The sequence below is a fragment of the Arthrobacter oryzae genome, assembly GCF_037911235.1.
GTDB classification, from domain to species: domain Bacteria; phylum Actinomycetota; class Actinomycetes; order Actinomycetales; family Micrococcaceae; genus Arthrobacter; species Arthrobacter oryzae_E.
Genome location: NZ_JBBLYW010000043.1, coordinates 1 through 55,760, shown reverse-complemented (window position 1 = coordinate 55,760; position 55,760 = coordinate 1). Strand labels below are relative to the sequence as shown.

General features: G+C 66.2%; 53 protein-coding genes and 1 tRNA gene (1 of these 54 running past the window's edge). 35 read left to right on the top strand and 19 right to left on the bottom strand.

Going from position 1 to position 55,760, the window contains the following annotated elements:
• Positions 1–321, bottom strand: partial view of a hypothetical protein gene (locus WMN78_RS12990; protein ID WP_340534129.1) — the 5' portion only. 105 nt of this gene lie to the left of the window's left edge; only the first 321 of its 426 coding nucleotides appear in the window; the start codon lies at positions 319–321; its stop codon lies off the left edge, out of view.
• A 14-nt stretch (positions 322–335) separates the two neighbouring features.
• Entirely contained in the window at positions 336–1,007 is a 672-nt protein-coding gene (locus tag WMN78_RS12985; RefSeq protein WP_340534128.1) for a trimeric intracellular cation channel family protein, read from the bottom strand.
• Positions 1,008–1,067: 60 nt separating this feature from the next.
• Between WMN78_RS12985 and WMN78_RS12980 the strand changes: the two genes are divergently transcribed.
• The 6 genes from WMN78_RS12980 (at position 1,068) to WMN78_RS12955 (ending at position 8,126) form a co-directional block, all read left to right on the top strand.
• Positions 1,068–1,970, top strand: coding sequence for a sirohydrochlorin chelatase (locus WMN78_RS12980; RefSeq protein ID WP_340534127.1), 903 nt, complete (start codon positions 1,068–1,070; stop codon positions 1,968–1,970).
• Positions 1,971–2,024: 54 nt separating this feature from the next.
• Complete coding sequence (locus WMN78_RS12975; protein WP_340534126.1) at positions 2,025–3,770, top strand: nitrite/sulfite reductase; 1,746 nt, start codon at positions 2,025–2,027, stop codon at positions 3,768–3,770.
• A complete protein-coding gene (locus WMN78_RS12970; RefSeq protein WP_028271588.1) occupies positions 3,767–4,498 on the top strand; it encodes a phosphoadenylyl-sulfate reductase in 732 nt (243 codons plus the stop codon). The genes WMN78_RS12975 and WMN78_RS12970 overlap by 4 nt, the downstream gene beginning before the upstream one ends.
• Positions 4,495–5,517 (top strand): sulfate adenylyltransferase subunit CysD, encoded by a 1,023-nt coding sequence (gene cysD / locus WMN78_RS12965; RefSeq protein WP_235505926.1) that lies wholly within the window; start codon positions 4,495–4,497, stop codon positions 5,515–5,517. Before WMN78_RS12970 ends, cysD begins: the two co-directional genes overlap by 4 nt.
• The gene (locus WMN78_RS12960; RefSeq protein ID WP_340534125.1) at positions 5,517–6,950 is read left to right on the top strand and encodes a sulfate adenylyltransferase subunit 1; all 1,434 of its coding nucleotides are present in this window, start codon (positions 5,517–5,519) and stop codon (positions 6,948–6,950) included. The genes cysD and WMN78_RS12960 overlap by 1 nt, the downstream gene beginning before the upstream one ends.
• Positions 6,951–7,115: 165 nt before the next feature.
• A complete protein-coding gene (locus WMN78_RS12955; protein WP_340534124.1) occupies positions 7,116–8,126 on the top strand; it encodes a hypothetical protein in 1,011 nt (336 codons plus the stop codon).
• Positions 8,127–8,147: 21 nt separating this feature from the next.
• Here the strand turns inward: WMN78_RS12955 and WMN78_RS12950 are convergent, their stop codons facing one another.
• Positions 8,148–8,474, bottom strand: coding sequence for a GYD domain-containing protein (locus WMN78_RS12950; RefSeq protein ID WP_340534123.1), 327 nt, complete (start codon positions 8,472–8,474; stop codon positions 8,148–8,150).
• 181 nt (positions 8,475–8,655) lie between these two features.
• Between WMN78_RS12950 and WMN78_RS12945 the strand changes: the two genes are divergently transcribed.
• The 6 genes from WMN78_RS12945 (at position 8,656) to WMN78_RS12920 (ending at position 15,999) form a co-directional block, all read left to right on the top strand.
• The gene (locus WMN78_RS12945; RefSeq protein WP_340534122.1) at positions 8,656–9,822 is read left to right on the top strand and encodes an RtcB family protein; all 1,167 of its coding nucleotides are present in this window, start codon (positions 8,656–8,658) and stop codon (positions 9,820–9,822) included.
• A 164-nt stretch (positions 9,823–9,986) separates the two neighbouring features.
• Positions 9,987–11,150 carry an ABC transporter substrate-binding protein gene (locus WMN78_RS12940; RefSeq protein ID WP_340534121.1) on the top strand — a complete coding sequence of 388 codons (1,164 nt, stop codon included), beginning with the start codon at positions 9,987–9,989 and terminating at the stop codon, positions 11,148–11,150.
• A 55-nt stretch (positions 11,151–11,205) separates the two neighbouring features.
• The gene (locus tag WMN78_RS12935) at positions 11,206–11,931 is read left to right on the top strand and encodes an ABC transporter ATP-binding protein (RefSeq protein WP_340534120.1); all 726 of its coding nucleotides are present in this window, start codon (positions 11,206–11,208) and stop codon (positions 11,929–11,931) included.
• Positions 11,921–12,886, top strand: a complete 966-nt coding sequence (locus WMN78_RS12930; protein ID WP_340534119.1) for an ABC transporter permease — start codon at positions 11,921–11,923, stop codon at positions 12,884–12,886. The genes WMN78_RS12935 and WMN78_RS12930 overlap by 11 nt, the downstream gene beginning before the upstream one ends.
• Positions 12,887–13,172: 286 nt before the next feature.
• Positions 13,173–14,429 carry a uroporphyrinogen-III C-methyltransferase gene (gene cobA, locus WMN78_RS12925; RefSeq protein ID WP_340534118.1) on the top strand — a complete coding sequence of 419 codons (1,257 nt, stop codon included), beginning with the start codon at positions 13,173–13,175 and terminating at the stop codon, positions 14,427–14,429.
• A gap of 106 nt (positions 14,430–14,535) precedes the next feature.
• Positions 14,536–15,999 (top strand): FAD-dependent oxidoreductase, encoded by a 1,464-nt coding sequence (locus WMN78_RS12920; protein ID WP_340534117.1) that lies wholly within the window; start codon positions 14,536–14,538, stop codon positions 15,997–15,999.
• Positions 16,000–16,035: 36 nt separating this feature from the next.
• Here the strand turns inward: WMN78_RS12920 and WMN78_RS12915 are convergent, their stop codons facing one another.
• The 3 genes from WMN78_RS12915 to WMN78_RS12905 are packed head-to-tail and all read right to left on the bottom strand — an operon-like array spanning position 16,036 to position 18,444.
• A complete protein-coding gene (locus WMN78_RS12915; RefSeq protein ID WP_340534116.1) occupies positions 16,036–17,265 on the bottom strand; it encodes an SRPBCC family protein in 1,230 nt (409 codons plus the stop codon).
• A 58-nt stretch (positions 17,266–17,323) separates the two neighbouring features.
• On the bottom strand, positions 17,324–18,151 hold the full coding sequence (locus WMN78_RS12910; protein ID WP_340534115.1) for a DUF1206 domain-containing protein: 828 nt from the start codon (positions 18,149–18,151) through the stop codon (positions 17,324–17,326).
• Positions 18,152–18,153: 2 nt separating this feature from the next.
• Positions 18,154–18,444 (bottom strand): hypothetical protein, encoded by a 291-nt coding sequence (locus WMN78_RS12905; RefSeq protein WP_340534114.1) that lies wholly within the window; start codon positions 18,442–18,444, stop codon positions 18,154–18,156.
• A gap of 91 nt (positions 18,445–18,535) precedes the next feature.
• Here WMN78_RS12905 and WMN78_RS12900 point away from each other — a divergent pair, with 91 nt between their 5' ends.
• Complete coding sequence (locus WMN78_RS12900) at positions 18,536–19,081, top strand: hypothetical protein (RefSeq protein ID WP_340534113.1); 546 nt, start codon at positions 18,536–18,538, stop codon at positions 19,079–19,081.
• Between the two features lie 127 nt (positions 19,082–19,208).
• Here WMN78_RS12900 and WMN78_RS12895 read toward each other — a convergent pair whose 3' ends face one another.
• The 4 genes from WMN78_RS12895 to WMN78_RS12880 all read right to left on the bottom strand — a co-directional run bounded on the left by WMN78_RS12895 (position 19,209) and on the right by WMN78_RS12880 (position 23,853).
• The gene (locus WMN78_RS12895; protein WP_340534112.1) at positions 19,209–20,333 is read right to left on the bottom strand and encodes an AI-2E family transporter; all 1,125 of its coding nucleotides are present in this window, start codon (positions 20,331–20,333) and stop codon (positions 19,209–19,211) included.
• Between the two features lie 100 nt (positions 20,334–20,433).
• Positions 20,434–21,114, bottom strand: coding sequence for a FadR/GntR family transcriptional regulator (locus WMN78_RS12890; protein WP_340534111.1), 681 nt, complete (start codon positions 21,112–21,114; stop codon positions 20,434–20,436).
• Positions 21,111–22,340: an MFS transporter gene (locus WMN78_RS12885; RefSeq protein ID WP_340534110.1), complete on the bottom strand. Its 1,230-nt coding sequence runs from the start codon at positions 22,338–22,340 to the stop codon at positions 21,111–21,113. The genes WMN78_RS12890 and WMN78_RS12885 overlap by 4 nt, the downstream gene beginning before the upstream one ends.
• A gap of 70 nt (positions 22,341–22,410) precedes the next feature.
• Positions 22,411–23,853: a PucR family transcriptional regulator gene (locus tag WMN78_RS12880; protein ID WP_340534109.1), complete on the bottom strand. Its 1,443-nt coding sequence runs from the start codon at positions 23,851–23,853 to the stop codon at positions 22,411–22,413.
• Between the two features lie 167 nt (positions 23,854–24,020).
• On the opposite strand from WMN78_RS12880, the gene WMN78_RS12875 reads away from it, so the two are divergent.
• The 3 genes from WMN78_RS12875 to WMN78_RS12865 all read left to right on the top strand — a co-directional run bounded on the left by WMN78_RS12875 (position 24,021) and on the right by WMN78_RS12865 (position 28,004).
• Positions 24,021–25,451, top strand: coding sequence for a gamma-aminobutyraldehyde dehydrogenase (locus tag WMN78_RS12875; protein WP_340534108.1), 1,431 nt, complete (start codon positions 24,021–24,023; stop codon positions 25,449–25,451).
• An 84-nt stretch (positions 25,452–25,535) separates the two neighbouring features.
• Positions 25,536–26,906, top strand: coding sequence for a 4-aminobutyrate--2-oxoglutarate transaminase (gene gabT, locus WMN78_RS12870; protein ID WP_340534107.1), 1,371 nt, complete (start codon positions 25,536–25,538; stop codon positions 26,904–26,906).
• Positions 26,907–27,134: 228 nt separating this feature from the next.
• Entirely contained in the window at positions 27,135–28,004 is an 870-nt protein-coding gene (locus WMN78_RS12865; RefSeq protein WP_340534106.1) for a universal stress protein, read from the top strand.
• Between the two features lie 116 nt (positions 28,005–28,120).
• On the opposite strand, the gene rarD is transcribed toward WMN78_RS12865, so the two are convergent.
• A complete protein-coding gene (gene rarD, locus WMN78_RS12860; protein WP_340534105.1) occupies positions 28,121–29,110 on the bottom strand; it encodes an EamA family transporter RarD in 990 nt (329 codons plus the stop codon).
• Positions 29,111–29,241: 131 nt separating this feature from the next.
• On the opposite strand from rarD, the gene WMN78_RS12855 reads away from it, so the two are divergent.
• The 12 genes from WMN78_RS12855 (at position 29,242) to WMN78_RS12800 (ending at position 42,708) form a co-directional block, all read left to right on the top strand.
• Positions 29,242–30,252 carry a DNA topoisomerase IB gene (locus WMN78_RS12855; RefSeq protein WP_340534104.1) on the top strand — a complete coding sequence of 337 codons (1,011 nt, stop codon included), beginning with the start codon at positions 29,242–29,244 and terminating at the stop codon, positions 30,250–30,252.
• Positions 30,253–30,319: 67 nt separating this feature from the next.
• Positions 30,320–31,774 carry an FAD-dependent oxidoreductase gene (locus tag WMN78_RS12850; protein WP_340534140.1) on the top strand — a complete coding sequence of 485 codons (1,455 nt, stop codon included), beginning with the start codon at positions 30,320–30,322 and terminating at the stop codon, positions 31,772–31,774.
• Positions 31,775–31,964: 190 nt separating this feature from the next.
• On the top strand, positions 31,965–33,383 hold the full coding sequence (locus tag WMN78_RS12845; RefSeq protein ID WP_340534103.1) for a helix-turn-helix domain-containing protein: 1,419 nt from the start codon (positions 31,965–31,967) through the stop codon (positions 33,381–33,383).
• Positions 33,384–33,507: 124 nt separating this feature from the next.
• Positions 33,508–35,031: an acetaldehyde dehydrogenase ExaC gene (exaC, locus tag WMN78_RS12840; RefSeq protein ID WP_340534102.1), complete on the top strand. Its 1,524-nt coding sequence runs from the start codon at positions 33,508–33,510 to the stop codon at positions 35,029–35,031.
• 136 nt (positions 35,032–35,167) lie between these two features.
• Positions 35,168–36,190, top strand: coding sequence for an alcohol dehydrogenase AdhP (gene adhP / locus WMN78_RS12835; protein WP_340534101.1), 1,023 nt, complete (start codon positions 35,168–35,170; stop codon positions 36,188–36,190).
• On the top strand, positions 36,190–36,597 hold the full coding sequence (locus WMN78_RS12830; RefSeq protein ID WP_340534100.1) for a DUF779 domain-containing protein: 408 nt from the start codon (positions 36,190–36,192) through the stop codon (positions 36,595–36,597). Before adhP ends, WMN78_RS12830 begins: the two co-directional genes overlap by 1 nt.
• A gap of 209 nt (positions 36,598–36,806) precedes the next feature.
• Complete coding sequence (locus WMN78_RS12825) at positions 36,807–38,378, top strand: amino acid permease (RefSeq protein ID WP_340534099.1); 1,572 nt, start codon at positions 36,807–36,809, stop codon at positions 38,376–38,378.
• Between the two features lie 66 nt (positions 38,379–38,444).
• Entirely contained in the window at positions 38,445–39,050 is a 606-nt protein-coding gene (locus WMN78_RS12820; protein ID WP_340534098.1) for a TetR/AcrR family transcriptional regulator, read from the top strand.
• A 203-nt stretch (positions 39,051–39,253) separates the two neighbouring features.
• Positions 39,254–40,240, top strand: coding sequence for an ABC transporter substrate-binding protein (locus WMN78_RS12815; protein ID WP_340534097.1), 987 nt, complete (start codon positions 39,254–39,256; stop codon positions 40,238–40,240).
• The gene (locus tag WMN78_RS12810; protein WP_425341150.1) at positions 40,237–41,079 is read left to right on the top strand and encodes an ABC transporter permease; all 843 of its coding nucleotides are present in this window, start codon (positions 40,237–40,239) and stop codon (positions 41,077–41,079) included. The genes WMN78_RS12815 and WMN78_RS12810 overlap by 4 nt, the downstream gene beginning before the upstream one ends.
• Positions 41,076–41,849 carry an ABC transporter permease gene (locus tag WMN78_RS12805; protein WP_340534095.1) on the top strand — a complete coding sequence of 258 codons (774 nt, stop codon included), beginning with the start codon at positions 41,076–41,078 and terminating at the stop codon, positions 41,847–41,849. The genes WMN78_RS12810 and WMN78_RS12805 overlap by 4 nt, the downstream gene beginning before the upstream one ends.
• Entirely contained in the window at positions 41,839–42,708 is an 870-nt protein-coding gene (locus WMN78_RS12800) for an ABC transporter ATP-binding protein (protein WP_340534094.1), read from the top strand. The genes WMN78_RS12805 and WMN78_RS12800 overlap by 11 nt, the downstream gene beginning before the upstream one ends.
• Before the next feature lie 29 nt (positions 42,709–42,737).
• On the opposite strand, the gene WMN78_RS12795 is transcribed toward WMN78_RS12800, so the two are convergent.
• The 4 genes from WMN78_RS12795 to WMN78_RS12780 form a co-directional block, all read right to left on the bottom strand.
• On the bottom strand, positions 42,738–43,373 hold the full coding sequence (locus tag WMN78_RS12795) for a DUF2461 domain-containing protein (RefSeq protein ID WP_340534093.1): 636 nt from the start codon (positions 43,371–43,373) through the stop codon (positions 42,738–42,740).
• Positions 43,374–43,528: 155 nt separating this feature from the next.
• Positions 43,529–45,028: a catalase gene (locus tag WMN78_RS12790; protein ID WP_340534092.1), complete on the bottom strand. Its 1,500-nt coding sequence runs from the start codon at positions 45,026–45,028 to the stop codon at positions 43,529–43,531.
• Positions 45,029–45,055: 27 nt separating this feature from the next.
• Positions 45,056–45,523, bottom strand: a complete 468-nt coding sequence (locus WMN78_RS12785) for a Fur family transcriptional regulator (RefSeq protein ID WP_305941889.1) — start codon at positions 45,521–45,523, stop codon at positions 45,056–45,058.
• A gap of 30 nt (positions 45,524–45,553) precedes the next feature.
• Complete coding sequence (locus tag WMN78_RS12780; protein WP_340534091.1) at positions 45,554–46,390, bottom strand: hypothetical protein; 837 nt, start codon at positions 46,388–46,390, stop codon at positions 45,554–45,556.
• Between the two features lie 88 nt (positions 46,391–46,478).
• On the opposite strand from WMN78_RS12780, the gene WMN78_RS12775 reads away from it, so the two are divergent.
• Both WMN78_RS12775 and htpX read left to right on the top strand, forming a co-directional pair.
• A complete protein-coding gene (locus WMN78_RS12775; protein WP_340534090.1) occupies positions 46,479–47,750 on the top strand; it encodes an MFS transporter in 1,272 nt (423 codons plus the stop codon).
• Between the two features lie 62 nt (positions 47,751–47,812).
• A complete protein-coding gene (htpX, locus tag WMN78_RS12770) occupies positions 47,813–48,682 on the top strand; it encodes a zinc metalloprotease HtpX (protein ID WP_340534089.1) in 870 nt (289 codons plus the stop codon).
• Positions 48,683–48,806: 124 nt separating this feature from the next.
• On the opposite strand, the gene WMN78_RS12765 is transcribed toward htpX, so the two are convergent.
• The gene (locus tag WMN78_RS12765; protein ID WP_340534088.1) at positions 48,807–49,298 is read right to left on the bottom strand and encodes a YajQ family cyclic di-GMP-binding protein; all 492 of its coding nucleotides are present in this window, start codon (positions 49,296–49,298) and stop codon (positions 48,807–48,809) included.
• Between the two features lie 223 nt (positions 49,299–49,521).
• Between WMN78_RS12765 and WMN78_RS12760 the strand changes: the two genes are divergently transcribed.
• The gene (locus WMN78_RS12760; protein WP_305941885.1) at positions 49,522–49,776 is read left to right on the top strand and encodes a hypothetical protein; all 255 of its coding nucleotides are present in this window, start codon (positions 49,522–49,524) and stop codon (positions 49,774–49,776) included.
• A 161-nt stretch (positions 49,777–49,937) separates the two neighbouring features.
• A tRNA-Tyr gene (locus tag WMN78_RS12755) sits at positions 49,938–50,019 on the top strand.
• A 127-nt stretch (positions 50,020–50,146) separates the two neighbouring features.
• Here WMN78_RS12755 and WMN78_RS12750 read toward each other — a convergent pair.
• Together WMN78_RS12750 and WMN78_RS12745 are read right to left on the bottom strand one after the other, a co-directional pair.
• Positions 50,147–51,112, bottom strand: a complete 966-nt coding sequence (locus WMN78_RS12750) for a LysM domain-containing protein (RefSeq protein ID WP_340534087.1) — start codon at positions 51,110–51,112, stop codon at positions 50,147–50,149.
• 600 nt (positions 51,113–51,712) lie between these two features.
• On the bottom strand, positions 51,713–52,447 hold the full coding sequence (locus WMN78_RS12745; protein WP_340534086.1) for a potassium channel family protein: 735 nt from the start codon (positions 52,445–52,447) through the stop codon (positions 51,713–51,715).
• Positions 52,448–52,507: 60 nt separating this feature from the next.
• Between WMN78_RS12745 and WMN78_RS12740 the strand changes: the two genes are divergently transcribed.
• Positions 52,508–53,053, top strand: a complete 546-nt coding sequence (locus WMN78_RS12740; protein WP_340534085.1) for an acyl-CoA thioesterase — start codon at positions 52,508–52,510, stop codon at positions 53,051–53,053.
• 78 nt (positions 53,054–53,131) lie between these two features.
• The gene (gene trxA / locus WMN78_RS12735; protein ID WP_340534084.1) at positions 53,132–53,545 is read left to right on the top strand and encodes a thioredoxin; all 414 of its coding nucleotides are present in this window, start codon (positions 53,132–53,134) and stop codon (positions 53,543–53,545) included.
• A 114-nt stretch (positions 53,546–53,659) separates the two neighbouring features.
• Here the strand turns inward: trxA and WMN78_RS12730 are convergent, their stop codons facing one another.
• On the bottom strand, positions 53,660–53,938 hold the full coding sequence (locus WMN78_RS12730) for a putative quinol monooxygenase (protein ID WP_340534083.1): 279 nt from the start codon (positions 53,936–53,938) through the stop codon (positions 53,660–53,662).
• Between the two features lie 102 nt (positions 53,939–54,040).
• Here WMN78_RS12730 and WMN78_RS12725 point away from each other — a divergent pair, with 102 nt between their 5' ends.
• Positions 54,041–55,717 (top strand): AMP-binding protein, encoded by a 1,677-nt coding sequence (locus WMN78_RS12725; RefSeq protein ID WP_340534082.1) that lies wholly within the window; start codon positions 54,041–54,043, stop codon positions 55,715–55,717.
• The last annotated feature ends 43 nt before the right edge of the window (positions 55,718–55,760 follow it).

The following is a 55,760-nucleotide window of genomic DNA, read 5'->3' as shown; positions in this document are numbered from 1 at the left end:
CACAATGGGGTCCGGAACACCGAGATCGCCCACGCGGAAACCCCAGGTGAACTGTTCTTCCTCGTCCTCGAGGAACATCAGGAAGCCTTCGTCATCAACTTCGAGTTCCTCGGGGTCCCAGAAGTAGTGGTACGCCTCCATCAGGTCCTCGCAGCCGCCCACTGCCTGGTAGAACTCCCGGAGGACCAGCGGAATCTGGAACTGGTGCTCGGACAGGGCCTCGTCGAGTTCTTCGGGGGCCAGACCGTCCTCTTCCTGCCATTCGTCTTCGAGATACTTCGGAACAAGCGCGCGGAACTTCTCGAGGAACATGTCAGTCATGGTTCTTATCCTAGCTAATCCCGGCCACCGTTTTCGGCCGTCCCCAGCCCCAGCCGGTGCCACCCCCGGACGGCCAGCGGAACGCGCCAGGAACGCCGCCATGCCGTCACCCGGAAGGCGAAAACGACGGCGGCAACGGCCCCCGCGGTGACCGCGTTGAACGACCCCGAAACCCACAGCGCTGTGGTCAGGCCTGCTCCAGTAAACGCGGGGAGGGCATACAGGTCCTTCGGGTCGAAGAGCTGGGGCACCTCATTGGCAGTGATATCGCGCAGGAGGCCGCCGCCCACCGCCGTCGTGACCCCCAGCAGGACCGCCGCCACCGGGTTCATCCCGGCAGAAAGCGCCTTGAGCGTTCCGGTGATGCAGAACAGCGCCAGCCCGCCGGCGTCGAACAGGATGAGCAGCGAAGTGTAGCGCTGGACGCTGGAAAACAGGAAGTACACCAGCACGGTGGCCAGCAGCGGCGGGGCCAGGTAGGCCGGGTTGGTGAAGGCCGCGGGAGGGCCGTCGTTAAGGATGATGTCGCGGATGACGCCGCCGCCTAGGGACACCAGCGAGGCGAGCAGCAGGGAACCGAGGATGTCGAACTGTTTCCGCGCCGCCAGCAGGGATCCGGAGACCGCGAAAAAGAAAACGCCGGCCAGATCCAGCCATACCTGAACGGCGTCGAATGAGATGGTCAATGGGCGTCCCGGTCAAGGTGAAGGGGCGGATGGGGCGGCTCCAACGTTACGCTAGCCCCTATGAATAGCCCCATCATGATCGCGTGTGCCCACGGAACGTCCAGCCCGCTGGGCGCCGCCGAGGTCAACGGCCTCCGTGCCGACATCGCCGAGCTGCGCCCCGGGCTGGACGTCCGCGAAGCCTACGTGGATGTCCAGGACCCGGACCTGGTGGACGTCATGGCGGGGCTGCCGGAAAGGGAGCAGGCCGTCATCGTTCCGCTGCTGCTCAGCGTGGGCTTCCACACCAAGGTGGACATCGCTAAAGCGGCACGCGGCAGGGATGGTTCTACTGCCTCCGAACCGCTGGGGCCGGACCTCCGGCTGGCGGAGATCCTCGACCAGCGGCTGCGCGAGGCCGGGGCCACCGAGCACGACGCCGTGGTGCTGGCTGCCGCCGGATCCACCAACCCCAAGGCTTCGGTCAGCGTCGAAGAACTCGCTGAACACCTGCGGGCGCTGCGGAGCAACAGGATCGTCCCGGCCTACGGTGCCGCCGCCAAGCCGTCAGTGCCCGACGCCGTCGCCTCCCTCCGTGCCGAATTCCCCGGCGGCGAGGGGCAGGGACGGGTGATCATCGCCTCGTACCTGCTGGCCCACGGGTTCTTCCACGACCAGCTGGCCAAAGCCGAAGCCGACATTGTGACGGAGCCGCTGCTGCCCTCCCGGCTCATGGCGGAGATCGCCCTGGACCGCTATGACGCCGCCGTGGCCGCGGCAGGCGCCGCTGCAGCGCCGGGCCCGGCGCCCGTGGCAGCGTCCTCAGCGCCGGGCCAGGCGCCCGTGGCAGCCCCCGCCGTCGTTGCCGCGGCACCCGCCGCAGGAGCCCCTGCCGAAGCCCCTGCAGCCACCCCGGACCAAGCACAGCCCCGGGGCTTGTTCAAGGCTCTCCGGCGGTTCATGACGAAATATTTCCCTAGGTGACCTAGCGTTTCTGACCCTTTGTGACGGCTTTCGGGTGGGACCTACAGTCGATGCATGACTGATATAGCTCTAGCCGGAGCGTCCGCGGACTCCGCTGCCGCCAAGCGACCCGCACGCGCCAACCGACCGGCAGCGAAGCCGCACGGCCAGTGGAAAGTGGACGGGAAAACTCCCCTCAACGCCAACGAAACCTGGAAGCAGGAGGACGACGGCCTCAACGTCCGCGAGCGTATCGAGTCCATCTACTCCAAGGACGGCTTCGACTCCATTCCGGGCCAGGACCTGCACGGCCGGTTCCGCTGGTGGGGCCTGTACACGCAGCGCAAGCCCGGGATCGACGGCGGCAAGACGGCAACGCTGGAGCCGCACGAGCTCGAGGACAAGTACTTCATGCTCCGCGTGAGGATCGACGGCGGCGCGCTCACCACCGAGCAGCTGCGCGTCATCGGCCAGATCTCCGTTGATTTCGCCCGGGACTCCGCGGACCTCACCGACCGCCAGAACATCCAGCTGCACTGGATCCGCGTGGAGGACATCCCCGAGATCTGGACCCGGCTGGAAGGTGTGGGCCTGTCCACCACCGAAGCCTGCGGCGACGTTCCCCGCGTCATCCTCGGCTCGCCCGTGGCCGGCATCGCCAAGGACGAGATCATCGACCCCACCCCGCTGATCGAAGAGCTGGGGGAGCGCTTCATCGGCAACCCGCTGCTGTCCAACCTGCCGCGCAAATACAAGACCGCCATCACCGGCCACCCCAGCCAGGACGTGGTGCACGAGATCAACGACTTCGCCCTGGTAGGCGTCAAGCACCCCGAACTCGGCATCGGCTACGACCTCTGGGCCGGCGGCGCGCTGTCCACCAACCCGATGCTGGGCAAGCGCCTCGGCGCGTTCGTCCGCCCCGAGGAAGCCGCCGACGTGTGGCTCGGCGTCACCAGCATCTTCCGCGACTACGGTTACCGCCGCATGCGCACCAAGGCACGCCTGAAGTTCCTGATGGCCGACTGGGGTCCGGAGAAGTTCCGCCAGATCCTCGAGGACGAATACCTCGGCTACAAGCTGGCTGACGGCCCGGCCGCACCCAAGCCCTCCACTCCGGGCGACCACGTGGGCGTGCACGAACAGAAGGACGGCAAGTTCTTCATCGGCGCCACCCCGATTGCCGGCCGCCTCTCCGGCGCGCAGCTGGTGAAGCTTGCGGACACCCTCGAAGCCCGCGGCTCGTACCGCCTGCGCACCACGCCGCACCAGAAGCTGGTGGTGCTGGACGTCCCCAAGGACGAGGTTGAACCGCTGGTTGCCGAGCTTGACGCCCTGGGCCTCTCCGCCCGTCCGTCCGTGTTCCGCCGCGGCACCATCGCCTGCACCGGCATCGAATACTGCAAGCTGGCCATCGTGGAAACCAAGGTGACCGCCGCAACCGCCGTGGCCGAGCTGGAACGCCGCCTCGCGGACCTCGCGGAGAGCGGCCAGTTGCCCCACGCCCTGTCCCTGCACATCAACGGCTGCCCCAACTCCTGCGCCCGCATCCAGACCGCGGACATCGGACTCAAGGGCATGATGCTGCCAACGCCCGACGGCGACCCCACCCCGGGTTTCCAGGTCCACCTCGGCGGCGGGCTGGCTTCCTCCACCCGAGAAGAGGCCGGGCTCGGACGTACCGTCCGCGGCCTGAAGGTCTACGTCGAGGACTTGCCCGACTACGTCGAGCGCGTCGTCCGTAAGTTCGTGGCCGAGCACACCGAAGGCCAGACCTTCGCCGAATGGGCCCACGCAGCCGACGAGGAGGCACTTCAGTGAGCAAGCACGCCCTTGGAGTAGACCCGGTACTCCGCTCCCACGACGAGCTCAAGGCCCTGGCCGAAGCCGGCGCCGCGGAGCTCGGCTGGGATGCCCCGGCCCGCGACGTGATCGCCTGGGTGGCCCGGAACTTTGACCTGCCCGCCGTGGCCGTGGCCTGCTCCATGGCCGACGCCGTCCTGCCGGCGTTGGTCGCGGACCAGCTTCCCGGCGTCGACGTCCTGTTCCTGGAGACCGGCTACCACTTCCCGGAAACCTACGCCACGCGCGACGAGGTGGCTGCAAACCTCCGCGTCAACGTGGTGGACGTGCTCCCGGAAAACACCGTGGAGCAGCAGGACCGCCTGCTGGGCAAGGACCTCTTTGCCCGCGACGCCGCCCAGTGCTGCGCCCTCCGCAAGGTTGCCCCGCTGCGCCGCACCCTCGCCGGCTACGAACTGTGGTTCACCGGCGTGCGCCGCGACGAAGCCCCCACCCGCACCAACACCCCGCTGATCACCTGGGACGAAACAAACGGCCTGGTCAAGGTCAACCCGGTGGCGGCCTGGAGCTTCGACCAGCTGGTGCAGTACTCCGACGACAACCTCCTTCCCGTCAACCCGCTGCTTTCACAGGGCTACCCGTCCATTGGCTGCCAGCCCTGCACACGCAAGGTAGCGCCCGGCGATGACCCCCGCGCCGGCCGCTGGGCAGGAACCGACAAGACAGAATGCGGACTACACGTATGAGCATCGAAACCACCAACGAGGACCTGGAGCTGTCTGTGCTGGAACTTGACGCTGATTCTCCGAAAGCGGCGCATCGCGCGAGCGAGGAACGAGCGAGTGTGTCTAAGCCGCGTGGAGAAGCAGTGGCAAGACTCTCCAGCCTGGACACCCTCGAGTCCGAGGCGATTCACATCATCCGCGAGGTCGTGGCCGAGTTCGAGAAGCCTGCTCTGCTGTTCTCCGGCGGCAAGGACTCCGTGGTGATGCTGCACCTGGCCACCAAGGCTTTCTGGCCGGGCAAGGTTCCGTTCCCCGTGCTGCACGTGGACACCGGCCACAACTTCCCCGAGGTCATCGACTTCCGTGACCGCACGGTGGAGCGCCTGGGCCTGAAGCTGGTTGTCGGCTCCGTGCAGGAGTTCATCGATTCCGGTGAACTGGCCGAGCGTGCCGACGGCACCCGCAACCCGCTGCAGACCGTTCCGCTGCTGGACGCGATCCAGCGCAACAAGTTCGACGCCGTCTTCGGCGGCGGCCGCCGCGACGAGGACAAGGCCCGCGCCAAGGAGCGCATCCTGAGCCTCCGCGATGAATTCGGCCAGTGGGACCCGCGCAACCAGCGCCCCGAACTGTGGAACCTCTACAACGGCCGCCACACCGTGGGCCAGCACGTCCGCGCGTTCCCCATCAGCAACTGGACCGAGCTGGACGTGTGGCGCTACATCGAGCGCGAAAACATCGAACTGCCCGGCCTGTACTACGCCCACGACCGCGAGGTCTTTGCCCGCGACGGCATGTGGCGCGCAGTGGGCGAGGTCTCCCAGCCCCGTCCGGACGAGGAAGTCATCACCAAGACCGTCCGCTACCGGACCGTCGGCGACATGTCCTGCACCGGCGCTGTTGAGTCGGCCGCCGCCACGGTGCGCGACGTCGTCATTGAAGTTGCCGCCTCCACCATCACCGAACGTGGCGCCACCCGTGCGGATGACCGCATCTCCGAGGCCGCCATGGAAGACCGCAAGAAGGATGGCTATTTCTAATGAGCACCGAAATCGATACAGCCCGCGCGGCTGCCCTTCTTCACGAGGCGCCGCTGGCGCACGCCTCGCTGTTCCGCTTCGCCACCGCCGGATCGGTCGACGACGGGAAGTCCACTCTGGTGGGCCGCCTCCTGCACGACTCCAAGGCAATCCTCGCCGACCAGCTCGACGCTGTCGCCCGCACCTCGGCGGACCGCGGATTTGGGGGACCCGGCGCAGCCGGTGTACAAGCGATCGACCTCGCCCTCCTGACCGACGGCCTGCGTGCCGAGCGCGAGCAGGGCATCACCATCGACGTCGCCTACCGCTACTTCGCCACGGACCGCCGCAGCTTCATCCTGGCGGACTGCCCCGGGCACGTTCAGTACACCAAGAACACGGTGACCGGCGCCTCCACCGCGGACGCCGTCGTCGTACTCATTGACGCCCGCAAGGGTGTCCTGGAGCAGACCCGCCGGCACCTGTCCGTGCTGCAGCTGCTGCGCGTGGCCCACGTCATTGTGGCCGTGAACAAGATCGACCTGGTGGACTTCAGCGAGAGCGTGTTCCGCGAGATCGAAGCCGACGTCCAGAAGGTGGGCCGCGAGCTCGGCCTCGGATCCGATGGCATCACCGACCTGCTGGTGGTTCCGGTTTCCGCGCTCGACGGCGACAACGTGGTGGAGCGCTCGGAGCGCACCCCCTGGTACACCGGCCCGGCCCTGCTCGAGGTACTGGAGACGCTGCCCGCCGCGGACGAACTGGAAAGCCACCTGGAGAGCTTCCGCTTCCCGGTGCAGCTGGTGGTCCGGCCGCAGGGCGCACTGGCTCCCGACGCTGTTGCCGGCGGACTCGACGTCGAGAAGTACCGTGACTACCGCGCTTACGCCGGTCAGATCACCGAGGGCTCGGTGAAGGTGGGGGACAAGGTCAGCGTGCTGACCCCCGGCCAGGACCCCCGCACCACCACGGTCACGGGCATCGACTTCGCGGGCGCCGAACTCACCGAGGCCGTTGCGCCGCAGTCGGTGGCCATTCGGCTTGCCGACGAATTCGATGTGGCCCGCGGTGACACGATTGCCGCGGCCGGCACCGTCCGCGAAGCCTCCGCCGACCTGTACGCCGCGCTGTGCTGGCTGTCCCCGAAGCCTTTGCGGGAGGGCGCCAAGGTGCTGGTGAAGCACGGCACCCGCACCGTGCAGGCGCTCGTCCGCAGCGTCAGCGGCAAGCTGGACCTCGCCACCTTCAAGCTTGAGGGCGCATCCAGCCTGGAACTCAACGACATCGGCCACGCGCAGCTCCGGCTCGCCGCCCCGCTGCCGCTGGAGAACTACCTGCACCACCGTCGGACCGGTGCGTTCCTGGTGATCGATCCGCTGGACGGCAACACCCTGGCCGCCGGCCTGGTCAACGACCACCCGGGCGACCACGAGGACGAGCGCTACTCGATCTGACGTTCCTGGACCGCGGCTTGTTCGCAGATCCGGACCTTCACGGTCCGGTTTCTCGAGCAAGCCGCGGTTTTGTCGGTGGAACCTGGAAGCCCGGCAGTAGCTGAAACCGGCGGCCTTGGATACTCTGCTGGTAGATGCGCCGCGCGCTGATCTGAGGGGGACCGGTTGAAAGATCATGATTCGGTTGTTGCCAGCTCCCTGGAGCAGTATGGCGAGCTGCTGCCCCGGCTGAACCAGGCGTCGGCTGCGATCGGGGACGCCATCCGCGCCAGGCTCCGGGACGACGGCCTCAACCATCACACCGTGCAGGCCCGGGTCAAGGACCCCGGCTCCGTCAAAGGGAAGCTCGACCGGCTCACGGCGGACGGAAAATTCAAGTACGAACGCGGCCTCGAACAGCTCGACGACCTGATCGGGGTGCGGGTCATCATGTTCCTTGAGCCCGACATCGCGGACGTTGCAACGGCACTGAAGGGCCAGTTCAGGTGCCGGGAGGACGATGACAAAACGAGCTCCCAGCGGCGGAACGGCCAGATCGGCTACGCCGGCAGGCACCTGATCCTGGAAGTCCCTGCCGAGAACGTTCCCGTGGGCTGCCAGGCTTTCATCGGGGAACGGTTCGAAGTCCAGATCCGGACCGTGCTGCAACACGCGTGGGCAGCCTTCGAGCACGACATCCGCTACAAGGGCCTCGCCGAAGCCAACGCGGAAGTGGACCGCGCGTTCACCATGGCCTCGACGCTGATCGAACTCGCCGACGCGCAGTTTTCCGCGATCAACGACATCGTCAAACGCCGGCAGGCCGAAAGCACCGCCGAGTTCGCCGCGAACCCCGCCGCCACCGAACTCACCGGGGACATCCTCCAGGACATGCTCGCCCGGCTGTTGCCTGAACACCCACGCAGCCAGGCCCGGCAGTACGGCTGGCTGGGGGACCTGCTGGCCGCCAACGGGGTAGGCACCGTGGCTGAGGCCGAGGAGCTCTTCGGTGCCGCCGACTGGTCCGGAGTGGCCAAGAGAATGGACTACAAATTCCCGGCCGGCCAGGTCCGGATTGCCGACGACTTCCTGCTGAAGACCTGGGGCGTGGAATACATCGCGCGCACCAAAGCCCTGGGGAACGACCCCAAGCGGGAGGCGAAGCTGACCTCCCGGCTGGAGCGCATGCAGGACTGAGTCCCCTTAAGGATCAATCGCTCAGGTGCCAGGAGGGCGGTACCTGATTTGATCGGCCTTGCGGAGGGCTTCCAGGGTTTCGTCGACGCTCAGGAGCACTGTCGTTTCGAATGAGCTCAGCGCTCCGCCTCCGCTGATCGCCAGTGCAACCGCGGCCATGGACACATTGTCCGGCGCCTCCCACAAGTTGTAGCCGTCGTGGGAGCCGAAGGCGTACCAGAAACCGTGGAGCGTGCCGCCGACAGATTCGATGTACGCCTGGGCGGCTTTCCTGCGGTCCTCGGGGTTGCTGATCAGCCTCGCCCACGTCTCCGGTGTGTAGCTGAACTTCGAAAGATAGAGGGGCATTGTCTCGTCCTTTCCGCTTTGCCGGTGGTCCCTGGTGGCGGGTGGTGCCGGTGGCGCCAGTCCAGCAAGGATGGCAGTCCGCTGCCCGCTCAGCAATGGCTGCCCGGTTCCCTCTCCGCGGGGTGTTGACACGGCCGGCCTGCGGCCTTACTTTCGCCCTATCCCGCCGGGAGGGAAGATCGTGGAACGCATCAACAGCCGGCTCATCAACTGGGCTTCCATCCTGGATGCCCAGACGCGGGAGCAAGCCGTGAGAACGTCCCGGCTGCCCTTCATTTATCCGCATCTGGCACTGATGCCTGACGCCCATTTGGGAAAGGGCGCCACGGTGGGGTCCGTCATTCCCACCCTGGGCGCCGTGATTCCGGCTGCGGTGGGGGTGGACATCGGCTGCGGCATGATTGCCGTCAGGACGCAGTACTTCCTCAACGACCTGCCTCCGGACCGGAAACGGCTGCGGGAGGCCATTGAGCACGTCATCCCGCTTTCGGCCGGGCACAACAACCGGAAGGTCCTTGCCACGGCCGAACCACGCATCGCCGAGCTGAGGAAGCTGGCAGCCAAGGCCAGGTTTGATCCCGGCCAGTATGTACCGAAGTGGGAGCTCCAGCTTGGTTCACTGGGATCAGGCAACCATTTCATCGAGGTCTGCGCGGACGAGACGGATGCCATCTGGCTGTTCCTGCACTCCGGCTCCCGCGGTGTTGGCAACAAGATCGCGCAGCACCACATCAGCGTCGCCCAGCGCGTCACGCGGGAGAAACGCATCGCGCTTCCTGACGCCGACCTCGCGTACCTGGAGGAGGGCACGTCCGAGTTCGGCAGGTACATCGAGGAGCTGCACTGGGCCCAGCACTTTGCCTTGCTGAACCGTGAGGAAATGATGGACCGCGTGATCAGCCAGTTCGGCAACTGGACGGGCGGAAAGGTGCTGGAACGGGAACGGATCAACTGCCACCACAACTTCACCCGGCGGGAAACCCACTACGGCAAGGCCGTGTGGGTCTCGCGCAAGGGCGCAATCAAGGCCGAGGTCGGGGACCCGGGCCTGATCCCGGGGTCCATGGGCACAGCCTCGTATGTGGTGGCCGGCCGTGGGAACCGCGTGTCGCTGAATTCCTCGCCGCACGGTGCAGGCCGCGAGTACTCGCGGACAGCGGCGCGCAAAACCTTCTCCCTGGCCGAGCTGAAGAAGGCCATGCAGGGGATTGAGTTCCGTGCCACCGAAGCCTTCATCGACGAGATTCCCGCGGCGTACAAGCCCATTGACGTCGTCATGCGGGATGCGGAGGACCTGGTGCGGATCGGCCACAGGCTGCGGCAACTCGTCAACGTCAAAGGCGACTGAACCCGGGCAGCCCGAAGAAGCGGGATGATGCCCTTGCGGCAGCCGACGCGTCTGTCACTTAGCTGTGCTGCCTGGGGACGTCCGAATGTGACGCTAGATGAACCCGCGTGACCCCCCGTTTCCGCTTCATTGAACGGGTTTATGTCACTCCCTATGGTGAAACAATGACAAGTCCCCAGCCCGGAATGATCCGCATCGTGGCAGGAGAGAGCAACAAACCGAAGCGCAAGCGCGCCGTCGAGGTTCTGGTTGCCCTCGGCCTGGTGCTGCTCATTGCCGCCGGTGCCGTGGTGGCGTCAACCCTTTCCCGTGATCCGTCAGCCCAGGCAGCCGCTCCCGCCCCGACCCCGGCGGCGGAGTTGAAGCTGGGTTATTTCGGCAACGTCACGCACGCCCCGGCCCTGGTGGGCGTCAAGCAAGGCTTTATCGCCAAGAGCCTGGGTGATACGAAGCTCAGCACGCAGGTGTTCAACGCCGGGCCGGCCGCGATCGAGGCGCTGAACGCCGGCGCGATCGATGCCACATACATCGGCCCGAATCCGGCGATCAACTCGTTCGTGAAGAGCCAGGGCGAGTCCGTCAGCATCATCGCGGGCGCCGCGGCGGGCGGCGCGCAGCTGGTGGTCAGGCCGGAGATCGGGTCCGCCGCGGATTTGAAGGGCAGGACCCTGTCCACGCCGCAGCTGGGCGGGACCCAGGATGTGGCGCTGCGGGCGTGGCTGGCGGGGCAGGGCTACAAGACGAACACCGACGGCAGCGGCGATGTGGCGATCAACCCGACCGAGAACGCGCAGACCCTGAAGCTGTTCCAGGACGGCAAGCTCGACGGCGCGTGGCTGCCGGAGCCGTGGGCGTCCCGGCTGGTGCTGCAGGCCGGCGCGAAGGTCCTGGTGGACGAGAAGGACCTGTGGGACGGTTCCCTGACCGGCAAGCCCGGCGAGTTCCCCACCACCATCCTGATCGTGAACAAAAACTTCGCCGCCGCGCACCCGGACACCGTCAAGGCACTGCTGAAGGGCCACGCCGAATCCGTCAAATGGCTCAACGAGGCACCTGCTGCGGAAAAGGCCGGCGTGCTGAACACAGCGCTTAAGGAGTTCGGGAGCGCCGAGCTGCCGGCGGACGTCATCGACCGGTCCCTGGACAACATCGTGTTCACAGTCGATCCGCTCGCCGGAACCTACACGAAGCTCCTGCAGGACGGCGTGGACGCCGGCACCACCAAGCAGGCCGACATCGACGGCATCTTCGACCTCACCGCACTGAACGGCGTCACCGCCGAAACCGGCGGCAGCAAGGTCAGCGCCGCCGGCCTCGGCAACGACTGACCGGCCGGCACCACCAAAGAATTACCTCCAGCCCCAACAACGTAAGGACAGGACCATGCCAGTCGTACTGGAAAACCTGGGCAAACGCTTCGGCGACGGCGCCCCGGTGCTGGACGACGTCAACGCCAGCATCGCCCAAGGCGAGTTCGTCGCCCTCCTCGGCGCGTCCGGCTGCGGCAAGTCAACCCTGCTGAACATCATGGCGGGACTGGAGCTCCCGACGTCGGGCGCCCTTGAAGTCCCCAGCGACGGCGCGGCCTTCATGTTCCAGGACGCCGCGCTCTTCCCGTGGCTGACGGCCCGGGAGAACATCGAACTCGCGCTGAAGCTGCGCGGCGTGGGCAAGGGCGAACGGCGCACCAAAGCCAACGAACTCCTGGACCTGGTGCACCTCGGCGGAGCCGGCGACAAGCGCCCGCACGAGCTCTCCGGCGGCATGCGCCAGCGCGTCTCCCTGGCCCGTTCGCTGGCCCAGGACCGGCAGCTGCTCCTCATGGACGAGCCGTTCGCCGCCCTCGACGCCATCACCCGCGACCTCCTCCACGACGAACTGGAGCGGATCTGGAAGGAAACCGGCCGCACCATCGTCTTTGTGACGCACAACGTCCGCGAAGCCGTCCGGCTGGGCCAGCGCGTGCTGCTGCTGTCCTCCCGTCCCGGCCGCGTGGTCCAGGAATGGAACGTCACCGAGGAACACCGAACCGACGCCGGACTTGCCGGACAGCTGACCGGGGTCATCACCGCCCGGCTGCGAGAGGAGATCCGCCGCCATGCCAAGTAACCAGACCCCCGTGGCCGAAGCGCCCGCAAACGAACCGGCAACCGGCGCGGAGCCCGAAACCCGCAAAGTCCACGCGGCCCTGACCCGGTCCTCCACCGGCAACGAGGACCTGCGCGAGCTGGAATCCGGACTGGATTCCCTCCAGTCGGACGCGGCCCGTGCGGCGCGCATCGACTGGAGCCGCATCCTGCTCCCCGTGGCGGCACTCGTGGTGCTGGTCCTGGCCTGGCAGTTCTACGTCTCGCTTGGCTTCAAGCGGCGTGACCTGGTGCCCGGTCCGCTGGACGTCCTGGGCCAGTTCGGCACTCTCTGGGCCGACGGTTCGCTGCAGGAAGCCGTGTGGACATCGCTGCAGCGCGGCATTGTCGGGTTCCTGATCAGCGTGGTCATTGCAACGCCCATCGGGCTCCTGCTGGCGCAGGTTGCCCCGTTGCGCCGTGCGTTCGGCCCCCTCATCTCCGGCCTGCAGGTGCTGCCCTCCGTGGCCTGGGTGCCTGCCGCCATCATCTGGTTCGGCCTCACTGACGCCACGGTGTACTTCGTGGTGTTCATGGGCGCCATCCCGTCCATCATCAACGGCCTGATCTCCGGCGTGGACCAGATCCCGCCGCAGTACCGCAGCGTGGGCACGGTACTGGGTGCCAACCGGCTGCAGATGGCCCTCCAGATCGTCCTTCCGGCCGCCTTGCCGGGCTACCTGAGCGGACTGAAACAGGGGTGGGCTTTCTCCTGGCGGTCACTCATGGCCGCGGAAATCATCGCGGTGGGCGGCACCATCGGCTTCGGCCTGGGCTCCATGCTGAACCAGGGCCGCGACCTCTCGGACATGACGATCGTGATGTCCGCCATCCTGCTGATCCTGGCCGTGGGCATCCTGATCGAGCTGCTGGTCTTCGCGCCGATTGAAAAGCGCCTCCTCCGGCGCCGCGGCCTCCTTGCCGGCAGCACCCGCTAGGCCCCAACAGGCAGCACAAGCAAAACCCAAAAGCAGAGCCCCACGGCGCGTCCCGCCGTCGGGCTCTGCTCTTTGGTTTTTCCCGGCGGCCGTCGTGGGGCACTTCGACACGGACACGCCGCGGATTGCCGGCCCCCGCGGCCGAACCGGCCCCAATGCGCCCCACGACGGCCGTCAAGCGCCTTGCCCCGCGCGGCCCACAAGCAATGTGACGCAGCGTTACCTTACGTGAACTGGTGTTTCCGCGCCGTTGTTCCGGTATATGACGCGGCCCTATCGTCGATTTATGGCAATTCAGGACATCTACCCCACGGCACTGCGCCTGCTGGGCCGCCCCGTACTGGTGGTGGGCGGCGGGCCGGTGGCCACGCGCCGCGCCAAAGGTCTGCTCGACGCCGGTGCCCGGGTAACCGTGGTTGCCCCCGCTGCCTCCGCAGGACTTGGGGAACTGGCCGACGCCGGCCTCCTCACCTGGGAGCAGCGCCCCTACCGTTCTTCCGACGTCGACGGCGTCTGGTTCGTCCAGACCGCCACCGGTGATTCCGCCGTGGACGCCCGGGTTTCGGCCGACGCTGAAGCCCAGCGCGTCTGGTGCGTCAACGCCTCCGATCACGAAGCCTCCGCCGCCTGGACCCCGGCCGTCGCGGTCGTTGACGACGTGCAGATCGCCGTGAACGCCGGGGGAGACCCGCGCCGTGCCATGGCCCTGCGCGACGCCGTCGCCACCGCGCTGGAAACCGGCGACCTGCCGCTGCGCCGCCAGCGGGCCCACCGGGGAAGCGTGGCGCTCGTGGGCGGCGGTCCCGGCGACACCGGCCTGATCACGGTCCGCGGCCGCCGGCTCCTTGGCCAGGCCGACGTCGTGGTGGCAGACCGCCTGGGCCCCCGCGAACTGCTGAACGAGCTCGCCCCTGACGTCCGCGTCATCGAGGTGGGCAAGACGCCCGGCCACCATCCCGTGCCCCAGGCCGAGATCAACCGGATCCTCGTGGAAGAGGCCCTCCAAGGCCACCGGGTGGTCCGCCTCAAGGGCGGCGACCCCTACGTCCTGGGCCGCGGCGGCGAGGAAGCCGAATACTGCCGCCAGCACGGCGTCGAGGTTGAAGTAGTGTCCGGCGTGACGTCCGCGATTTCCGTTCCGGCGGCAGCAGGCATCCCCGTGACGCACCGCGGCCTGGCCAAGGGATTCAGCGTGGTCACCGGCCACGAGGAACTCTCCGAGGTCCCGGCCCGGGCGGACCACACCATCGTGCTCCTCATGGGAGTGGGCCAGCTCCGCGAATCCGCCGCCGCGCTAACCGCTGCCGGTTTGCCTCAGGACACTCCAGTTGGCATCGTTGAGAACGGCTATTTGCCCAACCAGCGCGTGACCATCGGCACTGTCGGTTCCATTGCTGACCAGGCCGAGGCCACCGGCGTCGCGAATCCCGCGGTGATCGTGATCGGTGACGTTGTCCGCGTCAGCCCGTTCGCGCCGTCGCACTTCAAAACCGCCGACTACAGCACCACCACCCCGAACCGCCCCCGCGTACTGACCAAGTAGCCCCGTAGCCCCCACCCAACTAGCTCGCAGCTAACGCTCCCAAAAGCCGTTTTCACGACGTTAACTGCTACCTAGTTGGGCCAGTGACAGAAAAAGGAACACAGCCGTGTCAACTAGCACCACCGTAGGTTCTGCCGCCCGCCCGCTCCGGGTCGCCGTCGTGGGTTCCGGCCCCGCCGGCGTGTACGCCGCCGACATCCTCACCAAGAGCGAAGCCGTCAAGAGCGGCGAGCTGACCGTGAGCATCGACCTCTTTGACCGCTACCCCGCGCCTTACGGGCTGATCCGCTACGGCGTTGCCCCGGACCACCCGCGCATCAAGGGAATCGTCAACGCCCTGCACAAGGTCCTGGACCGGGGAGACATCCGGTTCTTCGGCAACGTGGACTACGGCACGGACCTCTCCATCGAGGACCTCCGCACGCACTACGACGCCGTTATCTTCGCCACCGGCGCCATCAAGGACGCGGACCTGAACATCCCGGGCATCGAACTCGAGGGCTCCTACGGCGGCGCCGACTTCGTCTCCTGGTACGACGGCCACCCGGACGTGTCCCGCGAATGGCCGCTGGACGCCAAGGAGATCGCCGTCATCGGCAACGGCAACGTGGCCCTGGACGTGGCCCGCATGCTCTCCAAGCACGCCGACGACCTGCTGGTCTCCGAGATCCCGGACAACGTCTACCGCGGCCTGAAGGATTCGCCGGTCACGGACGTGCACGTCTTCGGCCGACGCGGCCCGGCCCAGGTGAAGTTCACCCCGCTGGAACTGCGCGAGCTGGCCCACTCCAAGGACGTGGACATCATCCTGTACCCGGAGGACTTCGAGTTCGACGAGGAATCAGACCGCCAGGTCCAGAGCAACAACCAGACCAAGACCATGGTGGGCACGCTCACCAACTGGATCGCCGAGCAGCCGGAGGACCTTTCCGAGCTCACGGCCTCCCGCCGCCTGCACCTGCACTTCCTGCACAGCCCGGTTGAGGTGTACGACGACGCCGAGACCCCCGGCCGCGTTGCCGGCATCAAGTTTGAGCGCACCGAGCTGGACGGCACGGGCAACGCCCGCGGCACCGGCGAGTTCGTGGACTACCCGGTCCAGGCCGTCTACCGCGCGATCGGCTACTTCGGTTCCGCCCTGCCCGAGGTCGAGTTCGACCACAAGAAGGGCGTGGTACCGAACGACGGCGGCCGCGTGCTGGACGCTGCCGGCACCCACGTGCCGGGCATCTACGCCACCGGCTGGATCAAGCGCGGACCCGTGGGCCTGATCGGCCACACCAAGGGCGACGCCCTCGAAACCGTGACCTACCTCCTGGAAGACCGCGCGAACCTGCCGCTGGCCGCCTCACCGGCGCCGGACGCCGTCGTCGAACTGCTGGAAAACCGCGGCGTGCAGTACACCAGCTGGGAAGGCTGGCTGGCGCTGGACGCACACGAGCGCGCCCTCGGCGAGAAGTTCACCGAGACCGGCTCGCACGGCGTGGAGGTTGCACGTGAGCGGGTCAAGGTTGTGCCGCGCGAAGACATGGTGTCCATCTCCCGCGACGGAGTGGCCGCGCAGGTCTAGTTCATCCAAGTGGCGTTCATTCCGGTGGCGCGGGGCTCAGTTCCCCGCGCCACCGGCGGCCATCAGCTCCAGGCGGTTCAGCGTTTCGGTATTCCGGACCGAGATGAGCGGGTCCCGGATGAACTTGGGGATCAGGCTCCCCGGGCCTTTGATGGCATCCTCGGCGATGGACACCCGGCACCCGGATTCCACGGGCTCCAGGGTGATCACCACCTTCGCTTCACCGAGGGGCCAGCCCCGGGCAATCAGCTCGATGGACTTCCCCGGATCCGACGCCGTGACCACGGTTTTGTCGTTGATCAGCAGCGGCCACGCGCCCACCGAGTGGTGCAGGACGCCGTCGACCGCAGGCCACAGCGCGTCCACGTCCCTGATCCTGGACGCACCCACAACCCACCCGGAGTAGAGCCAGCCGTCGGCGATGACGTTCCAGACGTCGGCCGGCGGAGTGAGGAAAGTCTTCGAAACGGTAGCCATCTCAGTGCTCACTTTCTTCTTGGATTTGTGCGGACGCGGGAGTCTCAATTCTTCGGTCGGAAGGCTGCGATCAGTTCTGGACTGTGCGACGGCGTACGAGCGCTCCCGGAGCCGCCGGGCCCAGCCGTAGGTTTCTGCTCCGGGGAGCACATTCCGCACGGGGTCGAACCGGGAATCCGTGTCCGTTGGGCCCGCTTCTGCTTTCAAAGTGAGCGTGCCGAACCGCTGCCATGGGCCTCCCGGACGGGCGAAGCTGAGGGCCAGCACCCACTCGGCGCCTGCGAGCGAATGTTCCAGCGCCCGTTCCGTGTCGGCGGAACGGGCTCCTTCGGGGACCTGAATGGTCTCCAGCGCCAGCAGGACGGGACCAAGGGCCCCGCGGTAGGGCATCAGCGTGGTGAACGCTGCCTTGTTGAGGTTCCGGTGGGGAAGCAGGACGAACCGTCCTGGAACAGACAACCCCGTGGTGGCGAACAGGACGTCGGCGGGACGGAGGCCGTCCGGGAGCCGCAATGCGAGCCCCAAGATGTCCGGGAAGGGGGCAGGAATACCCACTGAGCGCGAAAACCGGGCGATTGCGGGGTGCTGCCCCGGGTTATCGATCCAGTCGATTCCACTCCGTGCAGAGGCGTTGTGGTCCCTTTCCCCTCCCGGGAGGTCTCTGATCTGAACCACGCCCTTGAGGGCAACCCCCCGGGGGTGGATCGGGCGCTCCGGCCGGACCGTCTTGAGAGTCCTGAACAGCTGCCCAAAGGCGGCACCTGTCAGGCTGCTCAGATGGAATGCCATAAGCGTCCCCTTCCTAAGTGCGATCGGCCCACATGCTTGCCGTTGACGTTGTGCCAGCCTACATCCGGCCAAATCTCGCCCGGATCAGCGCAAACACCCCATAGCTGATCAGGCCCGCTGCAATGACCGTCAGGAGGTAGGGGCCAGCCGCGTGGTCCCGGAGCGCCTTCAGGCTGCCGTCCAGGCCGGTGGATTCGCCTGGCCGGTTGGTGGCGGCTGCCACGATGAACAGCAGTCCCACAAGGATCAGGGCGACGCCCTTGGCGGCATGGCCGGCAACGCCCAGCGCGCTGATCACCTGTCCGCGGCGGGTGCCTTCAAAATGGTGCAACTCGTCCTTGAACTGCTTGCGGATGCCCTTAACGATGAAATAGATTCCGATGCCGATGATCGTCAGCCCCAGCGCGATGAGCGCGGGTACACCGAGCGGACTCCGGATCAGGGTTGTGCTGAAGTCCCTGGTGGAGTCCCCGGAGTCACCGCGCATGCCCACCGCGAAGCCCGCGAAAGTGAGCCCTACGCTGCCGTAGGCCACGGCAAGGAATCCGGAGGAGATGAACTTGCCGGCCCGCTGGCCTGCCGGCAGGTGACGGGCGCGGAGGGTGGCTTCGCTGAGTTGCCACACCGCCAGTCCCGCGCAACCGGTCAGCCCCGCCCACATGACGGCGGGACCCCACGGATTCGCGGCAAGCTGCTCTATGGCTCCCGTCGGCTCGGCCTGTCCCGGTTGGCCCAGCGCGAGGGCGATTGCGATGGCGCCGATCACGATGTGTAGCAGGGCCATGACCGCAAAACCGGACCGCGCGACGACGTCCAGCGCCTTGGTGTTCGAGGCCGCCTCGGCCGCATCCGCGGCCTCGGCCAGAGCTGTGTCTTCGTCCGCCATCGCTAGCCGTTCATGGGGCCTTCGGCGTGGACTTTATCTGCCCCGGGGCCCGTGAGTTTCACGGTGCAGCGGACAATGAGCTGGTCCGGTGCTGTATGGACATCGGCCAGAGTTTCGCCCGGGTTGATCACCGTGTAGGCCTCGGTGCCCTCCTCAACGCCGAAGCCCCGTGACGTGGCATCCTGGGTGGCGTTAGCAAGGGCATCGCGGCGCAGTTCGTCCAGGTACGCTTCGTCCCCGGACCGTGAGAGATCGCCAAATGCCCAACCGAAAAGCGTTCCGGAACCGTTCATGTCGCTGATTTTACGCATCCTTCACCCTACCAAGATATTGATAAGCGTGCTTACTATAGTTTCGGTATCCACTGACGTTAGGAAGATCATCATGGCAGGAAATCTTGTTGCCCGGTCCATTCACGACCTGACCGCGGGGGCGTGGTTCGGGGGCTCCCTCATGGGTGCCATCGGCCTCAACGGGGCAGCGGCTGCAGCCAAGGATCCGGCCGAGCGCACCCGGCTCTCCAGCCTGGGGTGGAAGAAGTGGGCACCGGTCCAGGCGGGTGCCTTTGCGGCGCACCTCCTGTCGGGCCTCGCCATCACGTGGGAGAACAAAGGCCGGACTGCAACACAGGAAGGCGTGGCCGGTCTCAACCTGTACAAGACGGCGGTCACCCTTACCGGCGCCGCCGTTACTTTGTACGCGGGAATCCTGGGCGGCAAGGTGGAGAGGCTCGCCGCTGAGGGTGCGGAGGGTGCCACCGAGCCCAGGTCCGACGCATCGGATGAGCTCAAGGCGGCCCAGAAGCAGTTGAAGATCCTGCAGTGGGCCATCCCGTTGTTTGCCGGCTGGGTCATCATCCTGGGTGCCAAGCACGGCGAAATGCAGCGGCCGAAGAACGTGCTGCAGGGCCTGCTGCACCGTTCCAGCTAGTAGGTCCGCGCCAGCTTGTAGGCTTCCGCCGGGCAACAACCGGCCTGTAGGACAAAAGTGGCCCGGACCCTTGGGGGGTCCGGGCCATTTTTTTCTGGCGTTCTGTGCGACTGTACTGCTCCGCCAGCTAGGTGCGGTTGCTGTCGGCTGGTGGAAGATCCGGGTTCATGGGCTCCAGCTCCGGTTTTTCCGCCGTCCAGACCTGGATGACTGCCCAGATCACGGCGGCCATGGGAACGGACAGCACCGCCCCGATGATGCCGGCCAGGATGGTTCCCGCGGTGAGGGCCATCAGGATGACCAGTGCATGGAGCTGGAGGGACTTGCCCATGACTATCGGCTGGAGCAGGTCGCCCTCCAGCTGGTTCACGGCGATCACCACGGCCACCACAATGAGCGCCACGATGGGGCCGTTGGCCACGAGCGCCACGAGGGCGGCCAGGATTCCCGCAACGGTGGCTCCCACGAGCGGGATGAAGGCGCCCAGGAAGACGATGATGGCCAGCGGGATGGCCAGCGGAACCTGCAGGATCAACAGCGCAGCGCCGATGGCCACCGTGTCCACGAGGGCAACGATGGCGGTGCCCCGGACGTAATCGCCCAGGACCTGGATGGTGCGGGCACCGGCGCGGCGCAGCCTGGCTTCGCGTTCGCCGGTGAAGGGCCGGAGGAAGAAGTTCCAGATCTTGGCGCCGTCCTTCAGGAAGAAGAACAGGATGACCACCATCAGGCCCGTGCCGGCCAGGAACTCGGTGATCACGGAGAGTCCGGTGATGGCTCCGGAGCGGACCTGGCTGCTGGTGGCGAACTCGACGATGCCCGTCCGGGCCTGCTCAAGCTGCTCGCGGTCCAGCGGGAAGGGACCGTTCAGGAGGAAGGACTCCAGCTCATCCAGGCCGGAGGACGCCTGGGTCACCAGCTCGCTCCACTGGCTTCGCACGGACACAACAATCACGGTGGTCACTCCCGCCAGCACCACCAGCAGGGCCACAAACGACAGGCCTGTTGCCACGCCGCCATGCATTCCGCGCCGGCGCAGGAAGTTCACGAACGGTCCGATGGCCGCGGCGAGGATCAGCGCTATGAGTACGGGAATGACGAGGAGGCGGATTTGGAGGAGGGCGTAGACAGACACCACCACCACGGTGAGGATCAGGAGGATTTGGGCCGAGCGGATGCCGACCCGGCCCAGGCCATCCGCCCAGAGATCCCGGCGTTTGCCTTCGACGCTGACTTCGACTGATCTGGCCAAGGGGTACTCCAATTCGTCGGCGTGCAGAAGCGGGAAGCCCGGTCCGGCTGCGACAAAAGCCGGGGGCTCCCGGAAGCTAAGCCTACTGATGTTGCGCCGGCTACAGCCCGAGCCACTCCGCGCAGGAGTTCAGGTTCCGGTTGACGCTGTCCACGGCGGCGGCCTCATCGTGGGCTTCGATGGCATCCACCAGCTTGCCGTGCCCTTCGTCGGGGAGCCCGTTGAAGCCGCTGCGGCGCTGCTGCCTCAGCAGGTCGGCGTGGAAGACGCCGCCAAAGCTGACGTACAGCTCGTGCAGCAGCGGATTGCCCGAGGCCTGCGCCACCAGGACGTGGTAATCCCAGTCGGCCCGGGCCCAGGCGGCGTAGTCCTCAGCGTGCCAGGCGTCATGGCGCTCATCGAGCAGCGCCCTCATGGCGGCGACGTGCTCTGGCTGTGCGTGGCGGGCGGCCAGCCGGGCGGCCTGCGTGTCGAGGCCCAGCCGGACCTCGAGGATGTGCTCCTGCTTGTGGTCCTTGTACATCCGCTGCGCGGCGCCGGAGATCTCGCTGGTGGCCCTGACGTACGTGCCGTCACCGCGGCGGACCTCCAGCATTCCGCTGTGGGCCAGCGCCTTGATGGCCTCGCGCAGTGTGCCGCGCGAGACGCCCAGCCGGGCCATCAGTTCAGGCTCGGACGGGATCTTCTGCTGCAGTTGCCATTCGCCGGAGTGGATCATCTCCCGGAGCTTGTCCGTGATTTCGTTGGCCAGTACGGGCCGGTGCGAAGCGGTGAGGGTCATGGCTTGGTCCTTGCCGTCAGTAGGTGCGCCACCACGATCTGTGCGAGGGCGATGGCCAGCAGCAAAATCAACGGTACCGTCCAGCCGCCCGTGGCGCTGTGCAGCAGCCCCATGCCGAAAGGGCCTGCCGTGGCGAGCAGGTACCCCACCGACTGCGCCAGCGTGGACATGGCGGTGGTTTCCGCCGTCGAACGCCCGCTCCGGCTGATCATCACCATGACCAGCGGGAAAATGCCCAGGCCGAACCCGAGCAGGACGGCCGGAACGGCGGCCAGGGCGGCGGGCAGCAGCATCAGGGCGGCCACGCCGAGGACCATGGTGACGCTGGCAAGGTAGAAGGCCGGGCGCAGCATCCGCGGCCGGGAGCCGATGGCCATCAGCACCATGCCGGCCGGAACGGAGACCAACTGCATCAGCCCGAACATCAGGCCGCTGTCCGTGGCGGTGAGCCCCGTGGTGGTGAGCATGTACGGGAACCAGCTGAGCACGGCGTAGGCCAGGAGCGCCTGGAGGGTGAAGATGGCGGTGAGCAGTGCGCCTTTGCGGGTCCGCAGGAGCGGCCACGGGGAAATGCGGGCGCCCCGGCCGGGGGCGGCATTCCGGTGTGCATGGAGCGCCACCGGGAGGAAGCCGAGGAAGGCGGCGACGGACAGCAGGCCGATGGATCCCAGCCCCGCCGAGGCCGAACCCAGCGACTGCGCCACCGGGACCACCAGCACGGCGGTGACCGTGGCGCCCGTGGTCATGGTGACCGTGTAGAGCGCCGTCATGAGGGACGTGCGGTGGGCATAGTGCTCGCGGATGAACGAGGGCATGGCCACGTTGCAGACGGCAAGCCCGGACATGCCCACCACCGTTCCGGCCAGCAGCATGCCGGTGGACGGGATGCCGCGCACCAGCAGGCCGGCGGCCAGCATCCCCAGGGCGAAGAGGATGGCCTTCTCCACGCCCATCCGGCGCGTCAGCCAGGACGTCGCTGCGCCGGCCAGCGCGAAACACAGTGTGGGAATGGAGGGGATCACGGCGGCAACGAACGCCCCGTACCCCAGGACTTCCTGGAGGTCGTGCAAGAGGGCGGCGGCTCCGGTGATGCCGGCGCGGAGGTTCAGTCCGATCAGCACCAAAGCAAGGATCCCGAGGACGACGACGGCGCGCGGCCGGGCAGCGCTGACCAGCGCGGTGGGTGAGGTGTCAGTTCCGGGTGGTGCCGTCGTCGTGGTTGCCATACTTAAACATTAGACGTTAGACGTTTGATGTTTGTAAAGAAGTGGGGAACCTCTCGTGGGGCCCGGGTTCCTAACCCTGCTGCCGCTGCGAGAGCCGCTGGACCGCCAGCGCCAGCCAGAGCTGCACGCGGTCCTGGGTCTGGGCGGGGTCGTACCCGGTCAGCTCGGTGATCTGCGCGAGCCGGTACCGCACGGTGTTGCGGTGCAGCGTCAGCGCTTCGGCGACAGCCGCCACTGAGCCGTTGTTGTTCAGGTAGCTTTCCAGCGTGGCCATCAGCTCGGCCCCGTGCAGGGCATCGAAGTTCCGCAGCGGGTTGAGCGACTCATTCGCCATGTCCGCCAGCGGTACGTCCTCGCTGGCCAGCAGCAGCGACGTCAGGCTGAGCCGCTCGGGCTCGTTGACGGGCAGGCCGTGGCTCGCCGCATCGCGGGCCTCGAAGTAGCTCCAGCGCAGCCCGTTGGGCTTGGTGTACGCGCCGCCGATGCCGATCGTGGCATGGATGCCGGCTTCCGCCAGGTGGTCGCTGAGGCTCTTGGCCAGCGCGCTGGCGCCGCTGCCGTCGTCGTGGACCACGATGATCAGGTCCTTCCCGACGACGGCGGTCACCCCGTGTTCCAGGGGGCGCGGCACCGAGGAGCTCGCCAGCTGCTTGGGGTGCGCCGCGGACTCGGCGAGGAGGACCACGCTTTTCCGGGTGCTGTTGACGCCGATACCGGCGAGACGCCGGGACGCCTCGCTGGATTCCAGGGTCCCGTGGATCACGTCCTCCAGCACCTGGCCGGACAAGGCCCGCTGGGCCTGCCGCTGTTTGACCATGTTGTTCAGTTCGACGCTAATCAGGTTCTGGGCGTAGCCCACGATGCCGGAATCCTCGAAAGGCTGCCGGACCCAGAGGGTGCACGCGTCGCGCCGGCCGGTGGGGATGGGGTAGGACGCCCACGTGTCGGCCGTGGGCGCGGGGTTCCCGGGCACGCTGTTGTACAGCTGCGCCGTGAACTGGGTCAGGACGATGTCCGTGCGCAGCATGGAGCCGAGGTTCTTGAGGAGTTCGGCGAGGCCGCCGCCGGTCAGCAGGGCGCGGGCCAGGATCTGGTGGCCCGCGATGAGCCGTTCCAGCTTGGCGTAATGGTCCGCGGACTGGGCGTCCGCCACCAGCTTGGTGATCGCAATGAACGGCGTTTCGTACGGGACTTCCACCACGGGAAGGCCCCAGCGGTTTGCCTCGGCAACCAGTGCCGGCGGAACGGCGTCGTGCGTCAGCCCGACACCGAAGCCGATCCCCACCGCACCGGCCCGCTGCACCTGCCGCACAAAACGGCGCTGGTCCGGGGCAGCCTTCAGCCGCATGCCCGTGGTGAGCACCAGCTCACCGCCGTTGAGGAAGCGCTGCGGATCCTCCTGCTCGGTGACGGCGACCCACTGGATGTCCTGGTGCCACGTCGTCTCGGCCAGGCCGGATTTGACGAGCTTGAGCGACTGGACGCCCAGCAGGGCGGCGAGGGAAATTGCCATGGATTCAGGATAACTGCGAGCTGGTCAACCGCACTAAAGGATTCCGGGGATGGTGTGCAGGTGGCTATTCCTTGCGTGGGCGGGCTGGCATAGGCTCGTGACCAGTCGCAATACTGGGCCGGTTGCAAAACCGGCTGCAGAAACCAGCATGAAAGAGGTTGTACACCGTGGTCCAAACCTTGCAGAACTTCATCAACGGCGAGTTCGTCACGCCCGCAGGCACCGGCCTGCTGGACATCGTGAACCCCACCAACGGTGAAGTGGTGGCGAAGTCGCCCGTCTCGGTGCAGGCCGACGTCGACGCCGCCATGAAGGCCGCCAGCGACGCTTTCAAGACCTGGAAGCACGTCACCCCGGGCCAGCGCCAGCTGATGCTCCTCAAACTTGCCGACGCCGTCGAAGCCAACAGCGACGAGCTCGTGGAAGCCCAGCACCGCAACACCGGCCAGGTCCGTTCGCTGATCGCGTCCGAGGAAGTGGCCGCCGGCGCCGACCAGCTGCGCTTCTTCGCCGGCGCCGCCCGCATCCTCGAAGGCAAATCCGCCGGCGAGTACTTCGAGGGCCACACCTCCTACGTGCGCCGCGAACCCATCGGCGTTGTGGCCCAGGTTGCCCCCTGGAACTACCCGTTCCTGATGGCCATCTGGAAGATCGGTCCCGCGCTCGCGGCCGGCAACACCGTGGTGCTCAAGCCCTCGGACACCACCCCCGAATCCACCCTGGTCCTGGCCCGCCTCGCCGGCGGGATCTTCCCGGCAGGCGTCCTCAACGTGGTTTTGGGCACCGGCGAAACCGGCGCCATGATGGTGGAGCACAAGGTCCCCGGCCTTGTTTCCATCACCGGATCCGTCCGCGCCGGCATCGCCGTCGCTTCGGGAGCGGCCAAGGGCCTCAAGCGCGCGCACCTGGAGCTGGGCGGCAAAGCCCCGGCCATCGTGTTCAAGGACGCCGACATCAAGAAGAGCGCCGCGGCTATTGCCGAGTTCGCCTTCTTCAATGCCGGCCAGGACTGCACGGCGATCACACGAGTGCTGGTTGAGGACTCCGTGCACGACGACGTCGTGGCGGCCATGGTGGAACACACCAGGACCCTGCACACAGGCTCGCAGAACGACGAAGACAACTACTTCGGCCCGCTCAACAACGTGAACCACTTCAACGCCGTGACGTCGGTGGTGGAGCACCTGCCCGAGAACTGCAGGATTGTCACCGGCGGCCACCGCGCGGGGGAAAAGGGCTTCTTCTTCGAGCCCACCATCGTCACCGGCGCCAAGCAGACGGATGACATCGTCCAGAAGGAAACCTTCGGACCGGTCATCACGGTGCAAAAATTCAGCACCGAGGCCGAAGCCGTGGAGCTGGCGAACGACGTCGACTACGCCCTGGCCTCCAGCGTCTGGACCACCGACCACGGCACCGCCATGCGCGTCAGCCGCGATCTGGACTTCGGCGCGGTGTGGATCAACACGCACATCCTGCTGACGGCCGAAATGCCGCACGGCGGCTTCAAGCAGTCCGGCTACGGCAAGGACCTCTCCATGTATGGCGTCGAGGACTACACGCGCATCAAGCACGTGATGTCTGCACTCGATGCATGACGCAGCCGCATGACCCAGATGCATGACCCAGCCGCGTAACCCAGCGGCATAACTCTCCCCACGACTTTCCAGAAAGGCATTCCCATGACTGCAACCGCCCATGACATCACCTACCGTCTCGAGCAGAAGCGCCGCGTCCAGGCAGACTTCCCGGGTCCCAAGTCCGTTGCCCTGACCGAGCGCCGCAAGGCCGTCGTGGCAGCCGGCGTCGCCTCCAGCGTCCCCGTGTTTGTTTCCGACGCCGACGGCGGCATCATCCACGACGTGGACGGCAACTCGTTCATCGACCTCGGTTCCGGCATCGCGGTGACCAGCGTGGGCGCGTCCGATCCCGCCGTTGTCGGGGCCGTGAAGGAAGCCGTGGAGCACTTCACCCACACCTGCTTCATGGTCACCCCGTACGAGGGCTACGTGGCCGTCGCCGAGCAGCTGAACCGCCTCACCCCGGGCGACCACGAAAAGCGCACCGTGCTGTTCAACTCCGGTGCCGAAGCGGTGGAAAATGCTGTCAAGGTGGCCCGCCTGGCCACCGGCCGCGACGCCGTCGTCGCCTTTGACCACGCCTACCACGGCCGCACCAACCTGACCATGGCGCTGACTGCCAAGGCCATGCCGTACAAGACCAACTTCGGCCCGTTCGCGCCCGAGGTCTACCGCATGCCCATGAGCTACCCGTTCCGCGAGGAAAACCCCTCGATCACCGGTGCCGAGGCCGCCAAGCGCGCCATCACCATGATCGAAAAGCAGATCGGCGGGGAGCAGGTTGCCGCGATCATCATCGAGCCGATCCAGGGCGAGGGCGGCTTCATCGTCCCGGCCGAGGGCTTCCTGCCGGCACTGGCCGCCTGGGCCAAGGAAAAGGGCATCGTCTTCATCGCCGATGAAGTGCAGTCCGGCTTCTGCCGCACCGGCGAATGGTTCGCCGTCAACCACGAGGGTGTTGTCCCGGACATCATCACCATGGCCAAGGGCATCGCCGGCGGCATGCCGCTGTCCGCTATCACCGGACGCGCCGACCTGCTCGACGCCGTCCACCCGGGCGGCCTGGGCGGCACCTACGGCGGCAACCCGGTTGCCTGCGCCGCTGCCCTCGCCTCCATCGGCTCCATGGAGGAATACGACCTCAACGCCCGCGCCAAGCACATCGAGGAACTGGCCACCGGCCGGCTCCGCGAGCTCCAGGCCGAGCTTACGGCTTCGGGGACATCCGTCATCGGCGACATCCGCGGACGCGGCGCCATGCTGGCCATCGAGCTGGTGCAGGCCGGGTCCAAGGAACCGAACCCGGAGCTGACCAAGGCCGTTGCCGCCGCCTGCCTCAAGGAAGGCGTCATCATCCTCACCTGCGGCACCTACGGCAATGTCATCAGGCTGCTCCCGCCGCTGGTCATCGGCGATGAGCTGCTGCTCGACGGCCTCGAGGTGCTGGCAGCTGCCATCAAGGCTCACGCCTAGCCACGACCGGACGCTACCGAAGAGCCGCAGACCCAGCGTCTGCGGCTCTTTTGTGTCCGCCGCCGCCTGCGCGGACGTCCGGGGTGTTTCGGGCCGAATGTCACCTCTGATTTGTGCCCTTGTGGGCTAGAGTCAGCAGTACCACTGCAGGAACGCAGACCGGCCGACGTCGCCCGGGAACCCCGGGCGAGGCTGGATTCTGCCCCAGACCCACAAAGGGGTTCACCCATGCGATACGTAGTTGGCTACACACCAAACGAGCGCGGCGCCGATGCAGTTGCCCTGGCGTCCGCACTGGCCCGGGCTCAGGGCGCGCAGCTCGATCTCGTCTATGTGGTGGACAAAGGGCTGCATGTTGCGCACGAGGTTGCGAGCGGCCATGACCTCGCCCGCGAAAAGGCCGTCCAGGACGCGCAACGCGAAGGCCTCAGCCTGGTCCCGGAGGAGGTGCCCGTTGAATTCCACGCGCGCCACGCCGAGTCGTTCGCCGCAGGACTGATCGAGGCCGCCGTCGAGTACCAGGCCGGGCTCATCGTGGTGGGTGCGGCGAGCAACGGGCTGTTCAAACGCCACACCGTGGGCACTGTTGCCAACGCCCTCCTGCACGCGTCACCGGTTCCCGTGGCGCTGGCTCCGCGCGGATACCGCCGGACCGAGCCGATCTCCCGGCTGACCCTCGCGGTGGGCCAGCGCGCCGGCGCTGAAGCCGCGATCGACGTCGCCATCGGAGCCGCAGAGCGCCGCAGCGTTCCGCTGCGGATGGTGTCCCTGGTGGAGCTCGACGCTGAAGGCGACCCGGGGGAAGTGGTCAACGCGGCGCACATCCATGCGAATACTGTGCTCACCGAAGCCTCGCGGCGCCTCCCTGAAGGGCATCAGGTCACCGTGGAGGTGGCACACGGACGCACCATCGAGGAATGCATCGACGACCTCGAATGGGACGACGGTGAGATCCTGATCGTGGGATCCTCGCGCCTCGCAGAGCGGAACAAGCTGTTCATCGGCAGCACGGCCAACAAGGTGCTCCGCGCACTGCCGGTGCCCATGGTGGTCATCCCGCGCGAGCACCAGCGGATAGACACCGCGATGGCGCCCTGACCCCTACAGCGCGAACGGGCAGATAATGCCCCCTGCAAGCGAAAAAACAGGGCATTATCTGCCCGTTCGCGCTGGTCTGTGTTCGCGCTGGTCTGTGTTCGCGCCGGTCTGCGGGGCTACAGCGCTCCGGCCAGGGCACGCTTCCTCGCCACGGAGTTCCGCCGGGTCGCCGCCAGCATGTCCACGGTCAGGACCAGCAGCGCCAGCCAGACCACGCCGAAGCCGATCCAGCGGTCCAGGGTCATGGTTTCCTTGAACACCACCAGGGCCACGATGAACTGAAGCACCGGGGCGAAGTACTGCAGCAGCCCGATGGTTGTCATGGGCAGGCGGCGGGCGGAGGCTCCGAAGAACAGCAGCGGCACGGCCGTGATCACGCCTGAGGAGACCAGCAGCCAGAAGTGCCCCGAACCGTGAGTGCCAAGGGTCGCCGCACCGCTGACGGCCAGGAAAATCATGGTGGCAGCCGCCAGGGGAGTGAGCACCACCGTCTCCATCGTCAGGCTGGTGATGGCGTCCGCCTTGGGACCGATCCGTTTCTTCACGAAGCCGTAGAGCCCGAAGCTCACCGCCAGCGTCAGCGCGATCCATGGGAGTTTGCCGTACGAAATCGTCAGGACCACCACGGCGATGAAGCCGATCCCGACGGCGGCCCACTGGAGCGGACGCAGCGTTTCCTTCAGCACAAACACGCCCAGCAAAACGGAGACGAGCGGGTTGATGAAGTAGCCCAGGGACGCCTCCACGGCCTGGCCGGTGGTCACGCCGTAGGTATACGTCAGCCAGTTCACCGCGATCAGGGCCGCGGCGATGGAGAGCGTGCCGAGAACCGTCCGGTTCCGGAAGGCGGCTGCCAGGACGCGCCAGGACCGGGTCACCGTGATCAGCAGCGTGCAGAACACCAGCGACCACACCACCCGGTTGGCGACGATTTCCACCGCACCGGCGGGCTGCAGGACGAAGAAGTACAGGGGCAGCAGCCCCCAGAGGCCGTACGCGCCGATCCCGAAGAGGACGCCCGCCGTCGTGTCCTTGTCCACTGCCTTAAGGGCGACGCCGGGCGTGGTCAGGGCGGTTGAAGCGGCGGTTCCGTTTGGTCTAGGCACACGATCAATAACACCACCTCCGCGGGCGGTATTCCGCCAGCCCGGCACCGATTCCCGGGAACGGCACGCGCGGGACTTGCAGTACTCAGTATGCTGACCACTATGAACGCGCTTCCCCGGAAGGGTCCCCGATGAGGCTCCGCCACAGCAACGCCTCGGGCAGGGGCTACCGGCGCCTGGCCGCGGGGACCGGTTTCACCTACCGCGACCTGGACGGTTCCACCCTGCCCCCGGGCCCGGTCCGGGAACGGCTGGAGAGCATCGGCATTCCGCCGGCCTGGACCGATGTGTGGATCGCGCCCTACGACAACGGGCACATCCAGGCCACCGGACTCGACGCCGTGGGCCGCCGGCAGTACATCTACCACCCTGCCTGGCGGGAAAAGAAGGACCGGCTCAAGTTCGACCGTGCCCTCCAGCTCGCCGAATCACTGCCGAGCGCGCGCAGGCGGGTCACCATGGACCTCCGCAGCGACGGGTTCTCCCGCGAACGCGTCCTGGCCGGTGCCTTCAGGATGCTGGACAGCGGCTCGCTCCGGGTGGGATCCGAGCGCTACACCAACGAGAACGGCAGCCACGGCCTGGCCACCCTGCTGTGCGCGCACGTGAAAGTGAAGCAGGAGAGCCTCCGGCTCAGTTTTCCCGCCAAAAGCGGCAAGACCTGGGATTCGGAGATCGACGACGCCGACCTCGCCGCCCTGGTCCGCTCGCTTAAGCGCCGCGGGGGTAACGCCAGGCTGCTGGCGTACAAGAACGGGCGCAGCTGGCATCTCGTGGGCAGCGCGGAGATCAACGAATACGTCAAGGAACGCACCGGCGCGGACTTCACCGCCAAGGACTTCCGGACGCTCCGGGGGACCGTGGCCGCTGCCGTGAGCCTGGCCCGGACCGGCCCGCAGGCCACCGTGGCGGCGAGGAAGCGGGCCATCAGCCTGGCGATGCAGGACGCTGCGGCAGTGCTGGGGAACACGCCGTCGATCGCCCGCAAGAGCTATGTGGATCCGCGGCTGCTGGACCACTATTCCGCGGGGGAGACCATCGATCCCCACCGGACGGGTTCGGCCGAAGCGGAACTCCGAGCCCTGCTGTACCGCGAGGGGGACGTCGTATCAATTAACAGCTCCGCAGGGAAAGCGAGCTGACCACTTAGAATGGGGATTTGTGCGCTAAGTGACTTGGCGCAGTCTCTCAGTTCTGGAAGGGCTCCCGGTGTCCAACTCGGCCGCAACCACCCCCAAACGTCCCCTCCGCGTCGCGATCGTCGGCGCCGGACCGGCAGGCGTCTACGCCGCGGACATCCTGACCAAATCCAATGAGGTAAAGGACGGCGATTTCGAAGTCAGCATTGACCTCTTCGAGGCCTACCCGGCGCCCTACGGCCTGATCCGCTACGGCGTGGCCCCTGACCACCCGCGCATCAAGGGCATCGTGAATGCCCTGCACAAGGTCCTGGACCGCGGCGACATCCGGTTCCTGGGCAACGTGACGTACGGCCGCGACCTGAAGCTTCACGATTTCCGTGCCTTCTACGACGCCGTCATCTTCTCCACGGGAGCCATCAAGGACGCGGACCTCAACATTCCCGGCGTCGAGCTTGACGGATCATTCGGCGGCGCGGACTTCGTCTCGTGGTACGACGGCCACCCGGACGTTTCCCGCGAATGGCCGCTGGACGCCAAGGAGATCGCGGTGATCGGCAACGGCAACGTGGCCCTGGACGTGGCCCGCATGCTGGTGAAGCACGCGGACGAGCTGCTGTCCACGGAAATTCCGGACAACGTCTACCAGGCGTTGAAAAACTCCCCGGTCACGGACGTGCACGTCTTCGGCCGCCGCGGCCCCGCCCAGGTGAAGTTCACCCCGCTGGAACTGCGCGAGCTGAGCCACGCCAAGGACGTCGACATTGTGCTCTACCCGGAGGACTTCGAGTTCGACGAAGCCTCAGAGGAAGCCATCCGCACCAACAACCAGACCAAGACCATGGTGAACACCATGACCAACTGGCTGGTGGAAGAGCACGCGGAGGCCGAGGTGCCCTCATCCCGCCGGCTCCACCTGCACTTCCTGCACAGCCCCGTGGAGATTTACGATGCCGCCGGCAACACGTCCGGCACCGGCACAGTAGCCGGCATCAAGTTTGAGCGCATGCAGCTCGACGGCACAGGCAATGTCAAGGGCACGGGGGAATACATCGACTACCCGGTCCAGGCTGTTTACCGGGCCATCGGCTATCACGGCTCGCCGCTGGATGAACTGGAATACGATGCCAAAGCCGGTGTGATTCCCAACGAGGGCGGCCGCGTGCTGGACGCCGACGGCAACCCCGTCCCGGGGATCTACGCCACGGGCTGGATCAAGCGCGGCCCGGTGGGCCTGATCGGGCACACGAAGGGCGACGCACTGGAGACCATCGGCTGCCTGCTGGAGGACCGGCTGACGCTGCCGCCGGCGAAGAATCCGGATCCGCACGCCATTATTGCCCTGCTTGAGGAGCGCGGCGTGGAGTACACCACCTGGGAAGGCTGGAACCGGCTCGACGCGCACGAAGCAGCCCTCGGAAAGGCGTGGACCGAAGCGGAGGCGGACACCGGCGTCGTGCGTGAACGCGTGAAGGTTGTGCCGCGTGAGGAAATGATCCGCATCTCCCGCGGCTCCGACGACTGACGCCGCACCATCCAGGAGTTTTTGTCCACTTATCGCGACTTCCGGGGCCCTTGACTCCCATTAGCTGGACAAAAACTCGTCTGGCGGAGAACTGGTGGCGGAGGGGCCGGGCGGGAACTAGACTGTGCGGACCAAGCCACTTCGGCATGCCGTCACGCCTGGCACACTGTTGTGCCGGCAGGGGAGTCCAATGAGGAATACCACGCACCCGGCAGTCCCTGGCACCGCAGGCAGCAGCGATGCTGCGGCGCTGCGCCAACGGGACGCACTCGCGGGCCACGAGCTGCTGGCCGGGCCCGTCCCGCTGAGCGCCAGTAGCGCCGGCCTCGCGAGCAGCATGCGCGTGCCCGGACTGCGTGTGCCCGGACTGCGCAGCCTGGTGGAGGAATCGTGGCAGCGCTCAGTCCAGTTCCGCGCGAACCCGGACAACCCGGAAGCGCCCTTGGCACTGGACCAGGAAGAGCTCGAGGAATACCGCCGGCAGCACCCGCTGGCCACCATCATGCCCGTCATCCATAAGCTCCTGGTCCTGCCCAGCCACGACAGCGGCCTGCTGGTTGCCGTGGGTGATGAGGTGGGCCGCCTGCTGTGGGTGGAGGGCGACGCCGTGATGCAGCGCCGGGCCGAAGGCATGATGTTCGTGGCTGGCGCCGACTGGTCCGAGGCCAGTGTTGGCACCAGCGCCCCGGGCACCGCGCTCGCGCTGGGCCGCAGTATCCAGATTGCCGGCGCCGAGCACTACAAACGCTCCGTCCATCCGTGGAGCTGCACGGCCGTGCCGTTCCACGACCCCGATTCCGGAGCCCTGCTGGGCGTAGTGGACATCACCGGCACCGAATCCGCCGTTGCACCGCACACGCTCTCCCTCGTGGAAGCCACCGTGGCGGCGGCCCAGGCCCAGTTGCGGGTGGAGCGGCTCCAGCTGGCGGCGGCGCGCCAGGCGGCACCGGCACGACGGCGGACGACGGCGTCCGCGGGACGGGCGGCGTCCGCTGCAGGCACCGGAAGCCTCTACCGCAACAGCCTCCAGCTCCTCGGCCGGGACCAGGCACTGCTCAGCATCGAAGGCCGCACCGTGGCGCTCTCTGCCCGGCACAGCGAAATCCTGGCGCTGCTCAGCGTCCATCCGGACGGGCTCAGCGCGGAGGAGCTCTGCACCCTGCTGTACCCGGGCGAGGGCACGTCCATGACGCTCCGTCCCGAGATGGTGCGCCTGCGCAAGGTCCTGCAGCAGCTCAGCCCGGACGCCGTGCCCGGCTCGCGCCCTTACCGGCTGCCCGTGGACCTGATGCCGGATTCCAGCCAGGTGCTCAACTGCCTGCAGCGCGGCGCGCACCGGATCGCGTTGGAGATCTACCGCGGCGCCGTGCTGCCCCGCTCGGAGGCGCCGGGCATCATCGACCTCAGGGACCGTGTTTCCTCGCTGCTGCGGGAAGCGGTGCTCACCGACGGCAGCGCCGATGCGCTGCTGAAGTACGCGGAACTGCCGGAAGCAAAGAACGACGTCGGTGTCCGCCTCGCCGCGCTTAAGCTGCTGCCGCCGCGCTCGCCGAAGCGGGCCGCCGTCGTCGCCGATCTTGAACGGCTGGAAACCGAACTCAGCGCCTGACCTCCCGCCACGTGAGCTGACTCACATGGTTGCAACCTGACTGCAACCTCCCCGCTCCTACGCTGAATGCAACGGCGGCCGCCAGCACAGGCCGCTGATCATCTGCACAGCAAAGGAGCTAGCAATGACTGTCTATGCACAGCCCGGTACCGAAGGTTCGAAGGTTACGTTCAAGGACCGCTACGAGAACTGGATCGGCGGCGAGTGGGTTGCCCCCGTCAAGGGCCAGTACTTCGAGAACATCACCCCGGTTACCGGCAAGGCATTCTGCGAGGTGGCCCGCGGCACGGCCGAGGACATCGAACTGGCACTCGACGCCGCCCACAAGATCGCGCCCTCCTGGGGCAAGACCTCCGTCGCCGAGCGCGCAGCCATCCTGAACAAGATCGCGGACCGCATCGACGAGAACCTCGAAATGCTGGCCGTGGCCGAGTCCTGGGACAACGGCAAGCCGATCCGCGAAACCCTCAACGCGGACATCCCGCTGGCCGCCGACCACTTCCGCTACTTCGCCTCCGCCGTCCGCGCCCAGGAAGGCCGCCTGTCCCAGCTCGATGAGGACACCACGGCCTACCACTACCACGAGCCCCTCGGCGTCGTGGGCCAGATCATTCCGTGGAACTTCCCCATCCTGATGGCCGTATGGAAGCTCGCTCCGGCCCTGGCCGCCGGCAACGCCGTGGTCCTCAAACCGGCCGAGCAGACGCCGTCGTCCATCCTGGTCCTGATGGAACTCATCGGCGACCTGCTGCCTGCCGGCGTGCTCAACGTGGTCAACGGCTTCGGCGTCGAGGCCGGCAAGCCTTTGGCGTCAAGCCCGCGGATCCGGAAGATTGCCTTCACCGGCGAGACGTCCACTGGCCGGCTGATCAGCCAGTACGCCAGTCAGAACCTGATCCCGGTCACCCTGGAGCTCGGCGGCAAGAGCCCGAACATCTTCTTCAACGACGTTGCCGAGTCCGACGACGCGTTCTATGACAAGGCACAGGAAGGTTTCGCGCTGTTCGCCTTCAACCAGGGCGAAGTCTGCACCTGCCCCTCCCGCGCCCTGGTCCAGGACGACATCTACGACTCCTTCATGGCCGACGCCGTGGCCCGTGTGGAGAAGATGATTCAAGGCAACCCGCTGGACACCGAAACCCAGGTGGGCGCACAGGCCTCCAACGACCAGCTGGAAAAGATCCTCTCCTACATCGATATCGGCAAGCAGGAAGGCGCCAAGGTGCTCACCGGCGGCGCCCGTGCCCAGCTGGAAGGCGACCTGGCCGGCGGGTACTACGTCCAGCCCACCGTCTTCGAAGGCCACAACAAGATGAGGATCTTCCAGGAGGAGATCTTTGGACCTGTTGTGTCTGTCTCCCGCTTCAGCGACTACGACGACGCGATGGAAATCGCCAACGACACCCTCTACGGCCTCGGCGCCGGAGTCTGGTCGCGCAACGGCAACGTCGCGTACCGTGCGGGCCGCGAGATCCAGGCCGGCCGCGTCTGGGTCAACAACTACCACGCCTACCCTGCCGGCGCCGCGTTCGGCGGGTACAAGTCCTCCGGCATCGGACGTGAGAACCACTCCATGATGCTGGACCACTACCAGCAGACCAAGAACCTCCTGGTCAGCTACAACGAAAACAAGCTCGGCTTCTTCTAGGCCGCTCTGAGCCCGGGCGGGGACGGATTGCACGCATCCGTCCCCGCCCGCACCACCTGGCCACCCCTCAGGAAGGCAGCACGACCCTTTACCGCCCCCTCTAAAGCAATGCTTTAACGACGCAAGGATTTCGCCAATGACGACGACAATGCAAGCAGCCGTAGTAACCGAGTTCGGCAAGGATCTTCAGATCCAGACCCTCCCCATTCCCGCCCCGGGACGCGGTGAGGCGCTGGTCAAGGTCATCACCACCGGCGTCTGCCACACGGACCTTCACGCAGCCGAGGGCGACTGGCCGGTCAAGCCGACACCGCCGTTCATCCCCGGCCACGAAGGCGTAGGCGAAGTGGTCGCAGTGGGAGAAGGCGTCACTGATTTGGCTGTCGGAGACCTCGTGGGCAACGCCTGGCTCTGGTCCGCCTGCGGTGACTGCCAGTACTGCCGCACCGGCTGGGAGACGTTGTGTGAAGCCCAGAAGAACGCCGGCTACAGCGTGGACGGCTCGTTCGGCGAATACATGCTCGTGGACACGCGTTTCGCCGCCCGCATCCCGGCGGGCTCGGACCCCGTTGAAGTCGCACCGGTGCTTTGCGCCGGCGTCACTGTCTACAAGGGCCTGAAGATGACCGAAGCCAAGCCCGGACAGTGGGTCACCATCTCCGGCATCGGCGGACTCGGGCACATCGCCGTCCAGTACGCCGTGGCGATGGGCCTGCGGGTTGCCGCCGTGGATATCGCTGACGACAAACTCGCCCTCGCCAAGAAACACGGCGCGGAACTGACCGTCAACGCCCTCCATGAGGATCCGGTGGAAGTCATTCAGCGCGAAACCGGAGGTTGCCATGGAGTCCTGGTCACTGCAGTGCACCCGTCAGCCTTCGGCCAGGCGATCGGGATGGCCCGGCGGGGCGGCACGATCGTGTTCAACGGCCTGCCGCCGGGCGACTTCCCGGCGCCGATCTTCGAGATTGTGCTCAAGGGCCTGACTGTCCGCGGCTCGATCGTGGGTACGCGGCAGGACCTGGAGGAAGCCTTGGATTTCTACGCCCAGGGCAAGATCCACCCCACGGTTTCCACCCGGGAACTCTCGGAAGTCAACGCCGTTCTTGACGAGATGAAGCACGCCAAGATCGACGGCCGCGTCGTCATCAAGTACTGATGTCGGAGGCGAGGCTTCATGCCGCAGTGACGTTGCCCGGGGAGGACATCTCCCGGGTGGCGCTCACCGCCGAAGCGGTGGAGCTGCTCAGGAAACTCTGGATCCAGCACGGGCCCCTGATGTTCCACCAGTCCGGCGGCTGCTGCGACGGATCCTCGCCCATGTGTTATCCGGCCGGGGAGTTCATCACCGCTGACGCGGACGTCCTCCTGGGGCTGTTCGACATCGCCGACGGCGTGCAGCCGCAGCCCCTCGAGTTCTGGATGTCCAGGGAGCAGTTCAGTTACTGGAGCCACACCCACCTGACCGTGGACGTGGTCCAGGGCCGGGGGAGCGGGTTCTCGGTCGAGGCGCCGGAAGGCAAGCGGTTCCTCATCAGGTCGACGCTGATGGACTGGCCGGTCTGAGCGGCCCGGCCCGGCAGAACGTCCCGGCCCTGCAGCCCCGCCCAAACAGAGCGCGAACGAACACTTGAGGCCCCCCTCGCGAGGGGCCCCAAGTGTTCGTTCGCGCTTAACTGCGTCTCACTATCTGGGATAAATGTGACCGTCCACTGGATGGACACTACTCTTGATAAGTCTGTTTCCAGCAAGCTATCGAGATTTTGGACTTTCCTATGAACCTTTTCCGGACGAAATCCATCGAGCAGTCGATCGCCGACGCCGATGAACCCGGACGCAAGCTGAAGCGTTCCCTGAGCACGTGGGACCTCATGATCATGGGTGTCGCCGTTGCTGTCGGAGCCGGGATCTTCTCCGTCGGCGCCAAGGCCGCAGCGAACTTCGCGGGCCCCGCCGTGACGGTGTCCTTCGCGATTGCCGCCGTCACCTGTGCGCTGGCCATCATGTGCTACGCCGAGTTTGCCACAGCCATTCCGGTGGCCGGTTCCGCCTACGTCTTCACGTACGCCACCATGGGCGAGCTGCTGGCCTGGATCATCGGCTGGAATCTCATCCTGGAGCTCTTCACCGCCGGCGCCGTAATCGCCAAGTACTGGGGCATCTACCTCAGCAAGGTCTTCGCACTCATGGGCGTGGACATTCCGCCCGCCATTTCGCTTGGCGGCGTTGATCTCTACTGGGGCGCCTTCCTGATCGTGGCCGTCTTCACCGTGCTGCTGGTGCTGGGGACAAAGCTGTCCGCCCGCGTCGGCAACATCTTCACCCTCATCAAGATCGCCGTCGTGCTGTTCGTGATCGTGGTGGGCTTCACCTACGTGAAGTTCGAAAACTACTCCCCGTTCGTTCCGGCCTCCGAACCCACCGGCAGCGCCGGCACCGCCGACGTCCTCAAGCAGTCCTTCTTCGGCTTCCTGACCGGAGCAGCCCCGGCGCAGTACGGCACGCTGGGAATCTTCGCCGGCGCGGCGCTCGTCTTCTTCGCCTTCATCGGATTCGACGTGGTGGCCACCTCGGCCGAAGAGGTCAAGAACCCGCAGAAGACCCTGCCGCGCGGCATCTTCGGCGGCCTGGCCATTGTCACAGTCCTTTACATCCTGGTGTCGCTCGCCCTGACCGGCATGGTGTCCTACACGCAGCTGGCGGAGGCCGAGAACCCCACCCTCACCACCGCCTTCGAAGCGGTGGGCAACACCGACGCCGCCAAGATCATCGCCTTCGGCTCCCTGGTGGGCCTCACCACGGTGATCATGGTGCTGCTGATGGGCCTGTCCCGCGTTGTCCTGGCCATGAGCCGCGACGGCCTGCTGCCGCGTTCGCTGTCCAAGACCAGCACCATCCGTGCGACGCCGGTCCGCCTCCAGGTGATCTGCGGTGCGGCAGTGGCGGTCGTGGCCGGCCTGACCAATGTGGACTTGCTCGAGGAAATGATCAACATCGGCACCCTGTCCGCCTTCGTGATGGTGAGCCTGGGCATCCTGGTCCTGCGGAAGAAGCGTCCGGACCTGAAGCCTGCCTTCCGCGTGCCGTTCGGCAAGGTGCTTCCCGTGGTGTCCGCCCTCCTGTGCCTCTACCTGATGACGAACCTCGCGGTGGAGACGTGGATCTTCTTCGCCATCTGGCTGGTCATCGGTGTGGCGATCTACTTCGCCTACGGCCAGCGCCACTCCCGGCTGAATGAAAAGTTCGCGGAAGCCAAGGCCGCCGTGAACGGCGCGCCGCGCACCGATGAGCGAGTGCGGGACGGGCGTGTGCAGGACGACGACGAGGACGCGCTCACCCGCGGCTGACCTTCTGCGCGTCCCCTCCGGCGCCCTGCCGGAATCCGCCTGGCCATGACTCCATAAGATGGAGTCATGGCCAGAGCTGTTAAACCGGAACGCAAAGCGGAGTTATTGTCCGCGATTCAGGACTACCTGATGGACAAGACCCTGGCCGAGCTCACGTTCCGGAGCCTGGCGGACGGCCTGGGCATCAGCTCTTATGTGCTGGTCTACCACTTCGGGAACCGCGAACAGCTGGTCAACGAGATCATCCGCTCCATCGAATCCCGGCTGGACAGCATGCGCAGCACGGACGTCCGGGACATCGACAGGGAGGCCTGGCGGTCCTACCTGATGGAATCCTGGCAGTGGACCATGGCCCAGCGGAACCGCCACCTGGCCAGGCTTGAGTTCGAGGCCACCGCGCAGGACGTGGTGGCCTCCTCACCCCGCGGAACAGCCCAGGACCACTTCCGCATGCTGCACGAAAAGTCGCGCGACTGGCTGGTGGTGCAGGGTATCCGTCCGGAGTTCGCGGACACCGACGCCCGCCTCTTCACGTCCACCTTCTACGGTCTCCAGTTCGACTTTGTGGTGATGAACCAGCCCGAGGAAGCGACCAAGGCGTTCGAGCTGATGGTGGCCGTCTTCTTCTCGAACCTGGAGCACCGCCTGGCCACGGACGGCCAGCACGTCTGACCGCCGGACAGGGCCGCAGGCACAGGGCAGCCGCCGTCGCAGGGCTCTTACCCCCTCGTCTCAGAGCTGTAACAATGAGCCTTAAGTGGATGTGGTTAACCCCGCATTATGCTTAGATCGGAATGTTGAACAGATGTTCGAATAGCGAACATCTGCGGCTTGGGGCTCATCATTCCCAAGTCAGTGTGCACAAAGGAGTGAACATGAATCGTCGTTTTATAGCAGTCCTGGCAGCCGCGTCCGTTCTGGGGCTGTCGGCCTGCGGAAGTGGCTCGCCCAGCTCCACGGGGGGCGGAACTGCATCGGGGACCGCCGGCGGAGGATCAGACCTGACCAAGGTCAGCGTCGGTGTCATTCCCATCGTCGACTGCGCACCCATCTACCTCGGCGACAAGCAGGGCTTCTTCAAGGAAGAGGGCCTCCAGCTGGACATTCAGACTGCAACGGGCGGCGCGGCGATTGTTCCCGGCGTCGTCAGCGGCAGTTTCGACTTCGCCTTCTCCAACCTGATCTCGGTCATGGTCGCCAAGGACAAGGGCCTCGACTTGAAGTTCGTGGCCAACGGTGCCTCCACCACCGGCGAAAAGGGTAAGGATATCGGGGGCGTTGTGGCCCCGGCCGGGTCCGGCATCCAGTCCGCGAAAGACCTTGCCGGCAAGACAGTTTCGGTGAACAACCTCTCCAATATCGGCGACACCACCATCAAGTCGGTCATCGAAAAGGACGGCGGAGACCCCAAGAGCGTGAAGTTCGTTGAGGTTGCCTTCCCGGACGCCCCGGCGGCCCTGGCCAACAAGCAGGTGGATGCGGCGTGGATCCTGGAGCCGTTCCTGTCCAAGGCTGTGGCTGAAGGGGGCACGATTGTCTCCTCGAACTTCGTCGAAATGAGCCCGGAACTGGATATCGCCGGCTACTTCACCAAAGCGGACACTATCTCGGGCAAGGCTGAGCTCACGCAGAAGTTCACCCGCGCGATGAACAAGTCCCTGGAATACGCCCAGGCGCATCCGGACGAAGTCCGCGACATCGTGGGCACCTACACCAAGATCGATGAGGGCACCCGCGCCAAAATGATCCTGCCGCGCTACCGCGTTGAATTCGACGAGGACGCCTTCAAGACCCTCGGCGACGCAGCGGCCAAGTACGGGACGCTGACCAAGGCTCCGAATGCAGGCGACCTCCTCCCGTGAGTTCAACAACCCTGACCTCCGGCGGGGCCGCTCCAAGCGTGGGGCGGCCCCGCGGGAAGGGACGACGGATGCCTGCAAAGCAGCTGCTCGGTGTCGCGGGGATCCTCGGATTCCTCGTCACCTGGGAGCTCATACCCCGGCTCGGCCTCATTGATGCACGCTATCTGCCGCCCGCGAGCGAGGTCATTGCGGCCCTGATTGTCGACTTTGGGCTCACCGCCTTCTGGGTATCGGTTGGCGAGACCATGAAGGCCTGGTTCCTGGGCCTGGTCATCGCCGTCGCCTTGGCTGTGCTGCTCGGCTTCATCATCGGCTCCAGCAATTTCCTCCGGAAGGCCACCAACTCCACGGTTGAATTCTTGCGCCCCATCCCTTCCGTGGCGCTGATCCCGCTCGCCGTGCTGCTCTTCGGCGTGAAAATTGAATCCTCCCTGATGCTGATCACCTATGCAGCCTTCTGGCAGGTCCTGATCCAGGTCCTCTACGGTGTGGCCGACGTCGACATGGTCGCCAACAATACTGCCAAGACCTACGGTCTGGGGCCGATGGCACGCGTCCGCTACGTCGTTTTCCCCACCGCCCTGCCTTACTTGATGACCGGCGTCCGGCTCGCGGCCACGGTGGCGCTGGTTCTTGCCATCACGGCGGAACTGGTGATCGGCTCGCCGGGCCTTGGCCGTGAAATCGCCCTGGCGCAGTCAGGCGGCGCCATCTCCGGCATGTACGCCCTGGTGCTCGCAACCGGCCTGATCGGCGTGCTGATCAACATATTGATGCGCTTTATCGAGAAGAAGACCCTGTCCTGGCACTCCTCCGTCCGTTCCGAGGTGATCGTATGAGAAGCCTGAAGACTCTCGGCTACATACTGGGCCTGCCGGTCCTGCTGGTCCTGGTCTGGTGGGCCTCCACGCTGGGGAAGCCGAACTTCTTCGTCCCCACTCCCGGCAGCCTGGTGGAAACGTTCGGTGAAGTGTGGTTCGGTGAGCGTTTCTTCACCGACGTGCTGCCCAGCCTTGGACGGCTCGTGGTGGGGGTGGTTGCGGCAATCGTCATCGGCGTCGTCGGCGGCGTCCTCATCGGGTCGATCAAATGGCTGCGGGCGCTGCTGGAGCCCACCCTGGAATTCTTCCGGGCCGTCCCGCCACCTGTCCTGGTCCCGGTGCTGATGCTGCTCATGGGCATCACGGACTCCATGAAAGTGGTCGTCATCATCTCCGGCTGCGTTTGGCCGGTGCTGCTGAACACCATTGAGGGCGTCCGAGCTGTCGACCCGGTACTCTCCGACTCCACCCATACCTACGGCATCGACGGCTGGGCTCGCGTCCGGTACCTGGTGCTGCCGTCAGCCAGCCCGCAGATCCTGGCCGGAGTCCGTCAGTCATTGTCCCTGGGGCTGATCCTGATGGTCATCTCCGAAATGTTTGCCTCTTCCTCAGGACTGGGCTTCACCATCGTCCAGTTCCAGCGGTCGTTCGCCATCCCGGAGATGTGGTCCGGCATTGTGGTGCTCGGTCTGCTGGGCGTGGGCATGTCATTCATCTTCCAGTGGGCCGAGCGGAACATCCTGCGCTGGTACCACGGCCAGAAAGAGGTAGAAAATGCAGCCTGACTCAACTCAGGGGACCCGGGAGCCGATGCTCTCCGTCCGCGGTCTGAAGAAGGTCTATCAGACTGACAGCGGCGACGTCGAGGCGGTCCGGAACCTCACGTTCGACCTGCGCGCGGGGGAGTTGGCCTGCCTGGTGGGCCCCTCCGGGTCCGGTAAGACCACCCTCCTGAAGTGCATCTCCGGGCTGATGGCCCCAACTGAGGGTGAAGTGCTGCTGGACGGTAAGCGCGTCTCCGGTCCGCCGAAGAAGATGGCCGTGGTGTTCCAGGAGTACGGCCGCTCGCTCTTCCCCTGGATGCGGGTGCGCGACAACGTGGAGCTGCCCCTGAAGAACCAGGGCATGCCAAAAGCGGAGCGTGACCGCGTCGTCGACGAGGCTCTTGAGGCCGTGGGCCTGTCCCACGTCCCGCGGTCCTATCCATGGCAGCTCTCCGGTGGCATGCAGCAGCGGGTGGCGATCGCCCGCGCCATCGCCTACCAGCCCGAGGTCCTGCTGATGGACGAACCGTTCGCTGCCGTGGACGCCCAGACCCGCGCGGACCTGGAGGACCTGATCCGCGTGGTCTGGAAGAAGTTTGGCGTGACCGTGCTTTTCGTGACACACGACATCGACGAATCCGTCTACCTTGGCGAGCGGGTCATCATCCTCTCCAGCTCCCCGACGGTGATTCAGGAGGACATCGTGATTGATCTTCCGGAAAACCGCGACCAGTTGGAAACCCGTTCCCTGCCGCGGTTTACAGAGCTCAGGCACCACGTCTACGAGCAGATCCAGCTTGCCAAGAAGGGCCACCGCCCCGCGGCGGCTTCATCGACCGCCTCATCGTCAACGTCACCGGCGGCCTCGCCGGCGGAATGAACCAACGGCAGTGGACTCCCTGGCCATGGTCAGGGCGCAGCGTGGCGGCCCACCCACTCAACCAGCGGCCGTAGCTGCTCCCAGAGGCGGGCGACTTCCTCCGCGGCTGCGGGCGTGGAAAGCCAGTCCGGTTCCCCCAGTTCCCTGCCGGCGGACAGTGACTTGTACTTGAGGAGCTCTGCCCGGGGGTGCTCGCGCGGGAAGCCCCTCGGCACAGTCTTGAGCCGTTCGCCTTCCACCGTGAAGCCCGCTTCGCTGACCCTGCGGATGATCTGCTCCAGGGACTCCCCGGTCCCGGAGGCGTCCACCGAGTTCCGGAAGCGGGTCAGCTGGGCAGGCGAGCTCGTATGGCAGCCGCCGCCCACCAGGAGGCCGTCGGCGCTGAGCTGCACGTAGTAGCCCACACCTTCCTGGAAGGACGCCACTGCCCCCTGGGCCGTCTTGTAGGGGGCCTTGTCCGGGGAGAAGCGGACGTCCCTGTTGGGCCGGAAGATCTTGGCAGGCCCGAACCTGGGCTCCAGCTGGGCCAGCAGGGCAGTCAGCGGTTCCCGGACAAGCGATTCGTAGCGGGGCTTGTTCTCCAGCCACCACTCGCGGTTGTTGTTCTGCTCAAGTTCGGCGTAAAAGCCCGGGGCTGCGGCGGGGATGCCGGCGAATGTGTCCATGTAGGGAGCCTAGGGCGGGCCCCGGCGTCCGGGCTAGCGGCCCGGGGCCCGTATGTGGAAAAACCGGACAACGCAGAACACCCCGCCGCGGATAGCCGCAGCGGGGTGTTCAGGTGGAACGCAGTCAGTGGCGCGCGGGGCGCCGCTGCATGAGGCTACAGCTTGTTGGCTGCCTCGGCGTCCGATGCCGTCTGGCCGGCGCCCAGGTTGGCGCGCAGCTTGGCGCCGAGTTCGGCGTCAACGTTGGTCCAGTACTGGATGGCACGTTCCTTGATGCCGGCGTTCTTGACGCCGCCGACTGCCCCGGTGATGGTTTCCAGCAGGCGGGCCTTGGCGCCGTCGTCGAACACTTCGCGGTACAGCGTGCCGGCCTGGCCGAAGTCGCCGTCTTCCGGGTGCAGGGAGTGGGCGGAGAGCGTCAGCTCGCCGTCGTTCTCCCAGCCGCCGGCCGGGTTCTGCGGCTCAACGGCAGCGGGGCCACCCACCGAGTTCGGGGCGTAGACCGGAACGGAGGGGGCGTTGAAGTGGTAACGCCCGGCGCCGTCCTGGCTGTAGTTGTTGACCTGGTTCTTGGGCTGGTTCACCGGGATCTGGGCGTGGTTGGTGCCCACGCGGTAGCGGTGTGCGTCGGCGTAGGAGAAGATGCGTGCCTGCAGCATCTTGTCCGGGGAAGCCGCGATGCCCGGGACGAAGTTCGACGGCGCGAAGGTGGCCTGCTCGATCTGCGCGAAGTAGTTCTCCGGGTTCCGGTTCAGCTCCATGGTGCCCACCTTGATCAGCGGGTAGTCAGCGTGCGGCCACACCTTGGTGAGGTCGAACGGGTTGAAGCGGTACGTCTTGGCATCCTCGTACGGCATGACCTGGACGTGCAGGTCCCAGGAGGGGAAGTTGCCGGCGGCAATGTTCTCCTGGAGGTCGCGGATGTAGAAGTCCGCGTCCGAACCGGCCAGTGCCTCTGCCTCGTCGCCCGTGATGGACTTGACGCCCTGGTTGGACTTGAAGTGGTACTTGACCCAGAAACGCTCGCCCTCGGCGTTGATCCACTGGTAGGTGTGCGAGCCGTAGCCCTGCATTTCACGCCAGGAAGCCGGCAGGCCGCGGTCGCCCATCAGCCAGGTGACCTGGTGTGCGGACTCGGGGGAGAGGGTCCAGAAGTCCCACTGCATGTCGGCGTCGCGCAGGTGGGTGCCCGGCAGGCGCTTCTGGCTGTGGATGAAGTCCGGGAACTTGATGCCGTCGCGGATGAAGAACACCGGGGTGTTGTTGCCCACGAGGTCGTAGTTGCCCTCGGAGGTGTAGAACTTGACGGCGAAGCCGCGGGGATCGCGCCAGGTGTCGGGGGAGCCGCTTTCGCCGGCCACCGAGGAGAAACGGATCAGCATTTCGGTCTCCACGCCCGGCTGCAGGAAAGCGGCCTTGGTGTACTTGGAGACGTCCTCGGACGTGGTGAACTTACCGAATGCCCCGCCGCCCTTGGCGTGGACAACGCGCTCCGGAACGCGCTCGCGGTTGAACTGGGCGAGCTTCTCAACCAGGTAGTGGTCGGTCAGGATGATGGCGCCGTCGGCGCCGGTGGCCTGGGAGTGGGCGTCGGAAGTGACGGGAGCGCCGGACTGTGTGGTGGACACAGCGGGCGCAGAGATGTTCAGAGTCATCTTTCTCCTTTGGGTTGGGTTTCTTGCTTAGTTTCGTTCGGCGGGTAGCTTTTGGGTGCGCTGGCAGTCCTGGCAGATGCCCTGGTACATCACGTCAGCGATCTGGATGGTCATCGGCTTGGAGTGTTCGTCCCAGTGCGGCGTGAGGCAGGGTGCGTGGCCCACTGCACAGTCCACGTCCTCCACCCGCCCGCAACTGATGCAGATGGCGTGGTGGTGGTTGTCGCCCACCCGCGTCTCGTAGAGCGCGGGGGAGTGGGGCGGTTCAAACCGGCGCAGCATATGCAGGTCCGTGAGGTCACCGAGGACCACGTACACGGACTGCGCGGTCATCTCGGGCAGTTCCTCACGCGCGGCGGCAAGGATGCTTTCGGCCGGCGAGTGCGGGTGGCGTTCGACGGCGGTGAGGACCGCCAGCCGCTGTTTGGTCACCCGGCGGCCGTGGGCGCGCAGGGCGGCAGCCCATGCATCCTGGCCGGCCTCGTGAACTGTCATAGCCCCATTCAAGCACTTATTATGACTAAATCACAATAAGGCAGGGCTAATCTCCGGAGAACGCAGCAACATTTCGAAAGGGTTCACGGACTCACCGGCTGAGCGGCCCAGCGCGTGCAGTTCCAGCCGGCCGCCTGTGACGGCGGTATCCGGCACGATACTGCTGTGGCCCGTGACGGCCTGCCGGAGCGCCAGGGCTTCCAGGGCCGCAGCCAGGGCCAGCAGTTCCGGCGGAGTCACCTCCTCGACGGAGCCGATGGTGCGCTCCGGCGCCAGGACAGTGTGGTGGGTACCGGCAGGGACCGACGGCGTCCAGCTGCGGATGGCGGGCAGCGGCACCGCTGCTTCCGGGCCGGCTGCTCGTCCTGCTTCCCGGTCCGGTGCGCCGGCTTCGGAGTCCGTTCCGTCCGGGGCGCCGGCAGCCGTCCAGCCTGCAGCGGGACGTGCCGCTTCCAGCAACGCGGTGCGCAGCCCGGCGTCGTACTTGTCCAGGTCCTGTTCCGGCGCCGGCTGGCGGCGCTGGGCAGGCAAGGCGAGCTGCTCGGCCGGGGTGACCGGTTCGCCCTCCCAGCGGCCGAACAGGTGGAACGTCGGGGTGGAGGATTCCGCAGCCGGCTCGCCGATCGAAGCCCCGAGCGCATGCCAGCGATGGGCAAACAGCAGCGTACAGGTCCGCGCCCCCAGGACGTCGGCCAGGGCGGCGCGGGCAGCGTTGTGGCAGCGCAGCCAGTCGGCAGCGGAACGATTGTCGAGGGCCATGGCCGGATCGCTGAGGCGGATCATCAGGTGGCCGGCAGTCAGCGGAGTGCGCGGCCGGGTGACTTCCCATATGGCCGAGCCGAACAGCAGCCGTCTGGACAACTGCATGCGCACTCCTTCCACCCGTTGTGTGCTCCCGCCCGAGACTATCAAGCCCCGGAAACATCCGTCCCGCACCCGCGGCTAGAGTTGCCCGGTGGGAAAACTTCTGGCTGACATCACTCCGCTCCGCGAGAGCCCTGCCTTCCGGCGGCTCTGGCTGGGATCAGCCGTCTCCAACCTGGGCAGCCAGCTGACGCTCGTGGCGGTGAGCCTGGAGGTGTACCGGCTGACGCAGGACAGCCTCTACGTAGGGCTCTTGAGCATCTTCGCGCTGGTTCCGCTGGTGCTGGGAGGCCTGCTGGGCGGCTCCATCGCCGACGCCCACGACCGCCGCAGGGTGGCCCTCCTGGCCACCACCGTGCTGTGGCTGACCACAGCCGGGCTGGCCGCGCAGGCCTGGCTTGAAGTGGGCAATGTGTGGCTGCTGTACGTGCTGGTGGCCGTGCAGAGCGGGGCGCAGGCCATCAACCAGCCCGCCCGCAGCGCCATCATCCCGATGCTGGTCCGCAAGGAACTGCTGCCGGCAGCCAACGCGCTGAGCATGATCAGCTTCGGCCTGGCCATGACCGCCGGTCCGCTCCTGGCCGGCGTGCTGGTGGCGTGGGTGGGCTTCGGCTGGACCTACACTCTCGACGTCGCGAGCTTCGCATTCGCCTTCTGGGCTCTGCTGAGGCTTCCGCCGATGCCGCCGGGGAAGGCTGCACACCGGGCCGGGCTGCGTTCCGTGGCGGAGGGTTTCCGCTTCCTGGGTACGCGCCCGAATCTGCGCATGACGTTCGTGATCGACCTCGTGGCCATGATCTTCGCGCAACCGCGGGCCCTGATGCCGGCTATCGGCGCGGTGATGATCGGCGGCGGTGAGGCCACCGTTGGCGTGCTCCTGGCGTCGACTGCCGTGGGCGCATTCCTGGCCGGGCTCTTCTCCGGGCCGCTGGGAGGCATCCGCCGGCAGGGGACCGCCGTGGTGTGGTCGGTCATGGGGTGGGGTGCGTCCATTGCCGGATTCGGGCTGGTGGTGGTGCTGGCCGGGCGCTCCCGTGCCGACGGCGTGACGTGGTGGCTGCTGCCCGCCGCCCTGTGCTGCGCCCTTGCCGGCATCTCGGATTCCGTGAGCGCCGTTTTCCGCACCACCATCCTCCAAGCGGCCACGCCGGACCACCTGCGCGGCCGGCTCCAGGGCGTCTTTGTGGTGGTGGTTGCAGGCGGCCCGCGGATCGGGGACATGCTGGCCGGTGGCGGCACTAAACTTTTGAGTGAAGGTTGGGTGTTGTTGCTGGGCGGCCTGTTGTGCATCGCCGTGGCCTGGGCGGTGGCACGCTGGCAGTCGGGATTCCTGGAGTACGACGCGCGGAATCCCGTTCCCTAGCGGCGGCAGTTGCTTCGCGAGGCAGTACTTTCGTGCGGGCAGTAACTTCGTGAGGAGGCACAGTGCATAATCACCACAACGGGCTGAAGACCGCGGCGCTGTTCGGGGTGCTGTGGGCGGTGCTGCTGGGATTGGGTGCGGTGATCGGCAGCAGCATGCGGAGCACCACCCCCATCTGGATCATGGCGCTGGTGGGGGTTGGAACCACGGCGTACGGGTACTGGAACAGTGACAAACTCGCGCTCCGGTCCATGCAGGCCTACCCCGTCACCGAGGAGCAGGCCCCCCAGCTCTACCAGATTGTCCGGGAGCTCTCGGCCAAGGCCAGCCAGCCCATGCCGCGGATCTATGTCTCGCCCACGCCGGCGCCCAATGCCTTTGCCACCGGCCGGAACCCGCAGAATGCAGCCGTCTGCTGCACCGAAGGCATCCTGGGGCTCCTGAGCGTCCGGGAGCTTCGCGGCGTCCTGGGCCACGAGCTGATGCACGTCTATAACCGGGACATCCTCACCTCGTCCGTGGCCGCGGCGGTGGCCGGCGTGATCACCTCCATAGGGCAGATGCTGCTGTTCTTCGGCGGCGGGGACCGGCGCAACGCGAACCCGCTCGCGATGCTCGCCATGGCCCTGCTTGCCCCGCTCGCGGCGATGGTGATCCAGTCGGCCATCTCCCGCACCAGGGAGTACGACGCCGACGAGGACGGTTCCGCGCTCACCGGCGATCCGCTGGCGCTCGCCTCAGCCCTGCGCAAGATCCACCAGGGCGTGCAGATGGTGCCGCTCCCGCCGGACCAGAAGCTGGTGAATGCCTCGCACCTGATGATCGCCAACCCGTTCCGCGGCGGCGGCATGAGCAAGATGTTCGCAACCCACCCGCCGATGCAGGACCGCATCACCCGGCTGGAACTGATGGCCGGCGGCCCGCTCAGCTGAGCGCCGCCGTCGTGCGTTGGCTAACGAGGACACGCAAACCGGCCGAGGACACAAAAACGGGCTGAGGACACCGGAATTCCGGTGTCCTCAGCCCTTTTCCCTGTCCTGGAGCCGTATCAGCTGCCTAGCTGCGGAAGTTGACGAACTGCAGGTCTGCCTCGTCGAAGTCCTTCAGGAGGGCCATGGTGGCCTGGAGGTCGTCGCGGGACTTTGACGTCACGCGGAGTTCGTCGCCCTGGATCTGGGACTTGACAGACTTCGGAGCCTCGTCGCGGATCAGCTTGTTGATCTTCTTGGCGAGGTCCTGGGCGATGCCCTCCTTGATGGAGGCCTCCAGCCGGTATTCCTTGCCGGATGCGTAGGGTTCGCCGGTGTCCAGCGACTTCAGCGAGATCCCGCGGCGGATGAGCTTGGACTGCAGGACATCCAGGACGGCGAGCACACGCTCTTCCGAGTTGGCCTTCATCAGGATCTTTTCACCGCTGAAATCTACCTCAGCGCCAACGCCCTTGAAGTCATACCGCTGGGCCAGTTCCTTCTGCGCCTGGTGCAGCGCGTTGGCGACTTCCTGCTTGTCTACCTTGCTGACGACGTCGAATGTGGATTCGCCTGCCATAACTGTCCTCCTGCTGATTGCCTGGATACCCCTCAAAGGGCTGTGCTGTCTGCATTCCAGCCTAGTACGGATGGCGTCCAAGTGAAGGCCCGGGTCCGGGCAGCGTCCGTCGGGGAAATGTCCGGGGCGATTCACAGTTTCCTCATAGCGGACGCACGGCGGGAACGAAGGCCGGGCCGCCAGAGTTGGAGATGTTGGAAGAGTTGCCCCGGAAGGAAAGCACATGCACCAGAAGGCCGTCCGCTACGTCACCCGCTCCACTGCCGCCGCAGCCGCCACCCTGGCCACCGCCGCCACGTCCGTGGCCGCCGCCGCGGTGGCCACCTCGATCATCCTTAGCCCTGTTGCGGACGCTTCTTCGCGCATGGATGGAGTGCACTCGGATCTGATGCGCGCGGTCCAGTTGAACCAGATCACGGAGGAGCAGGCGGCGAAGTTCGAGGCGAAACTAGCTGGCCGCATTCTCGGTGAAGCCTGATTTTCCGCGGATTTCCGGGGTTATTGGGGGCGGCGGCGGCTCGATTCGATTCTTCGGCAGAAGTTCTGTAAAGTTGTCTTGCCCGCGGTTGCTGGAAGCGGAACGGACTGGAAACAGCTGTTCTGAACATAGGAACCGCGAGTGATCTTCTTTTGAAGTTCGGCAGATTACCCGAGCGGCCAAAGGGGGCTGACTGTAAATCAGCTGGCAACGCCTACGGGGGTTCGAATCCCTCATCTGCCACCCAAGGAAAAGTCTCCGGAACCATCAGGTTCCGGAGACTTTTCTGTTTCCGGGTGCATTTTGCTGCCGTCCGGCCTGGGCTCTTCCGCGGTGCCGGGGCGTGAAGGTTCGGTGCCGCGGACAAGTATCAGTTGAGGCCGATCACCAGCATCTGGTTAGTGCCCGGGATGCACGTCTGCAGGATCACCCGCGGAAAGCCGCCGAAAATTGCTGAGACATTGTTGGTGGTGCCGGGGTTCGGCACCTGTCCCCGCCCGCTCACCGTGTACGTCCCGTAGCCGGGGATGCTGACGGTCTCGCCGACGCCGATTCCCGAGAAGCGTGCCCACCCACCGCAGAAGTCGTGCTCCGTGATGAACGTGGCATAGGCGTCGGTGGGGGTGAAGTGGATGGGGCCAATGCAGGCGTCCACCATGGCCTGGCCGCCGGCGCCCGCGACGTAGATGGTCCGGACCGCCGGAGCCGCTACCGGAGCAGGAGCCGCTGGCGGTGCCGGGGCAGGTGCAGGAGCCGCCGGTGCCGGTGCCGCTGCGGGGGCGGGTGCCGGAGCGGCGACGGCGGGTCCCGTCAGCTTCAGGACCTGTCCCGGCACGATCGGTGAGTACACGCCCAGTCCGTTGGCCGCCAGCATGGCGTTCATGTCGACGCCGAAGCGGGCCGCGATTGCCCCCACGGTGTCCCCGGCCACCACTGTGTACAGGTTGGACGCTTCAGGTGCGGGCGCAGGCTCCGGAGCAGGGGCAGGGGCAGGGGCAGGCGCCGGCTCCGCAGCCGGTGCAGCAGGCTCAGGGACTGCAGCAACTGCTGCCTCCGGCGTGCCGGTACCGGCCGTTGCAGGAGTCGAGGGCTGTGTGTCTGCGGCCTGGCTGGATTCAGGCGCCGGGGCCGTCACCGCCTGGGTGTCGCTGACGCGGGCCGTCTGCGCGGTGGCGGAATAGCCGACTGCGGTCACGGCGACTGCCGTAACTACCGCTCCAGCGGCCAAAAGCGCCCTGAGCCTGGTTTTTGTGCCGCGGGCTTGTGTGGCTCCGCGGCCTTCCGTCGAGATGGGGACAGCTGCTCTGTCCTCAGATTCAAGCTGGTTTTGATCCATCGGTTCCCCCCGAGAGTCAATGCCTTGGGGATCAACCGGACAGCAGGCCCCAGGGCGGTGGTGCGCCGGCAGCGGGACGTACTGATGGGCAGCACGTGGCGCGGAGACGCATGAATTGGGCCGCCGAAGTGATGAGTAATTGCGGAGGCCCGGATGATTAGACCCACGGCCACCAGGTGGCCATGTGAAATTCCGGAATACTGCTTGCCCTAGGAATATCGAGTCTATGAATGGGGAGTAAGCGCCGCACGAGTGGGAATTACCCGAATCTTTGCAGGTGGCACCTATGCACTCGCAGGGGATACCTAATAGCTTCCTTATTCACCTGACGGGACACTCACACGCAGGCAGGGGGTTACGTGCTCCGGGGCGAGTGCAGCCTCCGATGCCGGAGCCAGGCCTTTCGGCGGGGCGTACTGGTACGTAGAGAATGCGACGTACTGATTAATTAGTACGTCGAGGAAAACCACAGGGGATAACCCGGATCATGACGGAATTCCGAGTAATTCATTTGAGTGGACATATTCCACAAAAGGCCGCAATCCCGGATAAAAAGACCGGGGGGCAGCCTTCTTTGGAATTCGGGTGGCCGGCGGGATATTACGGCTCGCGTTCGCGGCGGATTTCGGCTAGTTCCTGCCGCAGGGCCGCTACCTCCACCAGCAATTCGCGGACGTCTGCGCGGACCGGAACTTCTGCCGATTCAACAGCTGCTTCGGTGTTTTCCTCGACCCGCTGCACCAGCCAGGAGGCGATGGAGGCCGTGACCACGCCCAGCACCGCGATGCCGCTCATCATGAGGGCCGCGGCAACCATTCGGCCAATCGGGGTGACAGGAAAGAGGTCCCCGTAGCCCACGGTGGTGATAGTGGTGATGGCCCACCAAGCGGCGTCGCCGAAGGTGAGGATCTTGGCGTCGGGGGCGTTCTGTTCGACGTCGAGGACGGCGAGGGCGCCCACGAAGACCAGCAGGACAGCGGAGCCGGCCACGTAGGTGACCACGCGGCCGCGGAGCGTCTCGCCCACGGTCCGGTGCAGCACAGAGAGCAGGGTGACCAGCCTGAGCAGCCGGAGCGGCCGGAAGAAGGGCAGGGCAACAATCAGCAGCTCGTGCAGGTTGAGGATGAACCAGCGCTTCCGGTTCTCCGCGAGCCACAGGTTGGCGGCATAGTCGGCCGCGAAGACGGCCCAGGTGAGCCACATGACGCTTTCAAGGAACTCTGCCTGCCGGCCCTCGATGTGGCCGATCACCTGCCAGGCATAAGCGGCCAGGAAGACGAGCGCCGTTCCCATCAGTGGCCACTCGGCGATGTCCCTGTAGCGTTGCTGCGTCATGGGGAAATCCTAAGGGCCGGGGCTCTTGGAGCTGATGTTACTGGCGGGTAACATGGAGGCATGCACCTGCTTTTGCGAACGCTCCTGCTTCTGTTCACGTCCTCCCGCAGACCGCCCCTGAGCATCTGGGAGACATCCTCGCTGCCGCTGCGTGTGCTGCCCACGGACATCGACATTGCCTTGCACGTCAACAACGGGATGTACTTCTCGCTGATGGACCTGGGCCGGTTTGACCTCATGGCGCGGAGCGGGACGTGGAAAAAGATGCGCCAGCAGGGTTGGTCGCCGGTGGCTGCAGGGGAGACCATCGCTTTTCGGAAGTCCCTCCAGCTGTGGCAGCAGTACACCATCGAATCCAGGATCATCGGGCTGGACACCAAGGCCATCTACTTCGAACAGCGCATGGTGGTGGACGGGGAAATCTATGCCCGGGCGCACATCGCCACGCGGCTGGTCTGCAAAGGGAAGCCGGTCAGCCAGGAGGAGATCTTCCGGGAGTTCGGCGAGCCGCCGGCCGGACTGGAACTGCCGGAGTGGATCCACGAATGGCGCGAAACCAATGCGCTGCCCGGCGCCCGCCGCCCCGCACCCCACCTCTGGCACTGAGGAGTTAACACGGCTGCACAGCTGTGCCAAGAGCGAAACTCACGGGACATCGCCAGGCTGCTCGCGTACCGTTGACCCATGGCTACCGTAGACATTACAGGTGAACAGTTCGCATCAACCGTCGAGAACAACGACATCGTCCTCGTTGATTTCTGGGCCGAATGGTGTGGTCCCTGCAAGCAGTTTGGACCCACGTATTCCGCAGTTTCAGAGAAGCACCCGGACGTCGTCTTCACCAAGGTGGACACCGAGGCCGAACAGCAGCTGGCGGCCGAAGCAGGCATCACGTCCATCCCCACGCTGATGGCCTTCCGCGAAAAGGTGCTGGTCTTCTCGCAGCCCGGCGCGCTGAACGCCCAGCAGCTGGAGCAGGTGGTTGACGCCGTCAAGGCCCTGGACATGGAAGAAGTCCACGCGCACGTGGCCCGCTCACAGGCCGAGGCAGCCTCAGCAGCCGGTAAGCAGGACGGCACGCAGATTCCGGAGGCCTGAGCCTCCGCCCGGCTTCCGCAGCCTTACACTCCAACGCGGGGCCCCTTCCGCCCACGAACCCAGGTTCGTGCGGACGGGAGTGGCCCCGCGTTTTTGTGCGGAATGCGGCCGGAACTACAGCCGTTCGAGCCGGACGGGTTCGGCCAGCAGTGCACTCAGGGATTCGTTGAGGTCCTGGACGGCGGTGCCCTTGGAATGCTTCTCGAGGTCCTCTTCGGAAGCCCACTGCTCAGTCAGCACCAGCTTCTCCTCGGTGGCCTCGGTCAGTTCGTACCGGATGCAGCCGGGCTCGTTGACCACCTCGTCGATCGCGATTTCGAGGGCGAGCTTCACGCGGAAGAATTCGCCGTCGTTGGGGATGAACGTTGCCTTCAGGTCAATGGGTGCACTCATGCGTTTCACAATACCGGCCTGCCCGCGTACCACCCCGAATATTTTGTAGGGCTTCCTAGTTTTACGCTTCTCTTACCGGGGGTCTGTTGGTAGCGTGCCAGCATGCGCGCTTACACAGCCGGGGACACTGACGTCCCGCTGCTCGAAGAGACCATCGGCCAGAACTTCGAACGGATGGTGGAGAGGTTTCCGTTCCACGACGCGCTGATCGAGGCGGCCCCCGTGCCTGGCGCCGATGCCCGCCGCTGGAGCTACACAAAACTGAACGACGACGTCGACAGGCTGGCCCGCGCGCTGCTCGCCCGGGGCGTCGCCACCGGGGAGCGGATCGGCATCTGGAGCCCCAACTGCGCGGAATGGACCATCCTGCAGTACGCCACGGCCAAGATCGGGGCGGTCCTGGTGAACGTCAATCCGGCCTACCGGAGCCATGAACTGGAATTCGTGGTCAGGCAGAACGGCATGAGGATGCTCGTGGCCGCGCCGTCGGACCGGAGCAGCGACTACACCGGGATGGCACGGCAGGCGCTGGCCGAATGTCCGGACCTGAAGGAACTGGTGTTCCTTCCCGACGGCGGACAGCCTCAGCTGCAGGCGGGCGATCCTGAAACTGAGGCGGAAATGACGTACGCCGAGCTGCTCAGGCGCGCTGACGACGTCGGGCATTCCGTCCTGAAGGCCCGCCTCGCGGGGCTGGACCCGAACGACCCCATCAACCTGCAGTACACGTCGGGCACCACCGGATTCCCCAAAGGCGCCACGCTCACGCACCGGAACATCCTGAACAACGGCCATTCCATCGGCGAGCTCCTGGGCTACACGGAGCACGACCGCGTGGTGATTCCGGTGCCGTTCTACCACTGCTTCGGGATGGTGATCGGCAACCTGAACGCCCTGAGCCACGGCGCAGCAACCATCATTCCGGGACGGTCCTTCACTCCGGCCGCCGCGCTGGAAGCAGTCCAGGACTTCGGCGGAACCTCCCTCTACGGCGTGCCCACCATGTTCATCGCCGAGCTCGCGCTGCCGGACTTCGCCTCCTATGACCTGTCCACGCTGCGCACCGGTGTGATGGCCGGATCGCCGTGTCCCGCAGAGGTGATGAACCGGGTCATCTCGGAGATGAACATGAAGGACGTGGCCATCTGCTACGGCATGACGGAAACCTCGCCGGTATCCACCATGACCCGTGCCGGAGACACCACGCAGCACCGCACCGAGACCGTGGGGCGGACCATGCCGCAGCTGGAGAGCCAGGTGGTGGACCCGGTGACGGGCAGCGTGCTGGAGCGCGGGGAGGTCGGCGAGCTGTGCACCCGTGGCTACGCCGTCATGAAGGGGTACTGGAACCAGCCGGACAAAACGGCAGAGGCAATCGACGCGGACGGCTGGATGCACACCGGCGACCTCGCCCGCATGGACGACGACGGCTATGTGGTGATTGAGGGCCGGATCAAGGACATGGTGATCCGCGGCGGGGAGAACATCTACCCCCGCGAGATCGAGGAATTCCTCTATAGCCATCCTTCCATCCAGGACGTGCAGGTGATCGGCGTCCCTGATGCGACGTACGGGGAGGAGCTGATGGCGTGCATCATCCTCAAACCGGGAGCGGAACCGGTGGACGCGGCCGGCGTCGCAGACTTCTGCCGGGGGAAGCTTGCCCATTACAAGATCCCGCGCTACGTGGAGGTCCGCGACAGCTTCCCCATGACGGTTTCCGGGAAGATCCGGAAGGTGGAGATGAGGCAGGAGGCTGTGGCCCGGCTGGGGCCGTGATCTGCGAGGGCCGCAGGCGTCCGTTCGCGCTTGGTGAGGGGCC

What these genes read in the sequence shown, in the direction of transcription:
- WMN78_RS12980 (WP_340534127.1), top strand. Translation starts at nt 1,068, where the DNA reads ATGAATAGCCCCATCATGATCGCGTGTGCCCACGGAACGTCCAGCCCG.
- WMN78_RS12975 (WP_340534126.1), top strand. Translation starts at nt 2,025, where the DNA reads ATGACTGATATAGCTCTAGCCGGAGCGTCCGCGGACTCCGCTGCCGCC.
- cysD (WP_235505926.1), top strand. Translation starts at nt 4,495, where the DNA reads ATGAGCATCGAAACCACCAACGAGGACCTGGAGCTGTCTGTGCTGGAA.
- WMN78_RS12960 (WP_340534125.1), top strand. Translation starts at nt 5,517, where the DNA reads ATGAGCACCGAAATCGATACAGCCCGCGCGGCTGCCCTTCTTCACGAG.
- WMN78_RS12950 (WP_340534123.1), bottom strand. Translation starts at nt 8,474, where the DNA reads ATGCCCCTCTATCTTTCGAAGTTCAGCTACACACCGGAGACGTGGGCG.
- WMN78_RS12940 (WP_340534121.1), top strand. Translation starts at nt 9,987, where the DNA reads ATGACAAGTCCCCAGCCCGGAATGATCCGCATCGTGGCAGGAGAGAGC.
- WMN78_RS12935 (WP_340534120.1), top strand. Translation starts at nt 11,206, where the DNA reads ATGCCAGTCGTACTGGAAAACCTGGGCAAACGCTTCGGCGACGGCGCC.
- WMN78_RS12930 (WP_340534119.1), top strand. Translation starts at nt 11,921, where the DNA reads ATGCCAAGTAACCAGACCCCCGTGGCCGAAGCGCCCGCAAACGAACCG.
- cobA (WP_340534118.1), top strand. Translation starts at nt 13,173, where the DNA reads ATGGCAATTCAGGACATCTACCCCACGGCACTGCGCCTGCTGGGCCGC.
- WMN78_RS12915 (WP_340534116.1), bottom strand. Translation starts at nt 17,265, where the DNA reads ATGGCATTCCATCTGAGCAGCCTGACAGGTGCCGCCTTTGGGCAGCTG.
- WMN78_RS12910 (WP_340534115.1), bottom strand. Translation starts at nt 18,151, where the DNA reads ATGGCGGACGAAGACACAGCTCTGGCCGAGGCCGCGGATGCGGCCGAG.
- WMN78_RS12905 (WP_340534114.1), bottom strand. Translation starts at nt 18,444, where the DNA reads ATGAACGGTTCCGGAACGCTTTTCGGTTGGGCATTTGGCGATCTCTCA.
- WMN78_RS12900 (WP_340534113.1), top strand. Translation starts at nt 18,536, where the DNA reads ATGGCAGGAAATCTTGTTGCCCGGTCCATTCACGACCTGACCGCGGGG.
- WMN78_RS12890 (WP_340534111.1), bottom strand. Translation starts at nt 21,114, where the DNA reads ATGACCCTCACCGCTTCGCACCGGCCCGTACTGGCCAACGAAATCACG.
- WMN78_RS12885 (WP_340534110.1), bottom strand. Translation starts at nt 22,340, where the DNA reads ATGGCAACCACGACGACGGCACCACCCGGAACTGACACCTCACCCACC.
- WMN78_RS12880 (WP_340534109.1), bottom strand. Translation starts at nt 23,853, where the DNA reads ATGGCAATTTCCCTCGCCGCCCTGCTGGGCGTCCAGTCGCTCAAGCTC.
- gabT (WP_340534107.1), top strand. Translation starts at nt 25,536, where the DNA reads ATGACTGCAACCGCCCATGACATCACCTACCGTCTCGAGCAGAAGCGC.
- WMN78_RS12865 (WP_340534106.1), top strand. Translation starts at nt 27,135, where the DNA reads ATGCGATACGTAGTTGGCTACACACCAAACGAGCGCGGCGCCGATGCA.
- WMN78_RS12855 (WP_340534104.1), top strand. Translation starts at nt 29,242, where the DNA reads ATGAGGCTCCGCCACAGCAACGCCTCGGGCAGGGGCTACCGGCGCCTG.
- WMN78_RS12845 (WP_340534103.1), top strand. Translation starts at nt 31,965, where the DNA reads ATGAGGAATACCACGCACCCGGCAGTCCCTGGCACCGCAGGCAGCAGC.
- exaC (WP_340534102.1), top strand. Translation starts at nt 33,508, where the DNA reads ATGACTGTCTATGCACAGCCCGGTACCGAAGGTTCGAAGGTTACGTTC.
- adhP (WP_340534101.1), top strand. Translation starts at nt 35,168, where the DNA reads ATGACGACGACAATGCAAGCAGCCGTAGTAACCGAGTTCGGCAAGGAT.
- WMN78_RS12830 (WP_340534100.1), top strand. Translation starts at nt 36,190, where the DNA reads ATGTCGGAGGCGAGGCTTCATGCCGCAGTGACGTTGCCCGGGGAGGAC.
- WMN78_RS12825 (WP_340534099.1), top strand. Translation starts at nt 36,807, where the DNA reads ATGAACCTTTTCCGGACGAAATCCATCGAGCAGTCGATCGCCGACGCC.
- WMN78_RS12820 (WP_340534098.1), top strand. Translation starts at nt 38,445, where the DNA reads ATGGCCAGAGCTGTTAAACCGGAACGCAAAGCGGAGTTATTGTCCGCG.
- WMN78_RS12815 (WP_340534097.1), top strand. Translation starts at nt 39,254, where the DNA reads ATGAATCGTCGTTTTATAGCAGTCCTGGCAGCCGCGTCCGTTCTGGGG.
- WMN78_RS12805 (WP_340534095.1), top strand. Translation starts at nt 41,076, where the DNA reads ATGAGAAGCCTGAAGACTCTCGGCTACATACTGGGCCTGCCGGTCCTG.
- WMN78_RS12800 (WP_340534094.1), top strand. Translation starts at nt 41,839, where the DNA reads ATGCAGCCTGACTCAACTCAGGGGACCCGGGAGCCGATGCTCTCCGTC.
- WMN78_RS12795 (WP_340534093.1), bottom strand. Translation starts at nt 43,373, where the DNA reads ATGGACACATTCGCCGGCATCCCCGCCGCAGCCCCGGGCTTTTACGCC.
- WMN78_RS12790 (WP_340534092.1), bottom strand. Translation starts at nt 45,028, where the DNA reads ATGACTCTGAACATCTCTGCGCCCGCTGTGTCCACCACACAGTCCGGC.
- WMN78_RS12785 (WP_305941889.1), bottom strand. Translation starts at nt 45,523, where the DNA reads ATGACAGTTCACGAGGCCGGCCAGGATGCATGGGCTGCCGCCCTGCGC.
- WMN78_RS12780 (WP_340534091.1), bottom strand. Translation starts at nt 46,390, where the DNA reads ATGCAGTTGTCCAGACGGCTGCTGTTCGGCTCGGCCATATGGGAAGTC.
- WMN78_RS12765 (WP_340534088.1), bottom strand. Translation starts at nt 49,298, where the DNA reads ATGGCAGGCGAATCCACATTCGACGTCGTCAGCAAGGTAGACAAGCAG.
- WMN78_RS12760 (WP_305941885.1), top strand. Translation starts at nt 49,522, where the DNA reads ATGCACCAGAAGGCCGTCCGCTACGTCACCCGCTCCACTGCCGCCGCA.
- WMN78_RS12750 (WP_340534087.1), bottom strand. Translation starts at nt 51,112, where the DNA reads ATGGATCAAAACCAGCTTGAATCTGAGGACAGAGCAGCTGTCCCCATC.
- WMN78_RS12745 (WP_340534086.1), bottom strand. Translation starts at nt 52,447, where the DNA reads ATGACGCAGCAACGCTACAGGGACATCGCCGAGTGGCCACTGATGGGA.
- WMN78_RS12740 (WP_340534085.1), top strand. Translation starts at nt 52,508, where the DNA reads ATGCACCTGCTTTTGCGAACGCTCCTGCTTCTGTTCACGTCCTCCCGC.
- trxA (WP_340534084.1), top strand. Translation starts at nt 53,132, where the DNA reads ATGGCTACCGTAGACATTACAGGTGAACAGTTCGCATCAACCGTCGAG.
- WMN78_RS12730 (WP_340534083.1), bottom strand. Translation starts at nt 53,938, where the DNA reads ATGAGTGCACCCATTGACCTGAAGGCAACGTTCATCCCCAACGACGGC.
- WMN78_RS12725 (WP_340534082.1), top strand. Translation starts at nt 54,041, where the DNA reads ATGCGCGCTTACACAGCCGGGGACACTGACGTCCCGCTGCTCGAAGAG.